63 protein-coding genes, 1 other RNA gene and 3 pseudogenes (1 of these 67 only partly in view) are annotated in these 54,744 nt (G+C 73.7%); 13 read left to right on the top strand and 54 right to left on the bottom strand.

Going from position 1 to position 54,744, the window contains the following annotated elements:
* The 9 genes and pseudogenes from QOZ88_RS19545 to ssrA form a co-directional block, all read right to left on the bottom strand.
* Positions 1-3,369: the 5' portion of an SbcC/MukB-like Walker B domain-containing protein gene (locus tag QOZ88_RS19545; RefSeq protein ID WP_306001373.1), read on the bottom strand. 1,602 nt of this gene lie to the left of the window's left edge; the window shows 3,369 of its 4,971 coding nt (coding positions 1-3,369); the start codon lies at positions 3,367-3,369; its stop codon lies beyond the left edge, outside the window.
* Positions 3,366-4,799 (bottom strand): TIGR02678 family protein, encoded by a 1,434-nt coding sequence (locus QOZ88_RS19540; protein WP_306001372.1) that lies wholly within the window; start codon positions 4,797-4,799, stop codon positions 3,366-3,368. Before QOZ88_RS19540 ends, QOZ88_RS19545 begins: the two co-directional genes overlap by 4 nt.
* Positions 4,796-6,469, bottom strand: a pseudogene (locus tag QOZ88_RS19535) (TIGR02677 family protein). Before QOZ88_RS19535 ends, QOZ88_RS19540 begins: the two are co-directional and overlap by 4 nt.
* Positions 6,470-6,992: 523 nt before the next feature.
* Complete coding sequence (locus tag QOZ88_RS19530; RefSeq protein ID WP_306001371.1) at positions 6,993-7,595, bottom strand: abortive infection family protein; 603 nt, start codon at positions 7,593-7,595, stop codon at positions 6,993-6,995.
* An 88-nt stretch (positions 7,596-7,683) separates the two neighbouring features.
* Positions 7,684-7,839 (bottom strand): hypothetical protein, encoded by a 156-nt coding sequence (locus tag QOZ88_RS19525; protein ID WP_306001370.1) that lies wholly within the window; start codon positions 7,837-7,839, stop codon positions 7,684-7,686.
* Positions 7,840-8,035: 196 nt separating this feature from the next.
* Positions 8,036-9,025 (bottom strand): hypothetical protein, encoded by a 990-nt coding sequence (locus tag QOZ88_RS19520; RefSeq protein WP_306001369.1) that lies wholly within the window; start codon positions 9,023-9,025, stop codon positions 8,036-8,038.
* A 1-nt stretch (position 9,026) separates the two neighbouring features.
* Positions 9,027-9,773 carry a hypothetical protein gene (locus QOZ88_RS19515; protein WP_306001368.1) on the bottom strand — a complete coding sequence of 249 codons (747 nt, stop codon included), beginning with the start codon at positions 9,771-9,773 and terminating at the stop codon, positions 9,027-9,029.
* The gene (locus QOZ88_RS19510; RefSeq protein ID WP_306001367.1) at positions 9,770-10,630 is read right to left on the bottom strand and encodes a TIGR04255 family protein; all 861 of its coding nucleotides are present in this window, start codon (positions 10,628-10,630) and stop codon (positions 9,770-9,772) included. The genes QOZ88_RS19515 and QOZ88_RS19510 overlap by 4 nt, the downstream gene beginning before the upstream one ends.
* 330 nt (positions 10,631-10,960) lie before the next feature.
* Positions 10,961-11,335: a transfer-messenger RNA gene (gene ssrA / locus QOZ88_RS19505) on the bottom strand.
* Positions 11,336-11,443: 108 nt separating this feature from the next.
* Between ssrA and QOZ88_RS19500 the strand changes: the two genes are divergently transcribed.
* On the top strand, positions 11,444-12,181 hold the full coding sequence (locus tag QOZ88_RS19500) for a sulfotransferase-like domain-containing protein (protein WP_306001366.1): 738 nt from the start codon (positions 11,444-11,446) through the stop codon (positions 12,179-12,181).
* Positions 12,182-12,184: 3 nt separating this feature from the next.
* The gene (locus QOZ88_RS19495; RefSeq protein WP_306001365.1) at positions 12,185-13,084 is read left to right on the top strand and encodes an aminotransferase class IV; all 900 of its coding nucleotides are present in this window, start codon (positions 12,185-12,187) and stop codon (positions 13,082-13,084) included.
* 204 nt (positions 13,085-13,288) lie between these two features.
* On the opposite strand, the gene QOZ88_RS19490 is transcribed toward QOZ88_RS19495, so the two are convergent.
* From QOZ88_RS19490 to prfB, 10 genes are all read right to left on the bottom strand, one after another.
* Positions 13,289-14,440 carry a magnesium and cobalt transport protein CorA gene (locus tag QOZ88_RS19490; RefSeq protein WP_306001364.1) on the bottom strand — a complete coding sequence of 384 codons (1,152 nt, stop codon included), beginning with the start codon at positions 14,438-14,440 and terminating at the stop codon, positions 13,289-13,291.
* Between the two features lie 422 nt (positions 14,441-14,862).
* The gene (locus QOZ88_RS19485) at positions 14,863-15,741 is read right to left on the bottom strand and encodes an SCO6745 family protein (protein ID WP_306001363.1); all 879 of its coding nucleotides are present in this window, start codon (positions 15,739-15,741) and stop codon (positions 14,863-14,865) included.
* Between the two features lie 9 nt (positions 15,742-15,750).
* On the bottom strand, positions 15,751-16,749 hold the full coding sequence (locus QOZ88_RS19480) for a GNAT family N-acetyltransferase (RefSeq protein ID WP_306001362.1): 999 nt from the start codon (positions 16,747-16,749) through the stop codon (positions 15,751-15,753).
* A gap of 44 nt (positions 16,750-16,793) precedes the next feature.
* Complete coding sequence (locus QOZ88_RS19475; protein WP_306001361.1) at positions 16,794-17,174, bottom strand: VOC family protein; 381 nt, start codon at positions 17,172-17,174, stop codon at positions 16,794-16,796.
* On the bottom strand, positions 17,171-18,064 hold the full coding sequence (locus tag QOZ88_RS19470; protein WP_306001360.1) for an amidohydrolase family protein: 894 nt from the start codon (positions 18,062-18,064) through the stop codon (positions 17,171-17,173). Before QOZ88_RS19470 ends, QOZ88_RS19475 begins: the two co-directional genes overlap by 4 nt.
* Positions 18,064-18,984, bottom strand: a complete 921-nt coding sequence (locus QOZ88_RS19465) for an NADP-dependent oxidoreductase (RefSeq protein WP_306001359.1) — start codon at positions 18,982-18,984, stop codon at positions 18,064-18,066. The genes QOZ88_RS19470 and QOZ88_RS19465 overlap by 1 nt, the downstream gene beginning before the upstream one ends.
* 70 nt (positions 18,985-19,054) lie before the next feature.
* Positions 19,055-19,531 carry an SsrA-binding protein SmpB gene (gene smpB / locus QOZ88_RS19460; protein ID WP_091930005.1) on the bottom strand — a complete coding sequence of 159 codons (477 nt, stop codon included), beginning with the start codon at positions 19,529-19,531 and terminating at the stop codon, positions 19,055-19,057.
* Between the two features lie 150 nt (positions 19,532-19,681).
* The gene (gene ftsX / locus QOZ88_RS19455; RefSeq protein WP_306001358.1) at positions 19,682-20,566 is read right to left on the bottom strand and encodes a permease-like cell division protein FtsX; all 885 of its coding nucleotides are present in this window, start codon (positions 20,564-20,566) and stop codon (positions 19,682-19,684) included.
* Positions 20,567-20,623: 57 nt separating this feature from the next.
* Positions 20,624-21,313 carry a cell division ATP-binding protein FtsE gene (gene ftsE / locus QOZ88_RS19450; protein WP_091930003.1) on the bottom strand — a complete coding sequence of 230 codons (690 nt, stop codon included), beginning with the start codon at positions 21,311-21,313 and terminating at the stop codon, positions 20,624-20,626.
* Positions 21,314-21,496: 183 nt separating this feature from the next.
* Positions 21,497-22,609: a peptide chain release factor 2 gene (gene prfB, locus QOZ88_RS19445; RefSeq protein WP_306001357.1), complete on the bottom strand. Its 1,113-nt coding sequence runs from the start codon at positions 22,607-22,609 to the stop codon at positions 21,497-21,499.
* Between the two features lie 46 nt (positions 22,610-22,655).
* On the opposite strand from prfB, the gene QOZ88_RS19440 reads away from it, so the two are divergent.
* Positions 22,656-22,946, top strand: coding sequence for a DUF6343 family protein (locus QOZ88_RS19440; protein ID WP_306001356.1), 291 nt, complete (start codon positions 22,656-22,658; stop codon positions 22,944-22,946).
* 22 nt (positions 22,947-22,968) lie between these two features.
* On the opposite strand, the gene QOZ88_RS19435 is transcribed toward QOZ88_RS19440, so the two are convergent.
* From QOZ88_RS19435 to cutA, 3 genes are all read right to left on the bottom strand, one after another.
* A complete protein-coding gene (locus tag QOZ88_RS19435; protein ID WP_306001355.1) occupies positions 22,969-23,991 on the bottom strand; it encodes a lipase family alpha/beta hydrolase in 1,023 nt (340 codons plus the stop codon).
* A gap of 247 nt (positions 23,992-24,238) precedes the next feature.
* Entirely contained in the window at positions 24,239-25,996 is a 1,758-nt protein-coding gene (locus tag QOZ88_RS19430) for a putative bifunctional diguanylate cyclase/phosphodiesterase (protein ID WP_306001354.1), read from the bottom strand.
* 122 nt (positions 25,997-26,118) lie between these two features.
* A complete protein-coding gene (cutA, locus tag QOZ88_RS19425; RefSeq protein WP_306001353.1) occupies positions 26,119-26,445 on the bottom strand; it encodes a divalent-cation tolerance protein CutA in 327 nt (108 codons plus the stop codon).
* 67 nt (positions 26,446-26,512) lie between these two features.
* Here cutA and QOZ88_RS19420 point away from each other — a divergent pair, with 67 nt between their 5' ends.
* Positions 26,513-26,749 (top strand): hypothetical protein, encoded by a 237-nt coding sequence (locus QOZ88_RS19420; protein ID WP_306001352.1) that lies wholly within the window; start codon positions 26,513-26,515, stop codon positions 26,747-26,749.
* Positions 26,750-26,770: 21 nt separating this feature from the next.
* Here the strand turns inward: QOZ88_RS19420 and QOZ88_RS19415 are convergent, their stop codons facing one another.
* From QOZ88_RS19415 to QOZ88_RS19385, 7 genes are all read right to left on the bottom strand, one after another.
* Positions 26,771-27,817, bottom strand: coding sequence for a hypothetical protein (locus QOZ88_RS19415; RefSeq protein ID WP_306001351.1), 1,047 nt, complete (start codon positions 27,815-27,817; stop codon positions 26,771-26,773).
* Positions 27,814-28,266, bottom strand: coding sequence for a hypothetical protein (locus QOZ88_RS19410; RefSeq protein WP_306001350.1), 453 nt, complete (start codon positions 28,264-28,266; stop codon positions 27,814-27,816). Before QOZ88_RS19410 ends, QOZ88_RS19415 begins: the two co-directional genes overlap by 4 nt.
* A gap of 242 nt (positions 28,267-28,508) precedes the next feature.
* Positions 28,509-28,712, bottom strand: coding sequence for a hypothetical protein (locus QOZ88_RS19405; RefSeq protein ID WP_306001349.1), 204 nt, complete (start codon positions 28,710-28,712; stop codon positions 28,509-28,511).
* A gap of 158 nt (positions 28,713-28,870) precedes the next feature.
* Positions 28,871-29,713 carry a PASTA domain-containing protein gene (locus tag QOZ88_RS19400; RefSeq protein WP_306001348.1) on the bottom strand — a complete coding sequence of 281 codons (843 nt, stop codon included), beginning with the start codon at positions 29,711-29,713 and terminating at the stop codon, positions 28,871-28,873.
* A 107-nt stretch (positions 29,714-29,820) separates the two neighbouring features.
* On the bottom strand, positions 29,821-30,288 hold the full coding sequence (locus QOZ88_RS19395; RefSeq protein ID WP_306001347.1) for a hypothetical protein: 468 nt from the start codon (positions 30,286-30,288) through the stop codon (positions 29,821-29,823).
* On the bottom strand, positions 30,285-30,698 hold the full coding sequence (locus QOZ88_RS19390; RefSeq protein WP_306001346.1) for a TadE family protein: 414 nt from the start codon (positions 30,696-30,698) through the stop codon (positions 30,285-30,287). The genes QOZ88_RS19395 and QOZ88_RS19390 overlap by 4 nt, the downstream gene beginning before the upstream one ends.
* Positions 30,688-30,894 carry a hypothetical protein gene (locus QOZ88_RS19385; RefSeq protein ID WP_306001345.1) on the bottom strand — a complete coding sequence of 69 codons (207 nt, stop codon included), beginning with the start codon at positions 30,892-30,894 and terminating at the stop codon, positions 30,688-30,690. Before QOZ88_RS19385 ends, QOZ88_RS19390 begins: the two co-directional genes overlap by 11 nt.
* A 267-nt stretch (positions 30,895-31,161) precedes the next feature.
* Here QOZ88_RS19385 and QOZ88_RS19380 point away from each other — a divergent pair, with 267 nt between their 5' ends.
* The 4 genes from QOZ88_RS19380 to QOZ88_RS19365 all read left to right on the top strand — a co-directional run bounded on the left by QOZ88_RS19380 (position 31,162) and on the right by QOZ88_RS19365 (position 32,478).
* Complete coding sequence (locus QOZ88_RS19380) at positions 31,162-31,380, top strand: hypothetical protein (protein ID WP_306001344.1); 219 nt, start codon at positions 31,162-31,164, stop codon at positions 31,378-31,380.
* Positions 31,377-31,619: a hypothetical protein gene (locus QOZ88_RS19375; protein ID WP_306001343.1), complete on the top strand. Its 243-nt coding sequence runs from the start codon at positions 31,377-31,379 to the stop codon at positions 31,617-31,619. Before QOZ88_RS19380 ends, QOZ88_RS19375 begins: the two co-directional genes overlap by 4 nt.
* Before the next feature lie 99 nt (positions 31,620-31,718).
* Positions 31,719-32,033 carry a hypothetical protein gene (locus QOZ88_RS19370; protein WP_306001342.1) on the top strand — a complete coding sequence of 105 codons (315 nt, stop codon included), beginning with the start codon at positions 31,719-31,721 and terminating at the stop codon, positions 32,031-32,033.
* Between the two features lie 139 nt (positions 32,034-32,172).
* Positions 32,173-32,478 (top strand): hypothetical protein, encoded by a 306-nt coding sequence (locus QOZ88_RS19365; protein ID WP_306001341.1) that lies wholly within the window; start codon positions 32,173-32,175, stop codon positions 32,476-32,478.
* Here the strand turns inward: QOZ88_RS19365 and QOZ88_RS19360 are convergent.
* From QOZ88_RS19360 to QOZ88_RS23225, 9 genes are read right to left on the bottom strand one after another with little or no spacing between them, the layout of a single operon-like run.
* Positions 32,472-32,705, bottom strand: a complete 234-nt coding sequence (locus QOZ88_RS19360; RefSeq protein ID WP_306001340.1) for a hypothetical protein — start codon at positions 32,703-32,705, stop codon at positions 32,472-32,474. The two genes, QOZ88_RS19365 and QOZ88_RS19360, sit on opposite strands and share 7 nt — an antisense overlap.
* Positions 32,706-32,739: 34 nt before the next feature.
* Complete coding sequence (locus QOZ88_RS19355; RefSeq protein WP_306001339.1) at positions 32,740-33,342, bottom strand: WhiB family transcriptional regulator; 603 nt, start codon at positions 33,340-33,342, stop codon at positions 32,740-32,742.
* A 29-nt stretch (positions 33,343-33,371) separates the two neighbouring features.
* Entirely contained in the window at positions 33,372-33,716 is a 345-nt protein-coding gene (locus QOZ88_RS19350; protein WP_306001338.1) for a hypothetical protein, read from the bottom strand.
* 30 nt (positions 33,717-33,746) lie between these two features.
* Positions 33,747-35,690 carry a phage tail tape measure protein gene (locus QOZ88_RS19345; RefSeq protein ID WP_306001337.1) on the bottom strand — a complete coding sequence of 648 codons (1,944 nt, stop codon included), beginning with the start codon at positions 35,688-35,690 and terminating at the stop codon, positions 33,747-33,749.
* Complete coding sequence (locus QOZ88_RS19340) at positions 35,681-35,989, bottom strand: hypothetical protein (RefSeq protein WP_306001336.1); 309 nt, start codon at positions 35,987-35,989, stop codon at positions 35,681-35,683. The genes QOZ88_RS19345 and QOZ88_RS19340 overlap by 10 nt, the downstream gene beginning before the upstream one ends.
* Positions 35,986-36,732, bottom strand: coding sequence for a hypothetical protein (locus QOZ88_RS19335; protein WP_306001335.1), 747 nt, complete (start codon positions 36,730-36,732; stop codon positions 35,986-35,988). Before QOZ88_RS19335 ends, QOZ88_RS19340 begins: the two co-directional genes overlap by 4 nt.
* Positions 36,732-36,962, bottom strand: coding sequence for a hypothetical protein (locus QOZ88_RS19330; RefSeq protein WP_306001334.1), 231 nt, complete (start codon positions 36,960-36,962; stop codon positions 36,732-36,734). Before QOZ88_RS19330 ends, QOZ88_RS19335 begins: the two co-directional genes overlap by 1 nt.
* Complete coding sequence (locus QOZ88_RS19325) at positions 36,959-37,678, bottom strand: hypothetical protein (RefSeq protein ID WP_306001333.1); 720 nt, start codon at positions 37,676-37,678, stop codon at positions 36,959-36,961. Before QOZ88_RS19325 ends, QOZ88_RS19330 begins: the two co-directional genes overlap by 4 nt.
* Entirely contained in the window at positions 37,675-37,866 is a 192-nt protein-coding gene (locus QOZ88_RS23225; RefSeq protein WP_406568237.1) for a helix-turn-helix domain-containing protein, read from the bottom strand. Before QOZ88_RS23225 ends, QOZ88_RS19325 begins: the two co-directional genes overlap by 4 nt.
* 82 nt (positions 37,867-37,948) lie before the next feature.
* On the opposite strand from QOZ88_RS23225, the gene QOZ88_RS19320 reads away from it, so the two are divergent.
* A complete protein-coding gene (locus QOZ88_RS19320; RefSeq protein WP_306001332.1) occupies positions 37,949-38,104 on the top strand; it encodes a hypothetical protein in 156 nt (51 codons plus the stop codon).
* Here the strand turns inward: QOZ88_RS19320 and QOZ88_RS19315 are convergent, their stop codons facing one another.
* From QOZ88_RS19315 to QOZ88_RS19250, 14 genes are all read right to left on the bottom strand, one after another.
* Positions 38,105-38,242 carry a hypothetical protein gene (locus QOZ88_RS19315; protein WP_306001331.1) on the bottom strand — a complete coding sequence of 46 codons (138 nt, stop codon included), beginning with the start codon at positions 38,240-38,242 and terminating at the stop codon, positions 38,105-38,107.
* 19 nt (positions 38,243-38,261) lie between these two features.
* Positions 38,262-39,773, bottom strand: coding sequence for a terminase large subunit domain-containing protein (locus QOZ88_RS19310; RefSeq protein ID WP_306001382.1), 1,512 nt, complete (start codon positions 39,771-39,773; stop codon positions 38,262-38,264).
* Positions 39,774-39,775: 2 nt separating this feature from the next.
* Positions 39,776-40,318 carry a hypothetical protein gene (locus QOZ88_RS19305; protein WP_306001330.1) on the bottom strand — a complete coding sequence of 181 codons (543 nt, stop codon included), beginning with the start codon at positions 40,316-40,318 and terminating at the stop codon, positions 39,776-39,778.
* Entirely contained in the window at positions 40,315-40,728 is a 414-nt protein-coding gene (locus tag QOZ88_RS19300) for a RusA family crossover junction endodeoxyribonuclease (RefSeq protein ID WP_306001381.1), read from the bottom strand. The genes QOZ88_RS19305 and QOZ88_RS19300 overlap by 4 nt, the downstream gene beginning before the upstream one ends.
* Positions 40,729-41,016: 288 nt before the next feature.
* Positions 41,017-41,688 carry a recombinase family protein gene (locus tag QOZ88_RS19295; protein ID WP_306001329.1) on the bottom strand — a complete coding sequence of 224 codons (672 nt, stop codon included), beginning with the start codon at positions 41,686-41,688 and terminating at the stop codon, positions 41,017-41,019.
* Between the two features lie 292 nt (positions 41,689-41,980).
* The gene (locus QOZ88_RS19290) at positions 41,981-43,117 is read right to left on the bottom strand and encodes an AAA family ATPase (RefSeq protein WP_306001328.1); all 1,137 of its coding nucleotides are present in this window, start codon (positions 43,115-43,117) and stop codon (positions 41,981-41,983) included.
* A complete protein-coding gene (locus tag QOZ88_RS19285; protein WP_306001327.1) occupies positions 43,114-43,566 on the bottom strand; it encodes a hypothetical protein in 453 nt (150 codons plus the stop codon). The genes QOZ88_RS19290 and QOZ88_RS19285 overlap by 4 nt, the downstream gene beginning before the upstream one ends.
* A gap of 124 nt (positions 43,567-43,690) precedes the next feature.
* On the bottom strand, positions 43,691-43,906 hold the full coding sequence (locus QOZ88_RS19280; RefSeq protein ID WP_306001326.1) for a hypothetical protein: 216 nt from the start codon (positions 43,904-43,906) through the stop codon (positions 43,691-43,693).
* Positions 43,907-44,071: 165 nt separating this feature from the next.
* Complete coding sequence (locus tag QOZ88_RS19275) at positions 44,072-45,475, bottom strand: recombinase family protein (protein WP_306001325.1); 1,404 nt, start codon at positions 45,473-45,475, stop codon at positions 44,072-44,074.
* A 9-nt stretch (positions 45,476-45,484) separates the two neighbouring features.
* Complete coding sequence (locus tag QOZ88_RS19270; RefSeq protein WP_306001324.1) at positions 45,485-46,360, bottom strand: type II secretion system F family protein; 876 nt, start codon at positions 46,358-46,360, stop codon at positions 45,485-45,487.
* Positions 46,361-46,373: 13 nt separating this feature from the next.
* Entirely contained in the window at positions 46,374-47,237 is an 864-nt protein-coding gene (locus QOZ88_RS19265; RefSeq protein ID WP_306001323.1) for a type II secretion system F family protein, read from the bottom strand.
* Positions 47,234-48,454: a CpaF family protein gene (locus QOZ88_RS19260; RefSeq protein WP_306001322.1), complete on the bottom strand. Its 1,221-nt coding sequence runs from the start codon at positions 48,452-48,454 to the stop codon at positions 47,234-47,236. Before QOZ88_RS19260 ends, QOZ88_RS19265 begins: the two co-directional genes overlap by 4 nt.
* Positions 48,455-48,590: 136 nt before the next feature.
* Positions 48,591-48,884, bottom strand: coding sequence for a hypothetical protein (locus QOZ88_RS19255; RefSeq protein WP_306001321.1), 294 nt, complete (start codon positions 48,882-48,884; stop codon positions 48,591-48,593).
* 264 nt (positions 48,885-49,148) lie between these two features.
* The gene (locus tag QOZ88_RS19250; protein WP_306001320.1) at positions 49,149-50,675 is read right to left on the bottom strand and encodes a helix-turn-helix domain-containing protein; all 1,527 of its coding nucleotides are present in this window, start codon (positions 50,673-50,675) and stop codon (positions 49,149-49,151) included.
* A 145-nt stretch (positions 50,676-50,820) separates the two neighbouring features.
* Here QOZ88_RS19250 and QOZ88_RS19245 point away from each other — a divergent pair, with 145 nt between their 5' ends.
* Positions 50,821-51,348 (top strand): nucleoside deaminase, encoded by a 528-nt coding sequence (locus QOZ88_RS19245; protein ID WP_306001319.1) that lies wholly within the window; start codon positions 50,821-50,823, stop codon positions 51,346-51,348.
* Entirely contained in the window at positions 51,345-52,649 is a 1,305-nt protein-coding gene (codB, locus tag QOZ88_RS19240) for a cytosine permease (protein ID WP_306001318.1), read from the top strand. Before QOZ88_RS19245 ends, codB begins: the two co-directional genes overlap by 4 nt.
* Before the next feature lie 16 nt (positions 52,650-52,665).
* Here codB and QOZ88_RS19235 read toward each other — a convergent pair whose 3' ends face one another.
* Entirely contained in the window at positions 52,666-53,172 is a 507-nt protein-coding gene (locus QOZ88_RS19235; protein ID WP_306001317.1) for an OsmC family protein, read from the bottom strand.
* Between the two features lie 139 nt (positions 53,173-53,311).
* A pseudogene (locus QOZ88_RS19230) lies at positions 53,312-53,767 on the bottom strand (GtrA family protein); the annotation flags it as partial.
* 284 nt (positions 53,768-54,051) lie between these two features.
* Between QOZ88_RS19230 and QOZ88_RS19225 the strand changes: the two are divergent.
* Positions 54,052-54,597: pseudogene (locus tag QOZ88_RS19225) on the top strand (helicase HerA-like domain-containing protein); the annotation flags it as partial.
* A gap of 97 nt (positions 54,598-54,694) precedes the next feature.
* Positions 54,695-54,744 (top strand): hypothetical protein (locus QOZ88_RS19220; protein ID WP_306001380.1); only part of this gene is annotated, 50 nt, incomplete at its 3' end.

Genomic DNA, 54,744 nt, shown 5'->3' with positions numbered 1-54,744 from the left:
CCGTTCGGCGGCGGCCCGGTAGCCGCGGACCGCGGCAGCCAGCGCTGCCGGGTCGGTGCCGGCCGGCAGCCCCGCGCCGGCCAGCGCCGCATCCCGGGCCTCGTCGGCACCGATGGCCACCGACCGTGCCCGGCTCTCCTCGGCCTGCCGCTCGGCGAGCCGCTGCCCGGCCACCTGCAACGCGGCGCGGGGGCTGTGCAGCGCCGCGCGGGCGGTGGTGACGGCGTCATCGGCCGGCAGCGCGTCCCGCTCCCGGCCGACGGCGGCCAGGTCCTCCCGCACCGCCGCCGCGGCCTGCTCTCGCACAATCGCCGCCGCCTGCCACGCCTGGGCCGCGACCGCGGCATGGCCGGCCGCTTCCCGCAGCGCCGGCCCGTGCCCAGCGGCCGGCTGCCCGGCCACGGCGGCGACCGCCGGCCCAGCGTGCTCGGCCAGCGCCTGCACCGCCCGGGCCCCCGCGTCGTCGTGGGCGTCAACGGCCACGCCGACCGGTAGCGGCGCCACGTCGGTCGTGGCCGCGCGCAGCTGCGCCGCGCAGCCCTCGGCGCGCTCGGTGACGGCGGCCGCCGACCGAGACGCGGCAGCCTCGGCGTCCCGCAGCTCCTCGTCGTCGGCCACCGCGCCCCGCTCGGCGTCGGTAGCTGCCAGTCGCTGCTGCACGACCGTCAGCTGGCCGTTCAGGTCGGTGACGGCGGCGGTGAGCTCGCCGAGCTCGGCGCGGACGGCGGCCAGCTTCGCCCGCCGGTCGGCCTCGCGGGCGGCCGCGCCCAGCAGCGTGACGTCGGAAACGCGGTGGGCGCCGGCGAGCGCTCCGGCCCGCCACGTGCCGTCGGCGCCGATGACCAGGCCCCCACTTGCATCGGGGGCGTCGGTCGTCGTGCCGGTGGCGCTCGGCAGGCAGGCGATCCGGGACAGGACTGCGGTGACGACGTCGGCGGGCACCGGCGTGTCGGCGTGCCCGGTGCTGTCGGCCGGGACCAGGACGCCGGCGAGGCTGGAGGCAACCGGAGGTACGTCGGCGATCAGTTGCGTGTCCAGCAGCGGGCCACCGCCGTCGGCGGAGCGGAGCGTCCCGTCGGGGCTGAGCCACGCATCGGCCAGACCGGCACCGATCGTGGCGGCCTCGATCCCCAGGTGCTCGTGCGCGGGCACGGTGTCGGCGAACTCGACCAGCAGGTACAGCGGCGCACCGGCGCGACCGGTGCGGTCGGCGCCGCGGGTCGCCGGCACGGGCAGCTGCGGCAGCCCGCCGGCGGCCAGGTGCTCCTCGGCGGCGGTCAGCTCCTCGATGCGCTCGGTCAGCGGCCCCCGCCGCGCTTCCAGCCCGGCCTGGACACGGTGCAGCTGCTGCGCCGCGTCGGCCGCGGCCGCCGCCGCCCAGTTCCGCGCGGCGGCGGCCAGCCGCAGGTCGGCGACCGCCGACCAATCCGGCACCGCCGCGGCCTGGGGCAGCTCGACCAGTCCGGCGGTCCACTGCCCGACCTGGGTGCGGAACGCGACGCCGGCCGCGTCCCGGGCGGCGGCAGCGGCCGCGGCACGGTCGGTCATCTCGGCCAGCGCCTCCAGCGACTCGGCGGCCGCCTGCGCGCGTGACGCCGCCTCGGCCCGGGCGGAGACGATGGCGCCCAGCGCGGTCTGCAGCTCCAGCAGCGCGGCTGTGCGGGCGGCGGCGGCCTCGCGGGCCCACCGGCGGGCGAACTCGGCCGCGGTGGCCGGCTCCCACGGCAGCGGCGGCGCCTGCCCGGCGCGGAGCTGGGGCGAGTCGGCGGCCCACGTGGTGAGCTCGTCGAGCCAGCCGAGCATCGTGGCCCGGTCGCCGTCCAGTGCGGTGTTCAGCGCCTCCTCGACGGCGGCGACATCGCTGTCGGCGCGTTCGGTCTCGGCGTGCGCGGCGGCGGCGCGAGTGTGCTTGTCCGCGGCGGCCGCCGCCAGCGACACCAGCTTGCCAACCTCCCCGGCCCACGGCGACAGTCGCGCGCTCAGCTCGTCGGTCAGGCCCCGGGCGGCGGTGACCGCAGCGTCGAGGGCGACGTCGTCGGCGACATCGGAGGCCCGCAACTGCGCCACCGACTCGGCCAGCTCGGCGTCTAGGCCGGTGGTGTGCGCACCGCCGGCAGCGTCGGCGGCGACCGCGCGGGCGTCGGTGAGGGCCGCGACGGCGTTCTCGGCCTGCTGGGTGCGCCGGTCGGAGGTGGCCGCGTCCCGCGTCGCTTCCTGCTGCGCCCGCTGTGCCCGGCCGGCGGCGGCGCCGGCTTCGGTCTCCAGAGCCGCGACGAGCTCCCGCAGCGGCTCCAGGTCCGCCCCTTCGGTGAACGCCTCGGACTCCTGCAGCGCGGCCATCCGGCCCGAGATGCGGGAGGTCCGCTCCCCTATGACGTCGCGGCGGGCTCCGATGGTCTTCAGCTCACCGGTCGCAGCGTCGACGGCGGCCTGCGCGGCGGTGGCCCGGTCCCGGACGCTCTCGATGCCGGTCTCGGCGGCGGCGACCGCGTCCGCGCGGGCAGCGACCGCGGCGCGGGCGTAGCGCCGGTAGGAGTCCCGCAGCGATCCCAGGTGCTCGATCGTCGCGGTGAGCTCGGTGACCGCCGCGGCGTGGCGGTCCAGCCGCTCGAACCCCTCGGCGAGGTCGGCGACGGTGGCATCGGCGACCGGGGGGAGGCTGTCGCGCAGCACCCGGTTCAGCTCGGCCTCGTCCAGCTTGTCCGACAGCTTCGGGCGGCGCAGCTGCCGCAGCGTGCCCCGCAGCGCGTCGAACCGCTTGTCCGGCATGTGGAACAGCGCGGCATTGACCGCCGTCCGGTGACTGCGGGCGTCGGCGTGCACCTTCCCCGGCCGGCCGGCGGCCGTGTGCTGCTCCAGCTCCTTGGCAAGCGCGTTCTTGTTCAGCGGCTCCCGGCCGGGGCTGCCGACCGACAGGTCCACCCCGATCCGGGCGTTGGTGGTGAAGTACGTCGGCTTCACGTCACCGCCGCGGGTGCCCTCCAGCATCGCGCCGGCGGTGAAGAACTCCCCGGTGCCGTCGGCGGTCTGCCGACCGAACTCGACCCACACGTAGGCCCGTTCGCTGGTCCGCGTCCCAGTCTTGTCGAACCCGATCAGCCACAGGTACATGTTGCGGTTGTTGCCGCCGAACGTGGACAGCTTGCTCGGAGTCAGGTCGGCGTCGAACACGAACGGCAGCAGCACCTCCAGCGCCATCGACTTGCCGCTGCCGTTGTTGCCGCGGATCAGCAGCCGGCCGCGGTGGAAGGTGAACGTCTGCTCGTCGTAGCGGAACAGGTTCACGATGCCGGCTCGCAGTGGCTCCCACCGTCCGCGGGTCGGCTCCGGGACTCCCGTGAGGGTGCTCATCGGCACGGTGGTGGTCATCGGTCCTCCTCGGCGTGAGCCGGGTCGTCGAACAGCGGCGTCGGCTCGGCGGCCGAACTGCTGGGGGTGCGGCCGGAACCCGGGCCGTCCTCGGGGGATGCGCCGTTGGTAGCCGGGAGGGCGCGAGTGTCGGCGATCGTGGGCCGGTAGCGGCCCGCGGCCGCCAGCAGCGTGACGCCGGTGCTGTCGACGGCGGCCAGGTCAACCGCCGCCAGCAGCTCCAGGGCGGCGTCGGTCAGCCGCACCGCTCCGCCGTCGTCCTGGTGGGCCCGCGCCCAGCCGGGGTTGGCCCGCAGCCGGTCGGCGACGACCGCCTCGGCCACGGCCCGGGGATGCCGGACCGGGCCGGTCGGCACGTCGTCCGGCTGCAGCTTCTCCAGCAGCAGCAGCGCGGCGAACTTGGCCAGGTCGTTCCCCTCGGGGAACCGGATGTCGGTGGCCCGGTCGTCGGGGTCGATGACCGCCCAGCCCTCGGCGCGGCGCTCCAGCTCCAGCCCAGCCTCGGCGACCCACGCCGAGATCGGCGCGATCGTCTGCTGCAGGTACGTCCGCTCGTCGTCGGTGAGCCGGTCCAGATACATCACCGGGTCGTCCAACAGCATCCGCATGACCCGGTGCCGGGCACGGCGACGCTGCTGGTCCTCGCTCAGCCCCGGCGCGCCGCTGGAGGCCAGCGATTGGACCCGGGCCAGCGACCGCCCACCGAGCCCGCCCACGGCCCCGAAGACGTCGTCCCCGTCCGGGGCGCCGTCGTTCCGGCCGTCTGCCTTCGGGGCGTCGGGATCGTGCCAGGGCCCGTAGCGGTCCTCGTGCAGCAGATGCGCCACCGACGTCGCCAGGCTCGGCGGCCGCGGCGCAGCGATGAGATGGGCCAGCCGGCGATCGTCGATGTCGTACAGCACGTCGGCGGCCTCGGTGTCGGCGTACTCGCCGCCGCGACTGTCGACGACCCCGAGCACTCCCAGCCCGATGAGGGCGGTGACGGCGTCGATGAGCGCGATCCGCTCGGGACGCAGCGCCGAGTCGAACTCGGCCACGCCCTCGACGTCGGCGGTGACCGCCTGCACCCGCGACACCAGGTCGTGCAGGCTGATCTGCGGGCGGGCGGTGTCCGACAGCACCGCCGCGACGACAGCGAGCAGGCTGTACCGGCGAGGCGTGAACGGCCGCGGGGTGCTGCGCGCGGTCCGCAGCCCGCGGGTCGGTGACGGCCGGGCGGGCAGCTTGCGGAGCCGGGCGAACCCGTGCCGGGCGTCGACGTACAGCGCCCACCCGCACTTCTCGTCGAACCACCGCTGCAGCCACGTCGCGTGCGCCACGACTCGGGCGAAGTCGTCACCGGCGCGGCGGTCCAGCAGCGGGGACGTCAGCAGCGCCCGCAGCGCCCGGGACCGGGCCTCGGCGGTGTCGATGACCGCCACCGAGCTCACGGGTGCACCGCCGCCGGCGCCCCGGCGGTGGTCAGAGGGGTGGTCTCGCTCGGCCCCTCGGCCGGTGTCCTGGTGGGAGTCGCGCTGCCGGCGCGGTCAGCGGCCGCGCGGGCTGCCGCGCGCGCCGCAGCGCCGGGCACGATGTGCACCGTGTAGTTCGGCACCGTCCACACGCCAGAAGTGGCATGCAGCCGGGCGGCTGCTTCCGGCTGCGGATCGGTGAGCGTGATGTGCAGCGTCGCGTCGACGCTGGTCGCGGAGCGGCTGCCGTCCCTGGCGCGGCGGGCACGGACGGCCCGGCTGATCAGCGACACCAGCAGCATCAGCGAGTCGTGCTCCAGCGGCTTGCCGTGCACTCGCCCGATCTCGCCGATCGATACCTGGCCCAGGCCCAGCAGCGTCCGGGTCGCCTGCGCCCGCCCGTCGCTCTGCGCGCGGGCGGACTCGGCCAGCTTCCGCTTGTCGGCCGACCGGTCGCGGACCTGCATCGCACGGCGCACGTAGTCGGTGCGTCCCGAGGCGCGCAGCTGCCGGTTCAGCTCGACCGCGCTGGCCGGTGACCACCAGCTCGTCGACGCCGGCACCCCCTCGGTCGGGCAGACCGCGCCCAGGTGCCGGGCCGGCGACAGCCCGAACGCGCCGTGCCACAACAGATGCGCCCGCTCGTTGGTCTCGGCTGCTTCGAACATCGCGGCCAGCGCCAGCAGGTCCACCGACCGACCCGACAGGCTGGTCGTGGCCTCCCGGATCCGTTCGGCAACCCGCGCGATGCCCAGCACCGCGTCCCGGGCCTTGCTGTACAGCACCGCGGCACCGGTGCGGGCTTCGGGCGCGGCCCGAAACCAGTCGGCCAGGCCGGCCAGGTGTGCCCGGGTCAGCGTCGTCCACGACTCGGCCGCCCCGTCACCCTCCAGCGACAGCTACCCCGACGCGGCCTGCGCGGCGGCCAACGCAGCATCGCGGCGGGCGGGGTCGACGGCGTCGACGGCGTCCAGCCGGCGCCGGATCTGCCCCGACAGGGTGTCCAGGTCGCCGATGAAGTCCTGCAGGTAGGCGATGGTGTCGGTCTTGAACAGGATGAACTCGTCGGTGTCGAGCACCGGGGAGCTGAGCAGCTTGTTGACCTTCTGCATGAACGCGGTCGCGTTCGTCGTCAGGCTCTTGAACCGGGTGTGCAGGTCCACGCACAGCCCGAACACGTGCTCGCCGTCGGGCGGGTCGGTGGCCAGCGCCGCGCCGAGCTCGGCGAGCTTCTCCTCGATCTGGCGCAGCGCGACCGCCTGCAGCCCACCGATGCGCCGCAGCCCGTCCTCCAGCGTCGCCAGCGCCTCGGCCGCTGCTTCCCCGCCGGGGGTCAGGTCGTACACGTAGGCGGTGCGGCCGTAGGAGTCCAGGTTCGTCGCGCGGGCGGTGTCCTGGTCAGCGGACAGGTTCCCCCAATGCCGCAGCGTGGACAGGCGGGCGGCGACCTCATCGATCGTCGGCGCATCGTCGTCGGGGTCCAGGTGGCCGCCGGCCAGCAGCAGTTGGTGCACGTCGGCCGGGGACAGCCGGCCGGTGTAGCCGGCCGCAGCTACCGTGAACACCTCCACGATGGACCGGTACAGCGGGGCGTCGGCCACCGTCGCATACCGCAGTAGCGGCTGTGCATCGAGCCGGCGTCCAGGCATGCAGGTCTCCCTCGTTGGTGGGGTCCGCCCGGACGCTACTGGCGCCTGATGACAGTTTTCGTACGCCGACCAGGGTTTGCACCGTTCCCGGTGACGCCGGCTCCAAGCGGTTCAGCCCACGCGCACGTCGCTGCGCAAGGGACTCGCTGAGCACGGCGCTGCGGGCTCGTACCGTGCTGGCGTTGAGTCAGGCAGGGCCTGGAGTGGGTGCGCACTTCCACCAAGGGCCTTGACGACGCTGCGTCTGGCAGCGACGACGCCTACGCGCGGGCAACCGAACACGCAATCGGCCGCGGTCCGTCGGCTCCGGCGGATGACCCATGTCCAGCCGAGCATCTGCTCGAGCGGCTCGGCGCGTTCAGCTCCCCCCGGCTGTGGCGGTCACGAAGATCAGGACGACGGGAGCGTGGCCAGCGCCTCGCGGCGCGAGCGGGCAGCCGGTCGGGCCATGGCGTGAAGCTAGCTGCGCCGGGGCTCCGGTGGCACGTCCGGTGTGGTGGGGCCGCGGTGCGGCGGCGGCCGGCTACCGGCGCCAGGGCGCGGCCGGGTCGGCCAGGGTGTCGAGGAGGAACCGGCAGTAGGCCGTGCCGCTGTGCACGGCCAGGCGGGCGTGCCGCTCGGTGAGGCCGCGCAGAGGGGTGTCGCGGCCGTGATCGCGGCCATAGCGGTTGCGCAGTTCGTCGATGCCGATGGCGACCTTGTACAGGCCGTCGAGGACCATCTTGAGGCTGGTGTCGCCGGCCTTGTCCGGCGCCAGGGTGCCGACCATGAGGTCGAGCGCCTTCTGCGCGTCGGAGACGAGGGTCGGGAACTTCACGTTGCGCGCCCACGTCCCGCCGGTCTCGCGCAGGACGATCTTGGCGGTGCTCTCGATGAGGGTCTTGACCGCGCTCAGCGCACAGGCCGGGTCGGTGTCGACCTCCCGGTCGATGCGCACCAGGTGCTCCTGCAGCACCTCGATGTCGGCGATCTGATCCAGCAGGATCTCCACGCGGCGGCCGGCGGCGGCGCGCAGCCGGCCGTCGGGGCCGGGCGCGAAACCGTCGTCGGTCAACGCCCGCATCAGCTTGTCGCGGGCCCGGTCGCCGGACTCGTCACCACCCGGTGGCAGGACGTCGGCGAGCACGTCGTCGAAGACGCGGAGCAGCTTGCGCCGGTCCTCCGGGGCGCCGAGGTCCAGAGAGGCCGACGTACTCGGCGGTCAGCCCTCGGCGCTACCCGTTGACGCCCCGCACCGCTTCTTCGGCCACCTCGGGCGGCGGCGGGTTGATGCCGTGGTCCTCGAAGAGGTGCCCGATGGGCGTGAGGCTGGAGTACTCGGTGAGGATGTCGCCGAGGATGCTGAGAGTCCGCTTGGAGAAGGTCGCCATGGCGGGCCGACGGTAGCTGAAGGGGGCGGCCTCGAGTCCCGCTGCGGTGAACGCGGCGGGGGCTCGAAGGCAACGCATCAGGCCGCGTCGGCCCAGTTCTTGACCTGCTGCAGGACCGCTCCGGGTTCTGCAGCGGGCCGCGCGAGTCTGCTGGCAGAGGGTTGCGACGGCGGGGTGGGGTCCGGAGGTGCGGCGCTCACCAGAACACGGGTTGACCGAGCTCCGGGATGCGCAGGTAGTCGCTGTCGCGGTACCGGCCGACGCCGACCTTCTCCAGGTCGCCGAACCAGATGGGGGCGAGCACGATGCCGTTGCTGGCTCGCAGCAGGCGTTTGCGCTCCTGGGTACGCCACTCGCGTAGCGGTTGCCGGTCCTGGGCGGTGAGGTCGTCGAGGGTCACGGCGAGGATGCGCACGTTGCGCGGCTTGAGCCGGTCCCCGTCCGTAATCTGCAGCCGGAACTGCTCGATGAGGTCGGGCCACAGCTCTCCGGCGGTCCGGGCTTGGTCGACGAGGGCGCGGAGGCCGGGGACCAGGCCGCCGGTGATCTCGTCGTGTAGGGCGGGGCGGCGGAACTTGGCCGCGACCCGCTCGGCGAACTGGATGGCCTCGGCCGGGTCGGCGAACCCGGGCACGCGCTCCTGCCGCAGCAGGATGGCCTTGCTGACCGGCAGGGAGATGCGCAGGTCTGCCGCCCAGGTGCCGGGGGCGGGGACGTCGGGGACGTAGACGAGGTCGACCTTCTCCCCGCGCTGGATCTCGAGGATCTTGCTCTTGGCGAGGTGGGTGATGTCCTGGAGCGGGGACACCTGCACCGTGGGGTGGCGCTGACCTGGCCCGCCGGCCACCACATCGCAGGTCTGCGAGGTGATGATCGCCCAGCTGGTCGGGGGCTGCCCGGCGTCGGCGTCAGCATCGGCCGAGTCGCTGACGTCGAGTGGGTCGGCGGGCGCGCCGTCCCAGGGGACGACCGGCCAGCGGTGGCCTGCGGTGGGCTGAGCGGCGAGCCCGGTGAGTTGGTCGACGTCTTCGGTGCCAGCCCAGAACAGGCCGACCTCGCGGATCAGATCGCCCTGCTGCCACTTGTTCAGGGCCCGCTTGGTGGGGCGGTCGACGAGGGCGCCGGGGAGGTAGACGGCGTCGACTCCGGTGGGGCGTTCGTGGGCCGGAGGTTGCGAGGCGGGCACGTCAGCGTGGCCGCCCCGCGCGCCGGGCCGGCTGCGCCGCAGAGACCTTCCGCGGGCGGGCGACCGCCACCTCGGTCACTTCTGGGTCGGTGCGGTCACCGCCGACGCCGTAGGCGCCGGCGTAGTTCGGGGCGCCGGTGGTCCGAGCTGTCGGCCGTGGCTCGGCGGCCCGCACGAGGGCGTCGAAGTTGCCGTTGGTGAGCAGCTCAAGGCGGGCGGGGTCGGCCAGCAGCCAGCCGCGCGGGCTGCCGCCGAGCAGGTCCTCGAGGTCCTCGACGGACTGGGCTAGCGCCCACAGGCGACCCTGGCTGGCCACCCGCGGCCGCGGGGCTGCTGGCTTCTTCCACGTGTAGTACGTGCTGCGGCTGATGCCTGCGGCGGCGAGCACGGCGTTGACCGGGATGCCCAGGCGTCCGGCGAGGTCGTCGATGACCGCGACCGCGTCGTCGGTGCCGGTGACGGCGTCGGTCTTCCCGGTGGCCTGCTCGGTGATGGTGGACACGACGCCGAAGAACGCCCCGCCGCGCTCGACGAGGAAGGTCTCGGTCAGTCCGGTTCCGGCCCGCAGCATCGCCACGGCTGACATCGGGGCGTTGACGGTGTCGTCGAAGTGCACAAGTGCAGCACGCAGGGTGGAGTCGGCGACCGCGCGCAGCCGGGTGTGCCGTGTGGCGACCCGCTCGTTGTAGGCAGCGATGTGCTCGTAGTCGCCCAGCGACGATCCGGTCGGTGCCAGCGCGAGTGTCATCGGGCGCCTTCCTCAACGGTGTCGGTGGCGGGGTCGGTCGGGGTGTCGGTGCGCTGGAGACTACGCAGGTACTCCGGGGTCAGCGTGGCCTGGAACAGCGACGCGGCGGTGCGGTTGAGGACCTCTGCGCGGCGGACCAACTCGGCGGTGTCGAAGCGGATGGACTCGGCGTCGTAGACGTCGATGTCGACCAGGTAGCTGACTGCGCCACCAACGGCGGGGTCGGCGAACGGGCCGTGCCGCAGCAGTGCGCCCTGGGCCTCCCCGAGGCCGAGTTCGACCTGCTGCTGGGCGCCACGGACGTGGGCACCGAAGACAGGGTGGCAGGCCGCGCCGAGCAGATCCGGATGGATCCAGCCGCGCCAGTCCGCCGGTGTGCGCGCCTCGGCATCGACGAAGCGGTCGATGTAGCGCAGCCCGATGCGGTCGACCACCGACGGCATGAGCAGGTCCTCGGCAACGGCGACCAGCGCCTCGAGCACTGGCCGCAGAGTCACGCTCCACCGTTCGTAGCGGGTCGTCTGCAGCACCACTGCGCTGGGCAGAAGGGTGATGTGCGAGGTGCCGTCAGCGGAGTGCAGCTGCCATCCGCGGGCGACCTGCTGCACCTGCGAGGACGGCGCGGCACCCGGCTGCATCTGGATCTCGATGCGGCCCTCCTGCGCCTGCTCCTGGCGCACGTAGGAGTGCCCGAGGGCGGCCAGCCGCTCCCGGGCGGCGAGCGCGACGTCGGCGGGGACGTCGGCGGCGTCTCCGACGAAACGGACCTCGAGGACAGCGAGCTCGAGCGGCGGAGCGATCAGCAGCGTCCGATCGGCCGGGGGCAACCCGGCCAGCGGGCCGGTCTTGTCGGTCATGTCCAGCACACCTCCTTCCTCGGCAGCGGGAACCTGGACTTTAGTTGGACACGGTGCGCGCGGCCAGAGGGTGGTCAAGCAGGTCCTTCGTTCGTGGGGCGCCTGGTGGTGGTGCGGGACTGCGCTGAGCATGCCCGCCGGGTGTGACAGTTCGGCCGGTCAGCGGACAGCCGGTGACCTCGCCGGTCTCCCCCGGGCACTAGGACTGCCCCCCGCTTGAGCGGACCGTCGTTCGCAGGCTCGTAGACATGAGAAGCCGGGTGCCACCGCTGACAGCGGTGGCACCCGGCTTTTCGCCAACTAAGGTCCCGGCTTTTCGCCAAGACCCCGGGGTGGAGGTGGCGGGAATCGAACCCGCGTCCTTCGACGCATATCCAGGGCTTCTCCGAGCGCAGTCCGCTACTGCCTCTGCTCGACCCCATCGATCTCGCGGACAAGTCGATGTGACGGGCCCAGTCGCTGTGAGATGTCCCGTGAACGCCCGCGACCGGCACTCACGGTGAGTCATCTAGCTGATGCCAGGATCCGGGCCGATGACGAACCCGGGCTGACAGAGTCGCCTCGCTACTTAGGCAGCGAGGGCGAACTCGCGCTGACTGGAGTCGGCGCTTGTGTTGTTTCCAACGCGTGGTTAACGAGCTCATCGTTGGCTTCCTCGGCTCGCTTCCCCTGGACACCCGACCGAAGTCGAGACCAATCACCCCCTGTGCAGTTGTGCAGTCAGGGTAACGGCCCCGTCCAGCCGGTTGTTCCCCCGGCGGGACGACACGGCCGCCGGGTGCCCACGAGCCCGCCGTCCGGCACGATGCCTGCATGACGGGGACCGGCCGGACGACGACGCCGGTGCGGATCGCGATGTGGTCGGGGCCGCGCACCCTGTCGACGGCGACCATGCGCGCCTGGGAGAACCGCCCCGACACCGTCGTCGTCGACGAGCCGCTCTACGCGTACTACCTGGCCGCGACCGGCTTGGACCACCCGGGCCGCGACGAGGTGATCGCCAGCCAGCCCACCGACTGGCGCACCGTCGTCCGCACCCTGACGGAGGACGACCTGCCCGACGGCGCCACGATCTCCTACCAGAAGCACATGACCCACCACGTGCTGCCGGAGGTCGACCTCGACGCCTTCGCCGGGCTGCGGCACGCCTTCCTGATCCGCGACCCGCGCCGGCTGCTCCCCTCCTACGCGCGGGTGCGCGAGCAGCCGACCCTGGCCGACCTCGGCCTCGCCCAGCAGGTCGCGCTGCACCGCCGCTTCGGCGGCCCGGTCGTGGACTCCGACGACCTGCTGCGCGACCCGCGCGGCGTGCTCACCGCCCTGTGCGCGACGCTGGACGTCCCGTTCGACGAACGCATGCTGTCCTGGCCGCCCGGCCGCCGGGACACCGACGGGGTGTGGGCGCCGCACTGGTACGCGAGCGTGGAGACCTCCACCGGCTTCGGCCCGTACCACGACGCACCCGTGGAGCTGCCCGGGCCCCTGGCCGGTCTCGCCGCCGAGTGCCTCCCCCACTACGACGAGCTGGCCGACACCCGGCTGAGGAGCTGACCCGTGCTGCAGCAGTTCGACGAGCGCAACCGCGACCTGGTGGTCAACGTGGACGGCCGGCTGGCCCACCGCGACGAGGCCGGCGTGAGCCCGTTCGACTCCGTCGTCCAGGGCGGGGACGCGGTGTGGGAGGGGCTAAGGCTCTACCGCGGCCGCATCTTCGCCCTCGAGGAGCACCTGGCCCGGCTGCGCCGCTCGGCGCAGGCGCTGGCGTTCGCCGAGATCCCCGACGACACCGCGATCGTGGAGCAGATCCGCCGCACGCTGGCCGCCAACGGCATGACCGACGGTGTGCACGTCCGGCTCACCCTGACCCGGGGCGTCAAGGTGACCAGCGGCATGGACCCGCGGCTCAACCGGAGCGGCCCGACGCTGATCGTGCTGGCCGAGCACAAGCCACCGGTCTACGACACCGGCGGCATCACGCTGGTCACGTCGAGCGTCCGCCGGCCCACCCCCGACGTGCTCGACCCGAAGATCCACCACAACAACCTGCTCACCTCGATCCTCGCCAAGATCGAGGCCAACGTCGCCGGCGCCGACGACGCGCTCATGCTCGACGCCCGCGGCTTCGTGGCGGAGACCAACGCGACGCACGTCTTCTTCGCCGCCGGCGGGGTGCTGCGGACCCCGACGACCGGGGCGTGCCCCGAGGGCATCACCCGCGCCGCGGTGCTCCGGCTGGCCGCCTCGGCCGGCATCCGCACCGAGGTCGGTGACTTCTCGACGACCCAGCTGTACGCGGCCGACGAGGCGTTCGTCACCGGCACGATGGGTGAGCTCACGCCCGTGCTCGCCGTCGACGGGCGGCGGATCGGCACCGGCGAGCCGGGCCCGCTGACGCGGCAGCTCTCGGCCGCCTACGGGGAGCTTACCGCGAGCAGCGGTACCCCGGTCGTCTGACCGCCGGGGTCGGTCCCGCGGGAGCGGCCTGGCCGGGGAGGAGGGTGGCCGAAGCTCTGCCTCTGAGTGCCAGGAGCACTCAGAGGCAGAGCTTCCGCAGGGTGACCGTCGGACCCCGGGGGACGGGCTGCCGTCCCGAGCCTGCGCCGGCCGGCCTTCGAGGTCCCGCGCCGAGCGTGCGGGGCGTGGGGGGAAGGCCGGTCCTCAGATCCAGTCGCGGCGCTTGAAGACCAGGTAGAGCGTCAGGCTCACGCCCACCATGAGCAGCAGCGCGAACGGGTAACCCCAGACCTCGTCGAGCTCGGGCATGTGGTCGAAGTTCATCCCGTAGACGCCGCCGACGAGGCTCGGCGCGAAGAGGATGGCGGCCCAGGCCGAGATCTTCTTGACCTCCTCGCCCTGGGCGATCGAGGTCTCCGTGAGCTCGCGGATCTCCTCGTTCTGCCGCTGCGCCACCAGGGTCGCGTTCACGGTGAGGATGTCGCGCAGCTGCAGCCGGAAGCCCTCCACCCGCTCGGTGACCTGGATGACGTGGTCGGCGACGTCGCGCAGGTAGCTGCGCAGCTCCTCGTCGACGCCGTACTTGTCGAACCCGGCGGTGAGCGCGGCGATGATGCCGGTGAGCGGCTGGGCGGCCCGCTGGAACTCCAGCACCTCCTGGGACAGCTCGTAGATGCGCCGCGAGACGCCGGGGTCGCCCCCGAACACCTGGGTCTCGATCTCGTCGATGTCGTTGGCCAGCCCGTCGACCACCGGTCGGTACCCGTCGACGACGGCGTCCAGCGTCGCGTAGAGCACCGCCTCGCTGCCCCGGGCCAGCAGCTCCGGGTCGCTCTCCAGCCGGCGCCGCACCCGCGACAGGTCCGGCGACTCGCTGTGCCGCACGGTGATCGCGAAGTCCGGCCCCAGGAACAGGTGCAGCTCGCCGAACTCGACCTCCTCGGCGGCGTCCAGGTACCGCGCGGCCTTGAGGACGACGAACAGCGTGCTGCCGTAGCGCTCGAACTTCGGCCGCTGGTGGGCCTTGATCGCGTCCTCGACCGCCAGCTCCGGCAGGTCGAACAGCTCCGCGAGGCCTCCGAGCTCCCCCGGCCCCGGGCGGTACAGCCCCAGCCAGGCCAGCCGCCCCTCCCCGTGGAGGAGCTCCTCCCGGCTCTCGGCGGGCGACTCCGGCGTCGCCACGCGGCGGCCCTCGGAGTACACGGCGTTGTCCACGATCCGCGAGGGGACGGCCGGCGCGTCGGACAGCACCGCGGACGCCGTGGCGCCGCTCGGCGTCGGCACGGGGGCCGGGCGCGGTGGGCGGCGGCCCAGCGTGGTCAGGGCGGTCAGCGGCGCGAGGCGGCGCTCGGTCATGACGGGCTCCCGGGGCGAGGGGACGGCGGTGGGCACCGGAGCGGCCCTCCTCGCCCCCGTGGCCGCCCCGGCCCGGGTGCGGGCAGGGCGGGACGGGCGGCCTCCCCTGCGGACCCGGCACGGCGTGCGGGGCGGGCGCGGGGAGATCCGGTCAGCCGGCGGAGAGGACCTGGGGATCGGTACTGGGAGGTTCGCTGCGCACGACGTCCGCCTCCCCGGTCCGGGCGCCTCCGCCCACGTGTTCTCGGCCGTCGACCATCGTCCCACGCCGAGCGCGGGGAGCCGGGCGTGCGATCGCCCACACGGGTGAGGGGGCGGTTCCCGGGGGTCAGCCCGCGACGCCGAGCACCAGGTCGACCAGCAGCCCCTGCTCCCCACCGCTCGCACGCTCGCGGCGGTCCCTGCAGGGGCCGGGCGCCGGGTCAGCGGCCGAAGATGCCCTGGCCGAAGGCGCCGTTGGCGGTGATCACGCGCGACAGGCCCTTGCCGAGCTCGACCACCCGCGCGGTCTTCTCCGCTCCCAGCTGCAGCCACGGATCCGCGGCGAGCGCATCGGTCTGCACCTCGATGCGGGCGCGCAGCTCCTCACCCTCCTCGGTCAGGCCGGCGTCGTCGAGCAGGCCGCGCTCGGCCAGCGCGGCGCACGCGGCGTCCCACTGCTCGTCGCTCCACCCGCGGGTCGCCTTGGCCGCGGGCACGGTGAACCCGCGGCCGGTCGCGCAGTGGGTGATCAGGGCCTCCAGCCCGGTCAGCCCGGCGTGCACCAGGACGGCGACGTGCCCGTCCCCGCGGTGCTCGCGCAGCAGGGTGGTGCCGTGCCACAGCGCCAGCAGCGGCTCCTCGGGCCACGGCAGGTCGGCGTGCCCGGCGAACAGCGGGCGGCCCTCCGCGCTGAGATCGGCGCACGCCTCGCGCAGCAGCCCGGCGAGCTCGGCCACCTCGGGCGATCCGGCGATCTCCTCGCCGAGCAGCCGGGTGAGCGACGCGCGTGCCGCGTCCAGGCGGGCGGCGAGCACCTGCTCCGGCGTGGCCAGCGTCCAGGCGCGCGGGATCATGTGCGCCACCAGCGACGGGGCGAAGTTGTAGAAGGTGGCCGTCACGACGCCGGCGCCGACGGCGCCCATCGCGGCCGCCCGGCCGGCGAAGTAGACCATCCGGCCCGTGCGCAGCCCGAGGGCGCCGAGGTGCTCGTCCTGCTCCGGCGCGAAGTAGAGCTGCGAGTGCAGCGGGTCGATCGCGCGGTGGGCGCGGCCCACGAGGGCGGGGTCGAAGGCGGGCTCGGGCTGCTCGGCGCTGACCATGGGCGCACCCTAGCCAGCGGCCACCGGCGGCAGTGGCAGGGACCACGCCACGCGGGTCCGCACGGTGCCGAAGCCGAGGCTCTCGTAGAGCCGCAGCGCCCCGGTGACGTTGTCGCTGTCGACGTCGAGGGCGGCCGTGCGGCAGTCCTGCGCCGCGGCCGCGCGCAGGCTCTCGCCGATCATCGCCGACGCCAGGCCGCGGCCGCGGGCCCCGGACAGCACGCCGATCTGGCCGAGCACCACCTCCCGGTAGCCGCGCGCCCGGGTGTCGGCCTCGTACACGTAGGCCAGGAGGTAGCCGGCCACGGCGCCGTCGGCGACCGCGAGCACGGAGAGGTCGGGGCGGAAGGCGCGGCTGCCGGTGAACAGCCGCTGCCACGATTCGGCGTCGCGCTCGCTGGACCCGTGGTGCTCGGTGAACGCCGCGTTGTGCGCGCGCCGCACCTCGTCGTCGCGGCCCCAGGAGAACGGCACGAACTGCACGCCCGGGACCTCGCGTGCCTCCGGCAGGTCGGTGAGCGGGCGCTCCATGGTGCGGTACCAGCGCTCCGCCGTCAGCCCGCTGCGCTCGACGAGCCGCTCCAGCCCCGACTGGGTGCCCGTGACGCTCACCACCAGCTGGGCGGGGACCTCCGGGTGCCGCTCGGCGTGCACCTCCGTGCCTCGGGCGAGCTCCCAGCCCAGCAGCGCCGCCCCGATGCCCCGGCCGCGCCGGTCGGGGTGCACCCGGCCGTCGAGGTGGATCCGGTAGGAGCCGCGGAAGGTGGGGCTCGCGGAGACCACCGCATAGGCGGCGAGCGCGCCGTCCGCAGCGGTGACGGCGACCCCGTCGCGCGCGGGGTCGACACCCCAGCCGGTCCACTCCTCGGCGATGTCGTCGGCGTCGGGGAACTCCCCCGTGTCGTCGAGCGCCTCGGCCGCGCCCAGGAGCTCGGCCACCGCCGTGGCGTCATCGGGGCTCAGCGGGCGGACGGTGAGGGCGTCGGGGACGGCGGGCAGCGCGGGCACGGTCCAGAGGGTAGGCAGCCGCCCGCTACGGGACGAGCGGTTTTCTACAGCCGCACGAACAGGCAGAACGGGTGGCCGGCGGGGTCGGTGAAGACGCGGACGTCCTCCCGCGCGTCGGTGTGCCCGCCGACCCGGCGCGCACCGGCCTCCTCCGCGACCGCCGAGGCGGCGTCGAGGTCGTCGACCTGGAGGTCGAGGTGCAGCTGCATCTGCTGGGTACCGGGCTCGGGCGGCCACACCGGCGGGACGTGGTCGTCCTCCCGCTGGAAGGACAACCCGGGGCCGCCGTCCTCGGGCCGCAGCGTGCTCCACTGCGGGTCGTCGTCGCGGATCGGCCAGCCCAGCAGGCGCTGGTAGAAGCGGGCAAGCCCCTGCGGGTCCGGGGTGCCGAGGACGGTCGCGGTCAGCCGGGCGCTCGGGGTCACGCCTCGATCGTGAACAGCCGGGCGCCGTTGCGCCACAGGACCGCGCGGATCCACTCCTCCCCCAGCCCGAGCCGGTGCAGCGCGGCGAGCTGGTGGGCGTAGGGGTACGGGATGGACGGGAAGTCGCTGCCGAGGAGCACCTTGTCGCGCAGCGCCGCCAGCCGCGGGAGGTCGGCCCGGTCGAAGGGCATCAGCCGCTCGGTGAAGTCGGTGGCGAACATGGTGGTGTCCAGGTGCACCCGCTCGTAGCGCTCGGCGAGGCCGAGGAACTCCCGGTACTCGGGCATGCCCAGGTGGGCGATCACCAGCTGCAGCCGCGGGAACCGCTCGAGCAGGCCGCTCATCGGTGCCGGGCCGGTGTGCTCGCCGGCCAGCGGCCCCGAGCCGCAGTGGATGACCACCGGCGTGCCGGTCTCCTCCAGCCGCGCCCAGACGTCGTCGAGCAGCCGGTCCCGCGGGTCGAAGGCACCCACCTGCACGTGCACCTTGAACACCCGGGCACCCCGGTCGAGCGCCTCGGCCACGTAGCCCGTGACACCCGGCTCGGGGTAGAAGGTGGCCGACTGCAGCACCTGCGGGCGCCCCGCGGCGAACCCGGCCGACCACTCGTTGAGCCAGGCGGCCATGCCGGGCTTGTGCGGGTAGGGCAGCGTCGGGAAGGCGCGGACCCCCAGCCGCGCCAGGACGGCGAGGCGCTCCTCCTCGGGCAGCCGGTAGGCAACCGGCCACTCCGCGCCGTAGTGCGTGCCGGCCGCCTCGAAGTACTGCCAGACCTTCGCCTGCACCCGCTCGGGCAGGACGTGCACGTGCACGTCCACCAGCCCGGGCAGCCCCAGCTCGCGCCAGTACCGCGGGACGTCGCCGTCGTCGACCGGTGGCTGGACCGTCATCAGAGGGTGACGACGACCTTGCCGCGCACGTGCCCGCCCGCGACGAGCTCGTGGGCCTGCGCGGTCTGCTCCAGCGGGAACGCCCTGGCGACGGCGACCCGCAGCTGGCCGGCGTCGGCCATCCGGGCGAGCTCCTCCAGGTCGTGCCGCTCCGGGCGCACGAACACGTAGCGCCCGCCCATCCCGTTGACCGAGGGGTCCACCACGCTGGCGATCCGGGAGACGTCGCGGACCTGCTCCGGCGCGTCGGCCAGCGTGTCCCCGCCGTTGAGGTCCAGGACGGCGTCGACGGGCTCGGAGAGCTGCCCGCTGATCGTGCCGGCCGAGTAGTCGAGCACCTCGGCGCAGCCGGCCTCGGCGAGGAAGCCGTGGTTGCGGGGGCTCGCGGTGCCGATGACGTGCGCGCCGAGGGCGACGGCGATCTGCACGGCGAAGAAGCCGACGCCGCCGGCAGCCCGGTGCACGAGCAGCCGGTCGCCCTCGCCGACGGCCAGCGCCTCGGTGAGCGCCTGGTAGGCGGTCAGCCCGGCCAGCGGCACGCCCCCGGCCTCGGTGAACGACAGCGACTCCGGCTTGTGCGCCAGGCAGCGCTGCGGGGCCGGCACCAGCTCGGCCGCCGTCCCCCACTGGACGTCGTCGCGGCGCAGGTAGCCGAACACCTCGTCGCCGGGAGCGAAGTCGACGACGGCGGGGCCGACGGCCTCGACGACGCCGGCGAGGTCCCAGCCCGGCACGATCGGGAAGTGGTGACCGAAGTTCCCGGCCAGGTTGCCCTCGCGGATGCCGATGTCGACCGGGTTGACCCCGGCGGCGCGAGTGCGCACCAGCACGGTGTCGGGGCCGACGGGCGGCTCGGGCAGGTCGTCCCGCAGCCGCAGTACGTCGACCCCGCCGAACCGGTCGTAGGCGATGCCTCTCATGGGCTCACCGTATGCGCGGCCCGTCGGCGTCGCCGCGCCGGCCGGGTGTTCCGAGCCGCTCGACCGGCTGTCAGCGACGACCCTTCACGTAGCGGCCGAACGCCTTCTGGATCTCCCGGCGCGAGTCGCGCTCGGCGAGGTCGTGCCGCTTGTCGTAGGACTTCTTGCCCTTGGCGAGGGCGAGGGTGGCCTTGACCTTGCCGTCCTTGAAGTACAGGTCCAGCGGCACCAGCGTCAGGCCGCCCTCGCGGGTCTTGCCCATCAGCTTGTCGATCTCCTCGCGGTGCATGAGCACCTTGCGCTTGCGGCGCGGGGCGTGGTTGGTCCAGGTGCCCTGGGTGTACTCGGGGATGTGCACGTGCTGCAGCCACACCTCGCCGTCGTCGATCGAGGCGAACCCGTCGACGAGCGAGGCACGGCCGGCCCGCAGGCTCTTCACCTCGGTGCCGGTGAGCACCAGGCCCACCTCGTAGGTGTCGAGGATCGAGTAGTCGTGCCGCGCCTTCTTGTTCTGGGCGATGAACTTGCGCCCCTGTTCCCGCGGCATGAGAAGAGGTTATGCCACATCCTCACTCAGGCCGCCCTGCGAGGCGGTTCGAGGAGTGGCGGCCGGAGGCCTCCACGACGAGGCCCGGGAAGGGCTCCACGCCGCTGGGGGACGGCACCTGGCCGCGGTGTCGTCCGGAGGACGACAGTGTCAGAGCCTTACGTACAGCCGCAGCGTCACGTAGGCGGCGATGCCGGCCAGGGCGACGCCGACACCGGAGACGACCACGCTGTTGGTGATGATCGCGTCCCACTCGACCTGCGGGATGATCCCCGCCCGGATCGGACCGGAGAGGGTGCGGTCGATGAAGAGCACCTTGGTCAGGATCAGGCCGCCCGCGGCGAGCAGGCCACCGATGAGACCGGCGATCGCCGCCTCGAGGATGAACGGCAGCTGGGTGTACCAGCGGGAGGCGCCGACCAGCCGCATGATGTTCGTCTCGTTGCGCCGGTTGAACGCCGCCAGCTGGATCGTGTTGGAGATCAGCAGCAGGGCCGCGAGCGCCTGCACCACCGCGACGGCGATCGTCGCGTTGCGCGCGCCGTTGAGCAGGCTGAACAGCCGGTCGAGGAACTCGCCCTCGTCGCGCACCTGGTCGACACCGTCCACGCCGTTGGGGAACTGGGCGGCGATGACCTCGTAGCGCTCGGGGTTGACCAGCTCGACGCGGAAGCTCTCCGGGAGCGCGTCCGGCGGGGTGTTCGCCACCAGCTCGGGCTGCTGGCTGAACTGCTGCTGGAAGCGCGCGTACGCCTCCTCGCGCGACTCGTAGAGGAAGCTCGCGACCTCCTCGGAGGACTCCAGCTCGCCCTGGATCGCCTGCCGCTGCTCGTCGGTGACGTCGTCGGCGAGGAAGATGGAGACCTGGACCTTGTCGTAGTAGATCTCCTTCATCTCGGAGATCATCCCGGCGATGAGCAGGCCGGTGCCCATGAGACCGAGCGAGATGGCCGTCGTCAGGATCATCGCGACCGTCATGGTCAGGTTGCGACGAAGCCCGGTGGCCACCTCGGAGAGCACGAAGTTGACGCGCATGGATTCCCTGTCGTGGAGTGCGTTCGGACGCGGTCGGCGGTGGTGCGGCGGGCGCTGCTAGCGGCCCACGCCGTAGACACCGCGCGACTGGTCGCGGGTGAGGACTCCCCCGTTGAGCTCGATGACGCGGCGCCGCATGGAGTCGACGATGTGGTAGTCGTGCGTCGCCATCAGCACCGTGGTGCCGGTCCGGTTGATCCGCTCGAGCAGCAGCATGATGCCCTCGCTGGTCTCCGGGTCGAGGTTGCCGGTCGGCTCGTCGGCCAGGAGCACCAGCGGCCGGTTGACGAACGCGCGGGCGATCGCGACCCGCTGCTGCTCACCACCGGAGAGCTCACCGGGCAGCCGGTTGGCCTTCCCCTCGAGCCCGACCATCTCCAGCACCTCGGGGACGACCCGCTTGATGGTGCGGTGCGGCTTGTTGATGACCTCGAGGGCGAACGCGACGTTCTGCGCCACCGTGCGGTTGCGCAGCAGGCGGAAGTCCTGGAAGACGCAGCCCATGGTGCGGCGGAGCTTGGGCACCTTCCACTTGCTGAGCGTGCCCAGCGTCTGGCCGTTCACCGTGATCGTGCCCGACGTCGGGTCCTCCTCCTTCAGCAGCAGCCGCAGGAAGGTCGACTTGCCCGACCCCGACGACCCGATGAGGAAGACGAACTCGCCCTTCTCGATCTCCGTGGAGACGTCGTCGAGGGCAGGCCGGCCGCTGGCCGGGTACAGCTTGGTGACGTGTTGCAGTTCGATCACGAGGCGCCACGGTACCTGCCCCGCGACCCGGGATGCGCCGTTCCGGGAGGAACGCGCGCAGCACGTCGTCTTGCCCGCCCCGCTGGCCTCGTCAAACCCAGGAACTGTCAGTTTCCTGTGATGGGGATGACGGGTCCGGAGCCCCCGACCAGCGAGGCACGCCGGCTCAGGGGACAGGCCGGGTCAGGACGACGGCACGGCCTCCTGCTGACGGCGCCACCGGATGCCGGCCTCGATGAAGGCGTCGATGTCGCCGTCGAGCACCGCTGTCGTGTTGCCGGTCTCCTGCTCGGTGCGCAGGTCCTTGACCATCTGGTAGGGGTGCAGCACGTAGGAGCGCATCTGGTTGCCCCAGCTGCTGCCCTCGCCCTTGAGCGCGTCCATCTCCGCCTTCTGCTCCTGCTGGCGGACCACGAGCAGCCGGGCCTGGAGGACGCGCAGGGCCGCGGCGCGGTTCTGGATCTGGCTCTTCTCGTTCTGGCAGGAGACCACGATGCCGGTGGGGATGTGCGTCATCCGGACGGCGGAGTCGGTGGTGTTCACGCTCTGCCCACCGGGGCCCGAGGAGCGGAAGACGTCGACCCGGATCTCGTTCTCGGGGATGTCGACGTGGTCGGTCTGCTCGACGACGGGCAGCACCTCGACGCCGGCGAACGACGTCTGCCGGCGGCCCTGGTTGTCGAACGGCGAGATGCGCACGAGCCGGTGGGTGCCCTGCTCGACCGAGAGGGTGCCGTAGGCGTAGGGCACCTTGACCGAGAAGGTGGCCGACTTGATGCCGGCCTCCTCCGCGTAGCTGATGTCGAGCACCTCGGTGGGGTACTTGTGGCGCTCGGCCCAGCGCAGGTACATGCGCATGAGCATCTCGGCGAAGTCGGCCGCGTCGACGCCGCCGGCCTCGGAGCGGATCGTCACCAGCGCCTCGCGGGAGTCGTACTCACCGGAGAGCAGGGTGCGCACCTCGAGCTCGTCGATCGCCTTGCGGAGGCTCTCCAGCTCCCGCTCGGTCTCGGCGGTCGTGGCGTCGTCGTTCTCCTCGGCGGCCATCTCGTGCAGCAGCCCGACGTCCTCGAGCCGGCTCCGCAGCTCCTCGACCCGGCGCACGTCGCCCTGCATGTAGGAGAGCTTGGAGGTCAGCGCCTGCGCGGCCTCGACGTCGTCCCAGAGGTCCGGGGCGGCCGCCTGGAGCTCGAGCTCGGCCACCTCGCGGCGGAGTCGGTCGACGTCGAGGACGGCCTCGATCGACGTCAGGGTCGTGTCGAGTTCGTCCAGGACGACGGAGAAGTCAGCGGCCACGTCGACCCAGGGTAGTGCGCCCCCGCTACGGGTAGGCAGGCGTGCCATGAGCGAACCTGACCGACCCCGCTCGCGGGAGGACTACGAGCGCGGCCTGCCCGACCACCACGACCCCACGGCCGGCTTCGCCGGGGCGCGCCCGGCCCGCTCGGCGCTCACCCTGCGCCTGGTCCTCGCCGGCTTCGGCCTCGTCTTCTGCCTGCTCGCGGGGCTGGGCTGGCTGGCCGTCGAGGACCTCCCGACCTGGCCCGGCGTCGTCCTGCTCGTGCTCGCCGCGGTCGCCGCCGTCGACCTGGTGATCATCGTGCGCCGCAAGGCACGGGGCGAACCCGGCTGATGCCGGCCCGCGCCCGTCGGGGTCAGCGGCGGGCGTACACGTAGGGCGCCAGCGCCGGCTCGTCGTCGACCTCGGGGGCGTTCCCCTCGCTGTCGAGCGCGTACCCGACGAAGGCCGCGTGGTCGGCCGAGAAGGTGGCCGGGTCCACCCCCGGGTGGAACACCTGGGCGCAGGTGGTCAGCGGGATGCGCCCGCGCACCGCTGGTCCGTCGTGGGTGAGCGCGTCGACCACGATCGCGTAGCCGACCGGGTCGTAGCTGCCGATCGCGAAGTGGTCGGCGGCGTTGGCCGGGCAGACCTCCTGCGTTGCGATGTTGGCGATCCGGCCGTCACCGGTGCGCAGCGCCGAGCTGGCGACCGGCGGGGTGTTCGGGACGACGATCTCGTCGGCGGCGGTGTAGGCGACGGTGTAGTCGACGCCGGCGAAGGTCTCCGCCCCGCTGTTGAGCGCGCGCAGGAACTGCGACTGCGAGGCCTGCTGGTGGTTGGCCGGCGTGCACGGGCCGGTGCTGCAGGACGCGTCGGCGAGCACCGTGCCGTGGTTGGACGGGGAGAGGCCCACGAGGTCGTCGACGAGCTCCCGGGTGTCCGGCCAGAAGCGCAGCGCCCAGCGCGGCACCATCCCGCCCTGGCTCCAGCCGACGACGTCGACGTCGCGACGGGCCTGCTGGCTCATCGTGCGGATGGCGTGCACGAGGTGTTCCCCGGCCACCTGGATGTCGCCGGTGGCGTCGAGGGGCAGGGTCACCGCGCACCAGCGCCACCCGCGCTGGTCGAAGGCCCGCATGTAGTTCCAGTCGAACCCGACGTAGGGGTCCATCGTGGTGCCGGGCACGAGCAGGATCGGGTCCTGCCGCAGCCCGCGCAGGGAGCCGTTGCAGGTGAGGCTCGCCCGCAGGTCGGTCTGCGGAACCGAGAGCGCCGGGCCGCGCTGGTCCAGCGGGGCGTACTCCCCCGTCGTCGGGGCCGGCGCGGCCGTGGCGGCGCCACCGGTCAGCACGACGGCGGCCAGCGCGGCGGTCAGTGCGGTCAGCAGCCTCTGCATGGCGCGTCTCTCCTCGGGCCGGGGCGCACCCTCGCGCGCTCGCTCGCCGGGCACAACGAGCGGGCGACCGGAGGGTTGTGGCCGGTGCCACAGGAGGGCGGGGACGCCTCAGCCGGCGGAGCGGACGGCAGCGGTGCTGCGCGACCCCTGTGGTGCGCGGAGAGGACACGTCCGACCGCACCACCGGACGTCCAGCCGCGTCACGGCGCGGCTCGACGTCCGGTGGCCCGGCTCGACCCGGCTCGCCTCAGCCGGCCGAGAGGTCCAGCCGTCCGCCGTTGGCGCGCATCCACCCGAGGAACTCCTCGGCCGGCATCGGCCGGCCGAGGTGGAACCCCTGGGCGTACGAGCAGCCCAGGTCGACGACCCGCCGCAGCTGCCCGGCCGTCTCCACGCCTTCGGCCAGGCTGCGCATGCCGCACCCCTGGGCGAGCCCGACCACCGCGGCGATCGCGGCACCGGCGGGCCCGTCGGCGCCGGTGACGAGGCTGCGGTCGATCTTCAGCACGCCCGCGGGGATGGCGACCAGCCGGCCCAGCGAGGAGAAGCCGCTGCCGAAGTCGTCGATCCAGGACTCCACGCCCAGCTCGCGCAGCCGCCGGAACTGCTGCGCCGCCCGGGCCGGGTCCTCGGCGGCGCTGGTCTCGGTCAGCTCCACCACCAGCTGGCGGGGATCCAGGCCGGCGCCCTGCAGGGCGGTGAGGACGTCGTCGACGAGCGTGCCCGTCACCAGGTGGACGGCGCTGATGTTGACCCCGGTGACGACGGGGACGCCGTCGTCACGCCACGCCGCGGTCTGCCGGCAGGCCTCGCCGAGCACCCAGCGGGTCAGCGGGATGACCAGGTCGTGCTGCTCGGCCACCGGCACGAATTCGCACGGCCCGATCCACCCGCGCTCGGGGTGCTGCCAGCGCACGAGGGCCTCGACGCCGGTGACGCGCCCCGTCGCCACCTCGACGACCGGCTGGTAGTGCAGCGTGAGCCCGCCGTCGGCGATGGCGTCCCGCAGTTCCGAGGCGAGCTGCACCTTGCGCTGCACGCTGTCCCGCAGCTCGGGGCTGAACACCCGCACCCGGTTGCGCCCGGCGGCCTTGGCCGCGTACATCGCCAGGTCGGCGTCCCGGACGAGATCCGTCGAGCGCACCTCGGCGGGTGAGCCGGCCGGGACCGCGGCGATGCCGATGCTGGCGCTCAGCCGGTGCGTCCGGCCGCCGAGGTCGAAGGGCTGCTCGAAGGTGGCCTGGCAGCGCTGCGCCAGCAGTTCGGCGCCGTCGGCCTCGCAGTCGCGGGAGAGGACGACGAACTCGTCGCCGCCGAGCCGCCCCACGGTGTCCTGGCCGCGGGTGACGGCGAGCAGCCGCCCCGCCAGCTGGCGCAGCAGCTCGTCGCCCACCTCGTGGCCGAGGGAGTCGTTGACGTCCTTGAAGCCGTCGACGTCGAGGAACAGCACGGCGACGGCGGGGCGGCCGGGGCGGCGCAGCTCGGCGTCGATGAGCTCGTGCAGGTGGGTGCGGTTGGGCAGCTCGGTGAGCGAGTCGTGGCGGGCCTGCCAGGCGGAGGCCTTCTCGGCCAGCACGCGGGCGGTGATGTCGACGTGGGTGACGACGACGTGGCCCACCTGGTCGATGCGCGAGCCCTGCACGTGGAACCAGCTCGTGGCCGCGCCCGTGGGGTCCGGTACGGAGCGGTCGACCGACACCTCGGTGCGCTCGCCGTCGGCCAGTTCCCGCAGCTCCCGCACCAGCCGGCGGGCGTCCTCGTCGTCCCGGAGCGCCAGGGCCAGCGCGTGGTAGTCCGCGCCCGGGAGGATCGGCGCCTGCCGCTCCACCCCCGCCGCGGTCCACGCCGAGTTGGCCAGGACGACCCGGCCGGCCGGGTCGAGCAGCACGGTGGGCGACGCGAGGGCGTCGAGCACCGCCTCCACGAGGGCGGCGTCCCGGCCCGAGGAGCCCGTGCTGCGGCGCACGTCCAGGGGCAGCTCGCGCTCGCCAGGTGTCGTCGTCACATCCCTCTCCGCCGCGTCGCGGGGCACCGTCCGCCGTTCCCCGTCTGCATCGGCAGGAAGGGTGCGCGGGTCGAGCCGATCGCGCCGCAGTACCCGGGAAGGGGGGACCGGCAACCGGCCGGTCAGGGCCGCCGCGTCTCCTCGTCGATCCACCGCAGGTAGTCGGGGTCGCCACCGACCAGCGGGAGGGCGATGACGCACGGCACCTCGTAGGGGTGCAGCTCGCGGGTGCGCGCCACGATCCGGGGCAGCAGGTCCCGGCGGGTGTGCAGGGCCACGCGCGCCTCCGGCTCGTCGTGCACCGCCCCCTGCCAGCGGTACACCGACCGGATCGGGGCGATGTGCTGCCCGCAGGCGGCCAGGCGCTCCTCGACCAGCGTGCGGGTGCAGCCGGCCAGCCAGTCGGCGTCCGCGGCGGTGACCACGACCTCGCAGAACTCCTCGTCCATGCCCGGATCCTGCCCGTGGAGCGCCGCCCTGCGTGGAACCGGGGGCCACGGGGGTAGGGGGACCGGCATGAGCGACGAGATGACGATCCAGCTGGACGGCGACGACTACGTGGTGGCCCCCGAGGGCGAGGGCCTGCGGGTCGGGCGCCGCGTCGGGAGTGACGTGACCTGGCTCGAGTCGGTGGACGGGAGCCTGCTGGACGACCAGGCCCGCACCGCCCTCTCGAACGGCGACACGTCCGACGAATCGCTGCTGCGCGCGGTGCGGGGCGTGGTGCAGGCCGAGGTCGAACGGGGCGCCTGACCGCACGGCCGGCCGGGCCGGTCAGTCGTCCCGGCCGCGTCCGCGGTGCCCGTGCTGCTCGCGCCACTCGCGTGCGCCGTCACGGAACCGGTCGACCTCCTCGGCGAGCTCCTGCAGCCAGCGCCGGAACTCCTCCCGCGGGTCGGCCGCCGGCGGCACCGGGGGCGGCGCGGGCACGGGCACGGGAACCGGCACAGGGACTGGCGCCGGTGCCGGGACGGGCGCGGGTGCCGGGGCCCGGTTCGGCGCCGGCCGGGTGGCAGAGGCCGGCGCAGGAGCCGGTGCAGGCCGGGTGGCGGGAGCCGGTGCAGGAGCCGGTGCGGGAGCCGCCGGAGGTGGCGGTGGCGGGGCAGCGCCGTGGCTCAGCTGCCGCTGCCCGCGGTCGACGGCCGCCCGCGCCTCCTCGGCCGCCGACGCCCAGGTGTCCCACCGCGCCGGCTGCAGCACGTGCTCGGTGACGGCCCGCACGGCGTCCCCGGGGATCCCACCGGCGAGGGCGCGGGCGATGGCGTCCGCGGCGTGCAGGTCGCAGGCGACCCGTTCGATGACGCTCTTCCCCTCGCTGCACGCGACGCGCGCGGTGACGGCGGCACCGATGTCGACGGAGAGCTCGGCCAGGACCTGCTGGGCGGCCGCCTCGTCCTCGCCGAGGCGCGGGAGCAGCGACCGGAGCGCGGACACGACCGGGGCGACCGGGTCGAGCGGGCCCACGACGAGTTCCCCTGCACCGGCGCCCCGCGGCCACCACGCGACGTCCCCGGGCGCGAGCACGAACGCGTCCGGCAGGCGGCGCAGGACGGCTGCGGTGGCATCGTCGGCGGCGACGCGCCGCTCCGGTGCACCGACGTCGCCGCTCCAGCGCACGGTGACCGGGACGGCGAGGGAGTTGCGCAGCACGATCCCACCGGCCTCCACGCAGGCGTCGAGCACGAAGTCGGCCGGCACCGCACCGCGTGCAGGGTCCGGGGCGCACAGCCCCGGGGCGGGCGCCGCGGTCGCGACCGAGGGGGTGCCGAGCACGCCCGCGCAGACGGCGAGTGCGAGCGCGCTCCCGGCGAGCCGCCTCACGCCGGGAACCGGCAGGTCGACTGCAGCCGCGCGACGAAGTCGTCCATGCTCGCCAGCACCGCGGTCCGGGCCTCCTCGGTGAGCGGTGGGTCGAGGACCGCGAGCAGCGCGGTCAGCACCCGATCGGCCGCCGCGCGCAACTCCGGGTCCTCGTCGACGGGCATGTCGGCGACCAGCCCTCGCAGCTCGCCACGGGCCGCGGCGAGGTGGCTCCGCCCGTCCACCACGGCGACGCCGGAGGCGAGCCGGCCCATGGCCACCGGGATGTCGAGGAAGTGCCGGGACCCGGCGACGCCGGCGCAGAGGTCGGGCGCTCCCGCCGGGGGCGTGTAGCCGGGGAGCGCACCCGGCGCCACTGCGGCCGGGGGCGGGGCCGCGTCGGAGGCGCAGGCGGCCAGGCAGCAGAGGACGGCGAGCAGACCCACGGACACGGACCTGCCGGCGAACACGTCGCTCAACGTAGGGCTCGCCACCTGTCTCGAGGCAGCTGCTCCACCCGACCGGGCGAACCTGGTGTGCACGACCTGACCGTCCGTGACCACGCCCCGCTCCCCGGGCGACGGGCGCCGCCCTGCCCGGCGGCACCGGAGCCGTCGGCCAGATCCCCGACCCGCGTGCGGCCGGCCCGCCGCGGCCTCCACGGGTATGGGAATCACCCTCTCGCGCTGGGGGCGGGGTCAGCGGCGGTGGCTCACCGCACGTAGCCGTCCCCGCCGGCGAGCATCGTGAGCACCACCATGGCGGTGAAGACCAGCACCACCGCGGCGAGCACCCCGAGGCCCAGCAGCCAGGCGTGGTCCTCCGCCGCCTGCTTCTCCACGGGGCGCTCGGTCGCCGGCGGCTCCTGGGCGGCGGACGGCGGAACGAGGCCGGGGTGGTGTGCGTGGACGCTCATGACCGCTCCCTGTGCAGGACCGACGGGCGCCGGCCGGCGCCCGGACGGGTCCTCTCCGGACCCGCTCCCAGGCTGCTCCCGGCGGGACCCCTGCACGAGGGTCGAGAGTCCCCGTCCCCCGGGCCGGGATGTCAGGCGGGCGGAACGGGGACGAATGGCTACGGAAGCAGAGGTGGCGTGACGGCGGTCTCCCGGTACAGGGCGGCCAGAGCGTCGTTCCAGGCGACCTGGGCCTCGGCGCGGACCTGGTCGAACCGGGCCAGGGACGAGGTCCGCCCCACCCCGTCCGCGCTGAGCAACGTGCGTGCGGCGTCGGCCCACTTCGCCGCGGCGGCGGTGAGGGCCTCGTGGGTGCCGGCTCGCCGACTTCCGGTCGGCGGGACCAGCTCCGCCACCCTCAGTCGAGCCAGGTCGGCCGCAGCCACGGTCTTGCTGACGACGAGCGACTGGCCCGCCCCGTACTCGCCCGCCCGGATCCCCCGCGCCACGGCGTCGATCTCCGCGTACACGTTCGTGGCCAGCCGGAGCATCGGGTCGGCCCGGTCGACGTAGCTGCTCAGCAGCGCGGCCCGCTCTCGAGCTGCAGCCGCCTCCGCCGCCGCGTCCTCTGCCTGCCGTGCGGCCTCCTCCGCCTGCGCGCGGGCCTCCTCCGCGGCGAACTCCACGGCCACGGGCGAGTTCGCGGGCAGGAGTTCGACGGCTCGTCGCTCGTCCCGCTTGCCGACCTCCAGGGCGACGGTCTCGTCGACGGCGACGCTCGCGCCGGGTGCGGGCTGCGACTCGACCACCACCCAGTTGGCGTCCATCAAGATCGCCCGGTCCTCGAACGCATCGCGGTCGTCGAACTCCTCGAACCCGAGCTCCTCGAGCACCCGGTGCGCCTCGTCGAGCGGCAGGCCCACGACGTCCGGCAGGTCGACGGTCTCCGCGCCGCAGCCGGTCAGCCCGACGCCTCCGAGCAGGAGCACGGCGAGGAACATCGGGACGCGGCGTGAAGGCATTCCGGCACGGTAGGTACCGGATCGCGGCAGTTGCGGAAGGATCGGCCGGACACGTGACGGCAGTGACGGGCGCGGAGGCTGTGACCGGGGCGGCACGCGCAGGCGGTTCAGCGGTCGACGTAGCGGTCGCGCTCGACGACGAACTGGCCGGTCGCGGTGTTGGCGTCGACGAACTCCGGCAGCAGCGGGATGCGCACGGTGACGGTCACGCAGACGGAGAACTCCTCACCGGGCACCAGCGCCGGCGAGTAGCCCCCCGCGGCGTCGCAGCCCGCACCCGCCGGCACGTAGGCCACCCGCAGGTCGGCCAGGTCCACCGACTGGTCCTCCACCGCCAGCTGCGCGGCCCGCAGCGCCCGCTCGTGCCCGGTCACCGGGTCCGGGGCGGTGCCCATCGCCCGCCCGGCCTCCCGCGCCGCCGCCTGCGAGGCGAAGACCCCGCGCTGCACCGCCGAGAACCCCGCGACGACGTAGACCAGCGGCACGAACACCACCAGCGCGATGAACACGAACTCCACCAGAGCCGACCCGCGCTCACCGGCGACCATGCCCAGCCGGCGGCGCAGCCACCTCACGCGGCCTCCTTCATCGCCCGGCCGGTGACCTCCAGCGGCAGCAGGTTGCCCAGGACCGCCAGCAGCGCGGGCACCGAGCCCGAGCAGCGGACCACGACCAGCGTCGCGCCGGAAGTGTCGAGCTCCTCCCCCGACGTGCATGCCAGCCCCCGCGCCGTCTGCTCCGAGGTGGCCCGGGCGACGATCTCGATGGTGCGCCCGGCCCCCGCCGATGAGTCGACGTCGGCGTTGGCCGCGTACCGGGCACCCTCCTGGGCGCCGGCCGTGACGACGTTGCGCACGTGCACGTAGACCGCCACCTGCAGCACCGCCAGCAGCAGCGTCATGATCAGCATCGAGACCATGACGAAGTCGACGACGGCGCTGCCCCGCTCGTCGTCCCGCGCCCGGACCTCCTGCTCAGCCGGCACCGGTGACGGAGTTCAGCGCGTTCTGCACCGCCGTGACGACGGCCTCCTGGAACACCGTCAGGATCCCCAGCACCAGGGCCGCGGTCATCACCGTCACCATCACCCAGCCGGGCACGTCGCCCCGCTCCGGGTCCTCTCCCCGCAGGCGGGCCGCCACCGAGGTGAGCGCCGCGTCGAGGTACGCGAGTGCGCGCATCGTCGTCCTTCCTGTCGTTCGTCCGCTGCTCACTGCGACAGCGAGACGATGCTGATCAACCCCGGGAACAGGGCGAAGAGAACGGTGACCGGCAGCACCAGGAAGACGACCGGCACCGCAAGTGTCAGGCTCTCCTCGTGCACCGGGCAGGGGTCCCGGCCAGCACAGGAACTGTCCCTGGCACCCGCTAGGAACAGGGCGGGCCCGCTCGCAGCGGCAACTGCGGACGGGCCCTTGATCCCTCACCTGCATGGAGGCGAGAGACCCGTGAACGACCGTAGCCGTCCCCTGCCGCGACTCCTGAGCCCGCGTCTGCCCATCGGCACCCGGTGGGCGCGGTTCTGCCGCTCTGAGTTCGCCGCGCACCTGCGCGCGTCGGTCCGAGGCGCGTACAGCACCGTCCTGGTCGTTTCCGCGGCCCTCACCTTCTACGTCGGCATCAACGCCGCCGCCGGCCTCTACATGGCGTTCGGCGGCACCCTGTGAGCGCCGGACTGGAAGCGTTCCCCGTCGACACGTCGGCGGACCTGCCCGCGTGGGCGCTGCGCTCGCTGGTGGAAGCCATCGACCGGAACTTGACCAGCGCCGAGCGGCTAAAACAGCAGTGGGCAGGCATGTCGGCCGGCGCCCAGGCGGCCGGCGAGGCCTCGGCCTTCCGCCTCGTGCTGGCCATGCTGTCCGGGACGACGACGTCTTCCGGCAGCCCACTTGCGGACCGTCTGTAGGCGTCCGACTACCGTCGGAGATGCAAGACGGGCCCGCCCGGTGCGTCAACACCGGACGAGCCCTTGATCCCTCACCCTCCCTGGAAGGACAAGAGACCCATGATCAACACTATCGACCGCCCCTGCCACCAGTACCGCGTCGGGGCGCTGCTCGTCGTCGAGATGCCCACCCTCGCCCACGACCGCGCCTGGCGGGCCTACCCCGAGCTCGGCATCGTCGGCATCCTGGTGGGCCTCTCCGAGCAGGACCGCCGCCGGGCCCTGTCCGAGGCGCTGGCGCACCTGGTGGCCATCCAGGACGGCCGCCTTGATCTGCAGCAGGTCGACGAGGACTTGGTGCGGTCGGCGGACGCCCTGACGGTCGGCCTGGACGAAGCGGACGCCCCCCGCGCGCGCGGCTGCTCCGAGCACTGAGCGGCGGCTGAGGGGCCGGCCGGAAACGGCAGGTGAGCACCCGGGCGACGACGCTGGCCGTGTTGGGCGTCGTTCATGCCTGTCGCCCGGGTCGCCGGTCCCCTCGCCTCCCCCACCAGGGAGGGCTAGCCTGCCGCGCGTGACCGGCCGCGCTTGCCCTCCCTGGTGCACCAACGACGCCTGCGACGGCAACCACGCCGGCGAGACCATCCCGGCAGCCCGCGGGGTGTCCATCGCTGCAGGGGTCGACACGGGTCTGGTCCTGACGCCGTACCACGATCAGGCTGACGGCCTCGATCCGGTGATCTTCCTCGCCGAGGACTGGCGCTCCTCCGACTGGGCGTTCCAGCTGCCGGCCGAGGAAGCGAGGCGGCTGGGCCAAGAGCTGATGCAGGCCGCTGACTTGATCGACGCCCGGCCGCGGGACGGCGCCGAGCCTCAGTAGAAGTGGACCTGCCCCGGCGGCTCGTAGGTCACGGCCCACACCCGGGAGAAGTTGATCCGGGCGCCACCGTCGCTGCCGAATGGCAGGTCCCGGACCTCCCCGGTGCGCATCCAGGCCGCGAACTGCTCGAGCCAGGTCTCCGACGTCGCCTCGTCGGTCGCTTCGATCTCCACCGGAAGGGGCTCGGAGCTGGGCCCGTGGAGCTGGAATCGCAGGATGTTCGCCATGCCGAGCACTCTGGCAGCGGGGGGTGACGAAACGTCAGGCGACGCGCCCTGGGGGCAGTTCCCCGGCGGCGACGGCCTCGGCCACGATCGACCGAACCTGCGACACCTTGACTCCGGTGGCCCGGAAGACCGCCCTAGCCGTGACCGGCTCGTCGGCGCGCCGCACCGCCCGCAGCACCTTCGCCCGCGGATCCGCGGACCTCCGGGCCAATGGCGTTCGCACCTCGAGGTCCTGGGCGCGGCGGGCCTCCATGTACCGGCGCTTGGCCTCCCGGCAGGGGGCGCACTTGCCCGCGCGGTCCCCGGCCGTGCAGGAGACGTACCGGGCATAGGTGCCATGAGCGGCTGCGCCCGGTCTCTCGTAGCCGTACCCCGCCGCGATACGCCGCCGGTCAGCCGGGTCGAGGCCGCCGAACATGCCGTGCGGGATCGCGCCTTCCAGCGCCTCCAGCGCGCAGGGGTGGCGGACGGGGCATTCGGCGCAGACGCGGCGAGCCACCGCGAACTGCACGGCCTTCTTCGCGGCCGGCAGGTCGTCGTGCGGGTGCCAGAAGTCCAGGTCGCGGGTGACCAGGCCGGCGCACGCGGCCGAGCGGGTCCAGGCCGGGGGCCGCAGCAGGGAAGGGGCCTTGTCCACGACGTGACGGTCCGCCAGGATGTGGCAGGTCAGGCCGCTGCGGTGGACTGCCCGCGGTACCGGGAGTTCAGGTGCTGCGACACCGCAGACAGCCGCCGATAGGACAATCCCGCGGCCAGCCATGCGTCGACGTTGGTGTCGCCGGCGAGCTGCCGCAGGATCGACTCCGGCGAGAGGCTGTCGTCGATGACCAGGTCATCGGGGACGTCCCCGGCCGTGGCGGCGAGCATCAGCCGGTCCAGGCGCAGCAGCAGCGCCGCCGGCACCTCGGAGGGGCGTTTGCACTGCCACTCGCGGTCGAGGAGCTTCACGACGATCGGCTCGTCGTCCTCCTCAGCCCAGGCGGCGTCGAAGTCGTGCGGCTTGCGGTTCACGTGCGAGTCCTTCCGTGATGGGCTGTCAGGTCAGAACCCGCGGCTGCGGGCCTCGAGGTTCAGCTGGCGCGCCAGGTCGGTGGGGGTGCCCTCGATGACGTTGATCGTGTCCGCGCGGACCATCGAGTCGAAGCCGCCGAGCCCGCCACCCGCGGCCGCCCCTGCCTGCGCCCCGCCAGCCACCCCGCCACCCACCATGACCGGTGGGCGGACCGTGAACGCACCGGCGGCGACCGGTGCAGTCATGCTCCCGGTGAGGTGGCCCATCGCCCGCACGACCTCGGCCTCGCTGCGGCGGATACCGAGCACGAGGCCCTCGCCGAGCATCTCACCCATCCACATCGTCCACCGCGACGGGGAACGGACCTGCAGCCCGCCCTGCATCTGCCGGCCCGCCGTGATCGCCAGCACCTGCGCTTCCCTGGCCACCGCGAACTGCTTGGACCGCAGGCCGTCGACCAGTCCCTGCCCGGCGTTGGCGCCCACCCCGTAGCCGGAGCTGTAGGCCATGCCGGAGCCGGCGCCGACACCGCGGCCCATGTCGTCGGCGACCTGCTGGCCCGCGTTGAAAGCCTCCTGCTGGGTGGAGGACAGGCCCCGGGCGGCGTTGCGGCCGGTGTTCTCCCCGAATCCGTACGCCGACTGGGCGGCCTCGTCCAGGTCGGCGAGGATGCCGTCCTTGAAGTTGTCGAAGGCGGTGTTGGCCGCCTCCAGCTTGTCGCCGATGCCGGGGATCCAGCCGAACGCGGTCGCGGCACCGGACACGATGCCGTCTGCGATGGTCAGCCAGACCGTGAGGATCATGCGGAAGCCGTCGATGAGGAACCCGACGACGTTGCCGACGACGCTCTGCACGGACTCGAAGGCGCCGTTGACGACGTCCCGGAACGTCTCGGAGTTCTGGTAGGCGGTGACGAACGCCGCCACCAGCCCGGCGATGACCGTGATGACGATGCCCAGCGGGTTGGCCCTCATGGCGGCGTTGAGCAGGAGCTGAGCGGCCGTCCACGTCTTCACCACCCCGACCACGGTGAGGACGCCCCCGGCGAGGGGCAGCAGCCAGCTGGAGTTGTCCTTGATCCAGCCACCGAAGCTCTGCAACGCCGGAATGCCGGTGTCCAGCATCCAGCCGGACAGGGTGGTCAGCGCCGGCAGCAGCTTCTCCCCGAGCTGCCCCTGCATGTCCTGCCACTGCCCGGAGAGGGACTTCTGCTGGTTGGCCAGGCTGCCGGAGGTGCGGGCGAAGTCGCCCACCGCCGCCGCCCCGTCCTTGTGCATGATCGCGAGGACGGCGGCGGCCTTCTCCTGCGCCGTCAGCTCCGACGTCGCCTCCTTACCGGTCGCGGCCAGCGCTTCCTGCTCCACACGGGCGGCGTTGATGTTCGGGATGAGGGCCTGCAGAGAGTCGTACTCGCCGCGGAACGCCGCGGACATGCGGTCGGCCACGTCGGCGGTGTCCAGGTTGTTGAACGACCCGAAGTCGGCGGCCAGCTGCACGACCTTGGTCGACAGGTCCGCGGCCTGGTCACCGGTGTAGCCGATCTGGGTGAACATGTTGCCGAACCCGGCGGCGGACTCCAGCGCCGCCTGCCGGGACATGCCCATGTTGCGGGCCGCCCCTCTGGCCCAGGCGTTCACCGCGGCCGCGTTCTGCCCGAAGATCGTGTTGGACTTGTTGACCGTCTCGGACAGGTCGGAGGCGGCGTTGATGGTGCCGCCGATGAAGTCGGTGACCGCCCCGAACGCGAAGGCGCTGGCGATGCCCGCTGCGGCGCCGCGGAACGCCGAGGTGAGTCGCCCGGCGCCCTTCTCCGCCTGCCCGACGGCCAGGTTCACGCCGGTGGCGTCGCCGTCGATCTTCACGCCGGGCGGGCGGACTCGTCCGACCATGCCCGGAAGCGCGGCCAGCGAGCGCTGCAGCGGCGTCTCGTCGACTGAGTACTGGGCGCGGAGCTCGGCAACCGTCAGCGACATGGGAGCGCTCCTGTCGTGTGGACACCCTGGCCCCAGCCCTGCACCAGCTGGTGGTGCGCGGCCAGCCGTGCAGCCTTCCCGCATCGGCGCAGGCGCTCCGCGCGCCGCCGGCCGAAGGTGATGACCTCTACGGCCGCGATGTGCGGCCAGGCGGCGGAGAAGTCCGCCGAGGCGTGACCGGTTGCGACAGCGACGTCGGCCAGCACGGTGAACGCCTGAAGCTCCTGAACGTGCTGCCGCGCGGCCTCCGGCATGGTGTCGGGGGCGCGCAACGTCAGCCCGCCGGCGCGCACCATCACGACTGGCGTCCCTGGACGGTGCCCACGCCCACCTGCACACCGCCGGCACCGGACACCATCCGTGCCTGCACCTCGATGGACAGGGTCGACAGGTGGTCGCCGGACACGGCCGCGGGGCCGAAGTTGAAGCCGCGCACCACCCCGCTCGCGGTGTCGCCGGGCGTCGCCAGTTCCGTGCCGTTCACGAGGACCCGCACCTGACCGGTGGCACCGTCGGTGTTGTTGGCCCCCCAGGTCTCCACGTACAGCTTCGGCTGCTGCTTGGGGCCCTTGGCCCGGTACACCGTCGTCCAAGCGGTGGAGGTGACCACCGGCCAGTCCTCGTTGCGGGACCGGTAGAAGGCGAACGGGATGTAGGGCAGCGCGATGCCTTGCCCTGAATCGGTGTCGTCGGAGAACACGACATGGCCCTGCCGGTCCCGCCAGGCGAGGAACTGGTTGTAGTCCCCCTCGGAGGGGATGGGGTCGTACAGGTGCAGCGCGATCGTTCCGTCGTTGCGGCGGATGATCACGCCGGGCTGCTTGGAGCCGTCCGGCAGGTCGGGTGACACCGGGCCGACGTAGAAGGTCTCCACGCCGTCGCCGTCGTGCTTCAGCCGCAGGAACCCGCCCCGGAGGGTCAGGCCGCCCTCGCCGATCGACGCCGACCGCAGGAACCCCGACCGCAGCAACTTGCCGACCTCGTCGCGGACGACGGCACGTATCCGCTCCCAGAGGCCGGGGGGCAGGGGGATGGTGCTCATCAGGCGGCCCCGTGCCCGCGCAGGGAGGCGTTGACGGCGTCGATGTTGACCGCCATCTCCTCGGCGCTCATGGCCTGCAACTGCTCCACGGTGAACGTCGTCGCCGGGGTGGGCGGGGCCTGCCCCTCGACGGCGCCAGCGGCGGCCCACGCGTTGATCGCGTCCGCGTTGGCCGCGAGCTCCTGCGGGCCCATCGTGTCGATCTGGGCGCGGGTGAACGCGCGGCTCACTGGCTGCGCCCGACCAGCCCGAAGGGGTTCAGCACCCGCCGCACCGGCTCCGCCAGGGCTGCGGGCAACGCGTCGGCGACCTCCGCCAGCATCATCCGGTCCACGGCCAGCGGCTCCAGCGACGTGCCATCCACGATCACCGCGGCGACCCGGCCGCCGCCGCCGTTCACGATGCCGTCCCAGCGGACCCGGACCCCGGCGACCTCGTCGTGCACCCGCTTGGACTGGAACACCTCCCGGCCGTCGACCGTCTCCGCGACGGCCACCGTGAAGGTGCCGGCGGCTTCGGCGAACAGGTCGGTGAGGGCGGCGTTGTGCTCGCCGGCGACCTCGCGCAGCTCGGCGACCGCGGCGGCCAGCTTCCGACGGGCCTGCTCGAGGCGGCTGTCGTCGCCGTCCAGGGTGGCGGCGACGGCGCGGGCACGGTCGGCGACGACGGGCATGTGTGCCACCGAGGCCTCGTTGCGGCGGATCCGCTGCCGGTTCTGGATGCCCATCAGCCGCACGTGGGCCATGTGCTTGCGGGAGGTGGCCCGCTCCATCTCCAGCGGGTCCACCTGGCCGCTGCCGTGCAGCAGCTCCCGGTACAGGGCGTCGTGCTGGGTCTCGGCGGCTTCGGCTTCCTGCTGGATCTCCTGGTACTCGCGCGCATCCTGGGCGCGGAGCCGCTCGTCGACGTCGATCCACGTCTCGGCGGCGGTCTCGGTGCTGGTCATGCGACGGCGGTCCTCTCAGCGGCGGTGGTCGGCTGTGACCGGCGGGCGAGAGCGGCGGCGACCGCCGAGGCAGGGACATGCCAGTCCCTGCCTCGGACGACCGCACCAGGCAGCTGGCCCCGTCGGGCCCGCTTCCGCACCGCAGCCGGCGACACCTGCAAGAGGGCCGCCGCCTCACCAACCGTCACGCCACGAGCCTGGGCGCCGCGGTGTCAGGCGGTTACGCACGCGTAACCGCCTGACGGCCGGTGAGGGCCTACGGTGCCGGACATGGAGCCGACGCAGCAGCGCCCCGACCAGTGCCCGCAGTGCGGCAGCCGCGTGCGCGAGAGGCGCACGGTGATCCGCGAGCTGGACAGCGATCTGAACTCGACGCTCACGCGGTGGGAGTGCGTCGACCAGCAGCTGTGTGGCTGGCCCGGCTGATCACCAGCCGCCCTCAGGGCGCACCCCTCCGGCCGAGCGGCCCTGGGACTCCTCGGTGACCGCTCTGTGCACCGCCTCCGCGTCGAACCCGTCGTCGGAGTCGTTGACCACGAGGCCCTCGCCTCCCAGTTCGGTCACGTCGCGGCCTAGCCGAGGCTCACCAGTCGTCGTCGCCGTCGCCGGCACGAGGGGCACGGAAGGCCTGCGAGAAGTCCAGAGGCACCGGCTTCGACAGCAGCCGTGTGCCGGCCGCCGTGGCCAGCTCCTCGCCGGATGAGCGGGTGGAGAAGCCCTGCTCGTTGAGCTCGGTTCGGCGCCACATCGGCCCGGTGCGCACCGACGCCATGCACTGCATGAGGCCGTCCGCGAGGTCGTCGTGGCCGACGTTGTCCGGCACCTCGATGCGCATCCCACCGCCGGGCAGCATCTCCGTCTGCAGGGCGTGCAACTGCTTGAGGAGCTCCGGGTGCCGCGGGAGCACCATGCGGCCCTGCTGGATGAGCAATCGCAGCGCCCCGTACCCGTTGACCTTCAACCGGTTGGTCGTCCACACACCGCGCACGGGCGTCGACCGGCCCCAGCGGGCGCGGGCGGCCTGCCGGAGGGCCTGCACCGCCGGCTCACCGGGCCCGTTCTCCTCCGCCAGCACCCACGGCAGCCAGTAGCCGTTCTGCCCCGTCCAGGCGCCCGGCCGGTACTCCCCGACCTGGACCACCCGGTCGACGAACTGGGCGTAGGGCAGCTGGTGCTCCTGCTCCAGCCACGGCACGTAGAACACGGGGCTGTCGGGGAACCGGTCGACGTTGAGCCCCCCGTCGTCGAGCACGCTGACGAGGACCAGGGCGTTCGCGTCACGCTTGAACCCCCAGTCGACGCCGGCGACAGCCGGCCAGCCCGTGGCCTCCTCCGGGGCGAGCAGCGAGTAGTCCGCGACCGCGGCCTCCAGCTCGGCCACCGGGAAGTACGACGACCCGTCGTCGGTCCACTCGGCCAGGTACTCGCGGGCGAAGTAGTCCGGGGCCGACCGCTTCCGGATCTGCTCGAGAAACTGGACGTCGACCAGCGGGGACACGCTGGAGGGCCAGTGCCAGGACTGCACCCACCGATCCGGCGAGCTCATCCCCTGCCGCCACAGCTGGCGGAAGAAGTGCCCCAGCGCCCCCCAAGGCGTGGACGACAGCAGCACCCGCGATCCGGGGCGGGCCAGCACCACCGGCTCCGCGGACTCCCAGATGTCCTGCGGCACGAACCCGGCCTCGTCGACGATCAGCAGGTCCGCCTCCGCCGACCGCACCTGCTTCGCCGACGCCGGCACGCACTCGACCGTCGACCCGTTCGACAGAACCAGCGTCGACGTCGTCTCGTCCTCCGTCGACCCGCCCAACCGCGGGGCCTTCGCCATCTTCGACACCTCAGCGAACAGGCGCTTCGCCGCCACCTCACCCGCCGACACGATGAGGACCTTCATGCCCGGCCGGGAGAACGCCGTGTGCAGAGCCAGCACCCCGTACACGTGCGACTTCCCCGCCCGACGCCCGGCGCAGATCACCCGGTAGCGAGCCTGCGACCGCACCACCTCGACCTGGTGTGGCCACAGCGGGCGGCCGATCATCACGTCCGCGAACACCACCGGGTCCCGGCGGGCCGCCTCCAGCTCTGTCACCGACATCGTCACGACTGCTCCCCGTCCTCGACGGCCTCGCCGTCGACCCGCTCCGACTCCGCGGCCAACCGCTCCCGCTCCTGCTCCTGCCGGTGGAGCTCCGCCATCAACCGGGCCGTGTCCACGTTCGCCGCCGCCTTGTCACGCCCCAGCCGCGCCGCCGCCAACGGATCCAGGCCCAGAGCCCGCCGCCCCGACAACGCCCGAGCCTCTGCCCGGTGCAGCAGCAGGTACGCCGACCGCACCCGGTCCTCGGCCAGGTCACCGACGCCGTCCCCGGTCGCCTCCGCGGCCTTCGCCAGGTACTCCGTCAGCACCTGCACCTGCGCCTCCGCCCGCGACCACGCCCACACCGCCGGCGCGAACCTCGCCGCCGCCAAGTAGTCCGTCGCCGGGTCCTCCAACACCGACGCCCGGATCTGCGCCGCCAACGGGTCGATCACCCGCGGCGAGTACGCCCCGTGCTGCAGCGCCAGCGTGTTCCCCGGCGGCCCGTTCAACGGCGGCCGCTGCCCAGGGAACTCCGGCACCCAACCCTCCGGACCGCTCACGACCCCACCGCCCGCACCGTCACGCACGCCCCCGGGACGTGCAGCGACCACGGGTCCCCGACGTGCACCTTCGACGCGGCCAGCCGCACCACCTGGCTGTCGTCCCGCCACACCCCGGCATCCGTCAGGGCGTCGAACACCGCCCGGCACAGCTTGTCCAGGTCACCGCTGCTACGGGTGACCGGCCAGCACCGCCGCGACTTCGGCGCCGACTTCGGCGGGTCGAAGGTGAACACCACCGACACCGACACCGGACCCTCGAGACGCTCCCAAGGGTGTGCGGAGTACGCACCACCCTCACTACTGGTGAGGATGTCCGTCCCCGTGGACACCCCGAGGGGGTCAGCAGTACCGACCCCCTTCTTCCCGCCCCCGGGAGAAAGGGGGTCCACACTCTGGACACCCTTCATGGGGTCGGCAGCACCGACGGCATCCAGCGCCGCCTGCTTCACCGCCTCCCGCCACGGCCGCAACCGGTCCCCGTTGTCGTCCCGCACCCCCCACCGGGTGCGCGTCTTCGACCCCTGCGTCACCGGCCTCCCGAACACCGTCACCACCAGGCCGTCAGCCAGCCGGCGACCCGCAAGGGGTACTCGTCCAGCGCGTACCCCCTCCTCGACCAGGGCGCTTCCCGGCTCCGGGAACCGTCCGGCCGGGATCATCGGGCACCGCCAAGGGAGTCGGTAGTACCGACACCCTCAGCCCAGGACAGCAGCCGCCTGGGACTCGCACACCGCCTTGACCGTCGAGGCGTGCCAGGTGGCGCCACCTCGAGCGGTCGGCACCCCATCAGCCTCCAGCTGCGCGGCGATCGCCCGGAAGCTGGCACCGCCCCGTCGCAATCCCACGATGCGGGCCACCACGTCGCCGCTGAGCACCTGCGGGCGACCGAGACGGGTGCCCCTGGCCCTGGCCGCAGCGAGCGCGTCTCGGGTCCGCTGGCCGATGAGCCGGCGTTCGTACTGCGCCGCAGAGACGACGACGTTCGCGGTGAACTCTCCGACCGGTGTCGTGGTGTCCACCCCCAGGTCGAGGCAGACCACTGACCAGCCGCGGCGGGCCGCCCGGTCGAGCAGGGCGCCGAAGTCGCCGACGGAGCGGGACAGCCGGTCGAGCTTGGCGACGACCAGGACATCGGCCTGCCGGCGGTCGAGCCGGTCCAGTGCCTCGGTGAGCGCCGGGCGGTTGAGGTCCTTCGCCGACCGCCCCTCGTCAGCGAGGACGTGGAGGTCCCAGCCGCGGCGGCCGGCCTCAGCCTCGATGGCCGCGCGCTGGGCTGCGAGGCCCAAGCCGCTGCTGACCTGCTCGTCGGTCGACACCCGCACGTAGCCGATCGCGCGGGGAGGTTGGTGCTGCAGAGCTGGCGCCATGCCCCGGACCGTACAGTAAACAGGCGTATCCCGTACACACCTTCCCGAGGCTGGGGCGCAGGTGCTGTGCGCGCGTGCGTGCGGGGGTTCCGGCAGATCGACAGCGAGATGACGACAGACCGGTTGGCCATCTCCTCGACCCGTTCTGGGGCTTGCAGTGGGAGCAGCTCGCGCGGGGTGCGCGCGCACTGCACCGACTGCGCTGACTGCACCGACTGGGCCAGTGGGAGCAGTGAGTGCAGTTGGAGCGCTCTCCCCTGACTGTGCTCTGACTGGGTGCTCCGACTGGGGGTCACGCGTCGTCTCCTGTCTGGGTGTTGGGCAGCGACCAGTAGGTGCGGCGGGGGAAGCCGCTGTTGGTGGACTCGATGCCGTGGCGGGTGCGTGCTCGCTTGAGGGCGTCGTAGGAGTGGCCGTTGCGGGCGCCGTCGGTCTTGATGTCGGCGCTGGGGGCGGTGCCGCCGTTGTCGGCGAGGTAGCCGAGGAGCCAGTCGCCGGCGTCGGTGGTGGCGGTGCGGTTGTCGCTGGTGTCGTGGCTGTCTTCGAGGACGGCGGTGAGGGAGCGGGGGTCTTCGCCGGCCCATGCGAGGCGTCCGGTCCAGATGGGTCCTTCGTCGGTGTCGGTGACGTGGTGGGACTCGATGCGGAACCGCAGGGTGGGCAGGTCGCCGCGGCCGAGGTTGTTCTTGGCCAGGCCGAGGAGGCGCAGGCCGGGGTCGTCCTGGTCGGCGACGACGTAGAGGACGGAGCGGGCGACGGCGGCGAACGCCCGGGAGCCCATGAGGGAGGTGAGCGGGTCGCTGGTGCGGCCCTTGTTGACGTGGATGAGCCCGAGCACGGTGGCGCCGGTGCGGTCGGCCAGGGCGGTGAGGGGCTCCAGCGCCTGCCGCACCTCGGAGTCCTTGTGGGTGTCCAGCGCCGAGTCGAGCCGGGACATGAGCGGGTCGAGGAGCAGCATCGCCGCACCGACCCGGTTCATCTCCCGCTCCAGCCCGGTGATGTCGGCGGGCAGGGACAGCCCCCCGTCGACGCCTTCGCTGGTGGTCACGTCGACGCGATACACCTGCTCGAGGTCGGCGCCGGCCGCCAGGAGCCGGGGGGCGATGGTGTGCCCCCACGAGTCCTCGGTGGCGCAGACGACGACCGCTCGCGGGGTGCCCTTGTGGTGCCCGTCGAGCTCGCCGCGGGTGATGTCAGCGGCCAGGGTGTAGGCGGCGGTGGACTTCCCGATGCCCTCCCGTCCGCCGATCAGGGCGAGCGAACCGAGCGGCAGCCTCCCGTCCCACAGCCAGCGGACGGCGCGGAGCTGCACACCGGATGCCGCGGTGAGTGTGACCTTCCGCCGACCGGTCGGCGGGCCCTCACCCGGAGGGTGCTCGGGGGCCGGCACGCCGGCGTAGGGGTCGACCAACCCCAGGGCGGCGGTCACCGGTTCACCGCCGTCACTACCGTCCGCCAGCGCAGCGCGTGCTCGGCGACGGCAAGCATCTCCGCCGAGTCCTCGACGTGCACGCAGAACGTGCGGGTGTCCTCCATCCACCGGGCGACCCCGGCTCGACGACACAAAGCGATGAACTGGCGCCGGGTCAGCCCGTAGAACCACGCGGTGCGCTTGCCGACCTCCACCTCGAGCACGACCTGGTGGCGCGGCGGGGCGATCGGGTCGCGGCGCCCGTCAGCCAGCGGAGGGAGCCGGCGCGCGGCGGCCTGGCGGCGACGCAGTGCCGCGGGCACCGACGCCGCTTCCGAGCTGGGCTTCGGCCACAGACCCGGCAGCGGCGCGGCCGAGATGCGCTGCTCGTTGCGCCGTGCACGCTCGGCCCGCTGGACCTCCCCGCGCGCCGAGCACAGCTGCGAGTAACGGCCGGGGGCGCTCATCGGGCACCTGCCTGTGGCAGGGCCGAACTGTCGCCAGCGCCGCTACCATCGGCGGTGAGGCGCAGCAGCTTGGTGGCGGCAGAGTCTCGGGAGGGGCGGCTGGCGGGCCGCCCCTTCTTCGCGTTCACGCCGCGGTCCCGCTGGACTTCGGGGCCAGCATGGCGGCCAGGCGGGCGCGCTGCTCGTCAGACAGCGGCGGCGCCGAGTCGATCAGCCGCTGGATATACCGCTCGGCGGCGTAGACCTTGCGGGCCGTGAGCGCCGGCGCCAGGCGGGCAGCTCGGTCAGGAGTGCGGGCCCAGCTCTCGCGGGCGCGCTCGGATGGGGATGCAGCTGGCACGGGACTCTCCCAGGCAGCAGCCAGCAAGCCCTCTCAGGGCCGTGCTGGCCGGTGCTGGGTGTCACCGAGTTCTTCCCCTGACGGTGCCCGCGCTGACCGCCCCGGGTTGTGCGGCCCGTCCGCTTGGCGTCGACGCCGACCGCGGGATCGACGTACGGCAGCACGTTACATGGGCGACGTGTCAGCTGCCGGTGACGACACGCCGGAGCGCCACTCGATGTGGACCTGCTCGGGGTCGAATGCGCGCCCCTTTCCTGCGGGCAGGATCGTCACGGCCATCAGCAGATCGACCACGGTGCGCCGCTCCCGGACACTCATGGCCGCCCACGCCTCGGCCACATCCTCGGCGGACGCCAGCTGTGCCGCCGGCGAGTCCCCGAGCGCGGCACTGATCCGCCCCTGCAGCGCCTGGATGCGGCCGGTGAGCTCGGAGGAGCGTTCCCGCACCACCTTCGCGGACATGAGCCCATCAGCAAGCAGCCCGGCCAGCTGGTCCCGCCGCTCGAGCAGGTCGCCCACCTCCGCCCGCAGCCCGGCGACGTCCTCGGCCGGGGAGAGGAGGTCCGCGGCGTCCGGCAGGGCCAGGCGCCCCAGCACGACCGCCTCCACCACGCCGTCGACCAGGTCCAGGCGCCGCGAGAGGTAGCACGCCGGGCACCGGTAGCCCATGTACGGGGTGCCGCGGTTCTTCATCGGGGTGGCGAACATGACGCCGTCGCACCGCCCGCACCGAGCCAGCCCCGAGAGCAGGTAGCGCAGCGCCGTGCCCTGCTGCACCCGGCGCTTCACGTCGCGCAGCACCTCGGCCAGCCGCTCCTGGGTGCTCTCGTCGAGGATCACCGGCCACTTTCCCGCGGCGACGTCGACACCGCCGTAGGTCACCCGGCCGGCGTACCGCGGGTTGAGCAGCGCGCGGCGCAGGCTGGTGACGTTCCACGGCTTGCCTGCCGTGGTGGCCAGCTCCCGCTCGTCGAGGGCCCGGACGGCGGCGGCCAGGGTCCCCCCGGCGAGCACGGTCTCCGCTGCGGCCTTGAGCGCGGCGGCCTCGTCCTCGACGACCACCACCCCGACGTCGGACCGGTCGTAGCCGAAGGGGCGGCGAGTCCAGCCCATCACCCCTGCGATCGCGCGCTGCTCGTTCGCGCGACGCTGTCGGGCGCCCTTCCGTTCCACCTCGCCGCGGGCCACCGACGCCAGGATGCGGGCGAGCATCCTGCCGGTGTCCGTGGACAGGTCCAGGTCGCCGGTCACCGTGGCCAGGCGCACCCCGGTGCCTTCGCAGAGCGCGATGACCTGCTCGAGGTCCACCAGCCGTCGTGTGAGCCGGTCCACCGCCCACACGATGACGACGTCCACCGTCCCCGCGCGCATCGCCGTCAGCAGGCGTTCGTACCCCGGGCGGGCCTTCCCGGTGCTGGCCGACAGGTCGTTGTCGGTGATGACGTCGGCGACCGTCCACCCGCGCTGCTCGGCGAGGCGCCGGCAGTCGATGATCTGCCGGTCGACGGCCGCTCCCTCGCCGGAGCGGTCCAGACTCTGGCGGGCGTAGATCAGTGCTCGGCTCGACACGCTGAAAAGTTAGCAGTTGACGACCGGCACCATCATGGCGATCTCCTTCCGCCCGCCGGCCTCGAGCAGCCGGCGCTTGCCGGCCTCCCGGACGTCCGCGGCCTGGGCGCGCAGCACCTCGGCCAGCGGGGTGCCGCGCTCGATGGCCACGAGCAGCCCGTCGATGAAGCGGGCCAGCGGATCCAGCGACGTCCGGTCGGCGACCTGCTGCAGTGCATCGGTCAGCGGTACGCCCGCCCGTGCCCGGCCCAGCGCCGCGGCCAGCTCGCGGGCCAGCTCGCCACCGGAGAGCCGGGTGACCCTCGCGATCGCGGCGGTGGGGCTCTCCCCCGCGGTCACCGCGAGCGCCAGCAGCTCGGCGACCACCGGGAACTCGGCGAGCAGCAGCTCCTCGCGCCGGTTGACCTGCTGGGTGAGCCACCAGTCGCGGCCGAGCACCCCGCCGACCAGGCCCGCGACGCAGAACAGCCCGGCCGAGAGCACATCGAGGTCGCCGGCGGCCACCGAGCCGACCGTCACGACGAGCGCCGTCGCGAGCAGCCCGAGCCCACCCCAGAGGACCTGCTCGATGCGGAAGTCCTCGACCGTGAGCTCTCCGCCGAGGGCATCCAGCCGGCGGCGCACCGCGGCCCGGCCGCCGATGAGGCGGTCGACCACCCGGGCGCCGTTGCTGATCGACGGGCCGGCGATGCGGCGCACCGCGGTGAGCAGCCCGGGCTCGGTCGCGGTGCCGAGCAGCCGCGACGGCGGCGGGGTGTCGTGCACGTAGGGCGCCAGCCGGTCGACCAGGCGCACCGACCGGAACGGCGGCGCGTACGTCAGCACGAGGACCAGCCCGGTCGCGGCCAGCAGGCCGAGCAGCATGCCCACGACGGCGGCGCTCACTGCAGCACCCCGCTCACTGCAGCACCCGCACGTCCTCGGGCAGCCGCCCGATCCGCAGCATCAGGCGGTAGGCCACCAGGCACACCGCCCCGCCGCCGAGCAGGATCACCGTGCCCATCGCCGAGTCGTAGGCGGCCAACGTCGTCGACTGGGTGGCCAGCAGCAGGAGCACGACCCACGGTGCAGCGACGGCCAGGCGCGCGGCCGAGACCACCCAGCCCTGCCGGGTCTCCAGCTCCGCCCGCGCCCGGGCGTCCTCGCGCAGGAAGGTCGAGAGGGTCCGCAGCACGCGGCCGAGGTCGGTGCCGCCGACCTCGCGGGCCACCCGCAGCGTCTCCACGATGCGGTCGCCGACCGGGTCGGCGAGGTCGTCCTTGAGCCGGTCCAGGCACGGCCCGAACCGGCCGCTGGAGCGGTACTCCGCGGCGAACCGGGCGAACGGCGGCCGCAGCACCTCGGGCCCGCGGGTGGAGAGCGCCGCCAGCGCCTCGGGCAGCGACAGGCCGGCCCGCACGGCCGAGGCGAGGTTGTCGACGACCTCGGGCCACACCTCCCGCAGGTCGGCGCGGCGCTTACCGGCCAGCCGGCGCACCTGCACGTGCGGGAGCAGGAAGCCGAAGAGGCCGAACGCGAGGCTGACGGTCACCGTGCCGGTGCTGACCAGGACGACGACGGTCGCCAGCAGGCCCAGACCGATCTGCAGGGCGAGCAACTGGGCGCCGTTGATGCCGGTGAGCCCGGCGGCGGCCAGGAGCTCCTGCCGGCGCCCGGGCCGGCGCGGGTCGGTGCGCGGCTTGGGCGCGCGGGACCCGCTGCGCCAGATCAGCAACAGGCCGACCCCGAGCAGCAGCCCCAGCATCGCGCCGGACTCCGTCATGCCAGCAGGCCGGCGAGGTCGAAACCGGCGGCGGCGAACCGCTCGGGGTGCGGCGGGTAGCCGTCGGCCCGGACCAGGCGACCGTCCCGGCTGGTGAAGACGTCGGCGGTCTCGATCACCCCGTCCTCGGCCCGGCCGGGCAGCGCCACGATTTCGCGCACCCGGCGCCGGCCGTCGGCGTCGGTGCCCGCGTGCACGACCAGGTCGACGCTCGAGGCGACGGTGGGGACGACGAACGACGTCCCGATGTTCTCCCCGGCCAGCAGCGGCAGCGTGCACATCTTCACCACGGCCTCGCGGGCGCTGTTGGCGTGCAGCGTGCACATGCCCGGCAGCCCGGAGTTCAGCGCGATCAGCAGGTCCAGGCACTCCTCCTGGCGCACCTCGCCGACGACGATGCGGGAGGGCCGCATGCGCAGCGCCTCCTTCACCAGCCGGCGCAGCGGGATCTCCCCGGCGCCCTCGAGGTTGGGCTGGCGGGTCTGCATCGAGACGACGTCGGGCAGCGGCACCCGCAGCTCGAAGACCTCCTCGCAGGTGATCACCCGCTCCCGGGCCGGGACGGCGGCGCAGAGGCAGTTGAGCAGCGTCGTCTTGCCGGCCTGCGTGCCGCCGGAGACCAGGATGTTGAGCCCGGAGGCGACGGCGGCCTCGAGGAAGCGGGCGGCCTGCGCGGTCAGCGTGCCCAGCGCGACCAACTCGTCCAGCGAGTGGGCCTGTAGGACGAACTTGCGGATGTTGACCGCCATGTGGCGCCGGGTGATGTCGGGGATGACCACGTGCAGCCGGGAGCCGTCGGGCATCATCGCGTCGACGAACGGAGTCGACATGTCGATCCGTCGACCCGAGGTGCGCAGCATCCGCTCGACCAGGTCGGCCAGCTCGCCGGGCGCCAGGATCGTGGTGGTCAGCTCGCTGCGCCCCCGCCGGGCGACGAACACCCGGCCGGGCTCGTTGACCCAGATCTCCTCGACCTCCGGGTCGTCCAGGTAGCGCTGCAGCGGCCCGAACCCGGCCACCCGGTCCAGCACGTCCCGCACCACGGACTCGACGTCGCCGATCGGCGGCAGCGCCGAGGTCAGCGACCGCTCGGAGTAGTCGGCGACGACGTCGCGCACCAGCAGCCGCACCGGGCCCGGATCGGTGAACGGGTCCAGCCCACGCCGGCGGATCAGCTCGCGGACCTCACCGTCCACGACGTCCAGAGCAGTCGGCACGCCCATCCCCCGTCGAACCGCGAGCAGTCGAATCGCCCGGGACTGTAGGGAAACGGATCAGTCCGATGGGGTGACGTCAGGCGATCTGTGGACAGAACACGGCCCGATCGGGGGCACGAGCACCCGGTCGGGTGACCTACCACGTCTTCTGGGTCAGGAGGCGCACCTGGACCTGCGGCAGCAGGAAGCCGAACAGGCCGACGGTGGTCGACCGGCAGCTCGCGGACGCTGCCCGGCCGAGCCCGGGCACCGCCCCCGACCGGTGGACCGTCCGGTGTGCCTCCACCGAGACGTAGATCCGCCCGGGCCGCCCGCCCGGGACGCCGTCCGCCCCGACGTCGGCCCCCACCTGCTCGTAGGCCCACTGGCGGGCGGCGCCCAGCGCGACGAGGTTCGCCGTCGACCCGCCGCTGGTGAAGACCCCTGCCACGACGCCGACACCTCGCAGAGGTCGGCCAGCCAGCGCAGCGCCGCGTGCTCCAGCGCGTTGAAGGCGTGCAAGAAGTAGCGCTGTCCCCCGGCGGCGGCGGTCACGACTGCCGCAGCCACCGCCGACGTCGTCCCGCTGGGAGTGATGTAGCCGGTCCAGGCCGCCGCCGTCCTCGGGCAGCGCACCGTCCACCCGCCGCCCGGTCCCGGGCCCGCCGCCGGGCGCCATCCTGGCCTCTCCGGGGCCCGTGGGCAGGCCCTTCACTCAACGCCTGCGGTGGACGCCCGCGCTCTGCCGAGCCCGGGCGTCGAGCAGCGACACGGCGCTGGTGGCGACGACGAGGTGCTCGTGCGACGTCGGATCGTCGACCGGCCGCCCCAGCAGCGCCTCGATGCGGGCCAGCCGCTGGTAGAGCGACTGCCGCTGCACGTGCAGCGCCTCGGCGGTCCGCGTCCTGCTGCCGCCGTACCGCAGGTGCACCGCCAGGGTGCGCACGAGGTCGCTGCCGTAGGCAGCGTCCCAGGCGGTGAGCGGCGCGAGTGCGTCCTCGACGATCCGGGTGAGCGCCCGGTCGTCGAGCCGGCCCAGAAGCCGCAGGAGGGTGAGGTCGCGGGTGACGACGGAACCTCGGCCGAGCAGGGTCGCCATGGGCAGCGCGTCGTGCGCCTCGCGCAGCGAGTGACCCGCCTCGGCCAGCGGCACCACGGGCCCCACGGTGGTGACCGCGTTGTCCTCGGGCAGCGCTGCGGCCAGCCAACCCGCCGGATCCGGCCGGTTCGCCGCGGCCGGCACGGCGACCAGCCCCAGCGCCTCGCCCCGGACCCGGTCGGCCAGCAGCTCGAGGCCGGCCGACACGGCCAGGTGCGCCCAGGACGCCAGCACCTGCCGCGGGTCGGGCGCGGACGCGGCGATCCCCAGCACTCGCGCCTCCGGTGAGGGATGGAAGCCGGCCAGCCCGGCCCGCACCAGCAGCTCGCGGGTGCCCGGGACGGCGTCGGCGAGCAGGTCGGACAGCAGCGGCGCCGCGACCGCGCCGGGTGATCCGGCGCCGGACTGGCCGACGGCGACCGCCGCCACGCTCGCCAGGCGGGCGGCGAGCAGCTGCAGCCCCGCCGGGTCGGTGCCCGGACCCGTCCCGAGCAGCACCGCCCCCCAGTCGACGTCCCAGAGCCGCACCGGCGCCGAGGCCGCGGGGCGGCGCAGCAGCCGCTCGGCCGCCCGCTGCCCGCCGACACCGGCGGCGGCGACCAGCTGCCCGGACCGGGTGACCAGCGCCGCCGGCCCGCCGGTCGCGGCGGCCGCGCAGGACACGACCTCCGGCGTCCCGCCGCCCGCCGCGAGCGCGGCGTGCACCTCGCCCAGCACCCGGTCGACCATCCGCAACCTCGGCGCGTCGGCATGCAGGATCGCGCCGTTGGCCTCCTCGCAGATCCGGATGAACGGCACCACCTGCCGCAGGACGTACAGGGGCAGGCCTTGCCGCGCGGCCTCGTCGCGCACCTCCGCCGGCAGGTCGGGCAGCGACCTGCCCAGCTCCACCGCCACCCCCGCGACCCGGCGCGCGGCCAGCTCGCGCACCCAGTGCCGGCGCGCCCCGGCGTCCACGCCGGCCAGGCCGAGTCCCGTGGTCAGCAGCAGGTCGCCGCACGACAGCAGCGGACCGATCTCGTAGATCTCGCTCGAGTGCACCCACCGGACGGCGAGGTCCGGCGCACCGGGCGCGACGGCCTCCTCCGGCCGGGCGTCGCGGACCGACGGCAGGTCGAGGAACCCCTGCAGCGTCAGGCCCATCAGCGACACCTCCCGACGTTCTGTCGTGGATCTCTGCACCGATCTCTGACGGCCGCAGCATTGCCTACCGGGTCGGACCTCGGCCAGCCTCTTGCTCGTCGGCGCGGCGGAGAGCGCAGGCGCCCGGGTGAGAGGACGACGGCACGTGACGGTTCCCTTGGGCGACGCGACGGCCCGATCGTGGCTCGCGGTGGCGGTGGCGGAGGCTCGCGCCGGGCTGGCCGAAGGCGGCATCCCCATCGGCGCGGCCCTCATCGGCCCCGACGGCGCGGTGCTCGGCCGCGGCCGCAACCGGCGGGTGCAGGACGGCGACCCCTCCATGCACGGCGAGACGTCGGCCTTCCGGGCCGCCGGGCGGCAGCCGACCTACCGGGGCACCACCATGGTCACCACCCTGTCGCCGTGCTGGTACTGCAGCGGGCTGGTGCGCCAGTTCGGCATCTCCCGGCTGGTCATCGGCGAGGCCACGACCTTCTCGGGCGGGCACGACTGGCTGGCCGAGCACGGCGTGGAGGTCGTGGTGCTCGACGACCCGGAGTGCGCGCAGCTGATGACCGGATTCATCGCCGCGCACCCGGCGGTCTGGAACGAGGACATCGGAGAGGACGACCTCGGCGCCGCCGAGGTCGCGATCGGGGCCCACGACCCCGTCAACTTGGAGGTCGGCAGATGAGCAGCACCCGCAGCCGGGACGACGTCGCGCAGGTGGCCGGCGAGGTCGATCCCGACTACCCCATCGACCCGGTCCCCCGGCACGCCCGCAAGTCGCTGTTCTCCCTGGCGATCGTGCTGCTGGGCTTCACCTTCTTCACGCCGACGATGCTGGCCGGCGCCCAGATCGGGGCCGCCTTCGAGGTCGGCACGCTGATCTGGGTGCTGCTGCTCGGCAGCGCCGTCCTCGGCGTGTACGTCGCCGCCATCGGTGGCATCGGCGCCCGCACCGGGCTGACGACGGTGATGATGTGCCGCTACTCGCTCGGCACCACGGGCGCCAAGTTCGCCTCGCTGCTGCTCGGCGGCACGCAGGTCGGCTGGTACGGCGTCACGGTCGCGACGCTGGCCGGGCTCACCGCGAGCGCGCTGGACTGGTCGGGCCGGGGCATCGAGATCGCGCTCATGATCGCCGGTGGCGCCATCATGGGCGTCACCGCCTACTACGGCTACAAGGGCATGTACGCCCTGTCGGTCGTCTCCGTCCCGCTGCTGCTCGTCCTCGCCGGCTGGGTGACCTGGCGGTCGCTGGACGAGGTCGGCGGGTGGAGCGGCCTGTCCGCGACCGTGCCGAGCGAGACGATGACGATCGCCGCCGCGGTCACCATCGTCGTCGGCACCTTCGCCTCCGGCGGCACCCAGGCCCCGAACTGGACCCGGTTCGCGAAGACGCCGTCGGCCGGCTTCTGGGCCTGCCTCATCGCGTTCCTGATCGGTGAGCTGCTCATGCTGGGGTTCGGCGCGATCGGCGCGATCTCCTTCGGCGAGGGCGACTTCGTCGAAGTACTGTTCCAGCTCGGCTTGGTCGGCTGGGGCCTGGTCTTCCTCGTCGCCAACCTGTGGACCACCAACGACAACACCGCCTACAACTTCGGCGTCGCGGGCGCGGAGATCGCCAACTCCCGGTCGAAGAAGCCGTTCGTCATCGGCGGCGTCGTGCTGGGCACGCTGCTGGCCATCACCGGCATCTACGACAACCTCATCCAGTACCTGGTGTGGCTCGGCATCCTCATCCCGCCGCTGGGCGGCGTCGTCATCGGCGACTTCCTGGCCCGCTGGCGGGCCGGCATGCCGGCGGCCTCGACGCTGCCCGCGTTCGAGTGGCGCAACCTCGCCGTCTACGTGCTGGCCGCGTTCGCCGCCTGGTGGAGCAGCGAGGCCGGGTGGTTCATCCCGCCGGTGGTGGGCGTGCTGGTCGCCGTCGCCGGGGTGCTGGCGGTGCAGCGCGGACGGCGACCGGCGCAGGAGCCGGCCGCCGCCTGACCCGGCCCGGGACCGGTCAGCCCGTGCGGCGCACGGTGAGCCGGGGCGGAGCGGCCAGCGACTGGGCCACCACGCAGTACCGCTCGGTGAGCTGGGCGAGTCTCGCCAGCGTCGCGTCGTCGGCGTCGGTGTCCAGATCGGCGTCCACGGTGATCGGGCCGAGCCCGACCGGTGCCTCCCGCGAGACGCCGAGCGTGCCCCGGGCGTCCATGGCGGCGCGGGCCGTGAGGGATGACGACCGGATCTCCACGCCCATCGCCGTCGCCACGCTGCGCATCGTCACGCCGGCGCAGGCCAACAGCGCCTGCAGCAGCATGTCGCCCGAACAGGCGTCCGAGCCGTCGCCACCGGTGGCGGGGTGCAGGCCCGCGCGGGCCGGCCCCGCCCACGTCTGCACCGTGCAGGTGATGCCGGGGTCGGCGAAGTCGGCGCGCGCCTCCATCTCCGCGCACGCCGACGGCGGGTCGTCGCGGTAGCGCTGCTTGAGCGGGGCCTGCATCTCGCGTAGTCGTGCGGCGTCCATCCGACCTCCCGGTGCGTCGCCGACCTCTGCGGGCGGCGCTCCCATCGTCGGGGGTGAGGAGGTGCTCCGCCAGGGGGCGGCCCCAGCGCCCCCCGAGGATCACCCGGCTCGGGCCGGCTGCGCCGCCGACCGCCCACCGCAGCCCCACGAACCGGGCAACCCCCACGACCGCGGTCACCGCCCACACCACGCCCACCGCCCCCAGCGGACCGGCCGAGGCGGTCCACGGGTCCAGCGCGGCCAGCGCCAGGCTGGTGGCCGCCAGCCCCGCGAGCGCCAGCCCCCCGCCGGCCCACTGCGCCGTCGCCCAGCCGGCGCGGTCGGCGGCGCGGAAGGTCAGCCGGCGGTGCAGCTCGTTGGCGACGGCGGTCGAGACGACGACGCCCCCGAGGTTGGCCGCCTGGTCGCCCAGGCCCGCCAGGAACAGGAACAGCCCCAGGTAGACGAGGTTGGCCGAGCCACCGACGAGCACGAACCGGGCGAACTGCGCCGGCGTCCGGTCGCTCCGCAGCCACACTGCGACCGGCGCGGGTCGGACCTCGATGCCGATGTCCGCCCGGGGAAGCGGGGAGCGCTCGAGGACCGCTGCTGTCATGCCTCGAGCCTGCGCGCACCGGCCCCTCCGCCACATCGGGGAAGCCCCTGACCGGACCCTGATTCCGCTGCCGTCTCCCCTGATCCGGACGGCGCTCGTCCCGGGCTGCCGATACCGTCCGCGCCGTGAGCGAGGACGACGCAGCAGCCGGCACCACCACTCTCGGCGACCCGGCCGGCCGGATCGCGTCCGGCTACGCCACGGCGGGGCCCGCGGTGGAGCTCGGGTCGGTGGTCCACGACGGCGTCCCGCACCCGGGGGCAGGCGTGCGGGTACCGCTGGCGATGCTCAACCGGCACGGGCTGATCGCCGGTGCGATGGGCACGGGGAAGACCAAGACGCTGCAGCTGGTCGCCGAGCAGCTCTCCGCGGCCGGGGTGCCGGTGGTGCTCGCCGACGTCAAGGGCGACCTCAGCGGTCTCGCCCGGGCCGGCACCCCCGGCGACCGGATCAGCCAGCGCGCAGCGCACACCGGGCACCGCTGGCAGCCCACCGCGTACCCGGTGGAGTTCCTCGCGCTCGGCGGGCTCGGGACCGGCGTGCCGGTGCGCTGCACGCTCACCGACTTCGGGCCGCTGCTGCTGTCCAAGGACCTCGATCTCAACGCCACCCAGGAGAGCTCGCTCGGGTTGATCTACCACTACGCCGACGGCGCGGGCCTGCCGCTGCTCGACCTCCAAGATCTCCGGGCGGTCGTCCAGTGGCTGCTGTCCGACGAGGGCGAGCCTGAGCTGAGGAATCTCGGTGGGCTCTCCACGGCCACCGCGGGGGTCATCCTGCGCAAGCTGATCGCGCTGGCCGAGCTCGGCGGTGACGTCTTCTTCGGCGAGCCGGAGTTCGAGCCCACCGACGTCCTGCGCACCACCGAGGACGGCCGCGGCGTCGTCACCGCGGGGGAGCTGACCGCCGTCCAGGACCCGGCCGGCGCTGTTCTCGACCTTCCTCATGTGGCTGCTCGCCGAGCTGTTCGAGGAGCT

The sequence above is a fragment of the Blastococcus carthaginiensis genome, from assembly GCF_030731085.1.
GTDB classification, from domain to species: domain Bacteria; phylum Actinomycetota; class Actinomycetes; order Mycobacteriales; family Geodermatophilaceae; genus Blastococcus; species Blastococcus carthaginiensis.
Note: the sequence above shows the minus strand (reverse complement) of the source record. Positions and strands in the feature narration are given on the sequence as shown.

Excerpts from the sequence above, each read along its gene's own strand:
- QOZ88_RS19325 (WP_306001333.1), bottom strand. The coding sequence starts at position 37,678 with ATGACCAGCACCGAGACCGCCGCCGAGACGTGGATCGACGTCGACGAG.
- QOZ88_RS19470 (WP_306001360.1), bottom strand. The coding sequence starts at position 18,064 with ATGACGGTCCAGCCACCGGTCGACGACGGCGACGTCCCGCGGTACTGG.
- QOZ88_RS19285 (WP_306001327.1), bottom strand. The coding sequence starts at position 43,566 with ATGAGCGCCCCCGGCCGTTACTCGCAGCTGTGCTCGGCGCGCGGGGAG.
- QOZ88_RS19360 (WP_306001340.1), bottom strand. The coding sequence starts at position 32,705 with ATGGCGAACATCCTGCGATTCCAGCTCCACGGGCCCAGCTCCGAGCCC.
- ftsX (WP_306001358.1), bottom strand. The coding sequence starts at position 20,566 with ATGCGCGTCAACTTCGTGCTCTCCGAGGTGGCCACCGGGCTTCGTCGC.
- codB (WP_306001318.1), top strand. The coding sequence starts at position 51,345 with ATGAGCAGCACCCGCAGCCGGGACGACGTCGCGCAGGTGGCCGGCGAG.
- QOZ88_RS19385 (WP_306001345.1), bottom strand. The coding sequence starts at position 30,894 with ATGCGCGCACTCGCGTACCTCGACGCGGCGCTCACCTCGGTGGCGGCC.
- QOZ88_RS19490 (WP_306001364.1), bottom strand. The coding sequence starts at position 14,440 with ATGACCGAGCGCCGCCTCGCGCCGCTGACCGCCCTGACCACGCTGGGC.
- QOZ88_RS19320 (WP_306001332.1), top strand. The coding sequence starts at position 37,949 with ATGGAGCCGACGCAGCAGCGCCCCGACCAGTGCCCGCAGTGCGGCAGC.
- cutA (WP_306001353.1), bottom strand. The coding sequence starts at position 26,445 with ATGGACGAGGAGTTCTGCGAGGTCGTGGTCACCGCCGCGGACGCCGAC.
- QOZ88_RS19500 (WP_306001366.1), top strand. The coding sequence starts at position 11,444 with ATGACGGGGACCGGCCGGACGACGACGCCGGTGCGGATCGCGATGTGG.
- QOZ88_RS19465 (WP_306001359.1), bottom strand. The coding sequence starts at position 18,984 with ATGAGAGGCATCGCCTACGACCGGTTCGGCGGGGTCGACGTACTGCGG.
- QOZ88_RS19420 (WP_306001352.1), top strand. The coding sequence starts at position 26,513 with ATGAGCGACGAGATGACGATCCAGCTGGACGGCGACGACTACGTGGTG.
- QOZ88_RS19485 (WP_306001363.1), bottom strand. The coding sequence starts at position 15,741 with ATGGTCAGCGCCGAGCAGCCCGAGCCCGCCTTCGACCCCGCCCTCGTG.
- QOZ88_RS19265 (WP_306001323.1), bottom strand. The coding sequence starts at position 47,237 with ATGACGGAGTCCGGCGCGATGCTGGGGCTGCTGCTCGGGGTCGGCCTG.
- QOZ88_RS19525 (WP_306001370.1), bottom strand. The coding sequence starts at position 7,839 with ATGGCGACCTTCTCCAAGCGGACTCTCAGCATCCTCGGCGACATCCTC.
- QOZ88_RS19510 (WP_306001367.1), bottom strand. The coding sequence starts at position 10,630 with ATGACCGACAAGACCGGCCCGCTGGCCGGGTTGCCCCCGGCCGATCGG.
- QOZ88_RS19370 (WP_306001342.1), top strand. The coding sequence starts at position 31,719 with ATGATCAACACTATCGACCGCCCCTGCCACCAGTACCGCGTCGGGGCG.
- QOZ88_RS19345 (WP_306001337.1), bottom strand. The coding sequence starts at position 35,690 with ATGTCGCTGACGGTTGCCGAGCTCCGCGCCCAGTACTCAGTCGACGAG.
- QOZ88_RS19400 (WP_306001348.1), bottom strand. The coding sequence starts at position 29,713 with ATGCCTTCACGCCGCGTCCCGATGTTCCTCGCCGTGCTCCTGCTCGGA.
- QOZ88_RS19235 (WP_306001317.1), bottom strand. The coding sequence starts at position 53,172 with ATGGACGCCGCACGACTACGCGAGATGCAGGCCCCGCTCAAGCAGCGC.
- QOZ88_RS19250 (WP_306001320.1), bottom strand. The coding sequence starts at position 50,675 with ATGGGCCTGACGCTGCAGGGGTTCCTCGACCTGCCGTCGGTCCGCGAC.
- QOZ88_RS19335 (WP_306001335.1), bottom strand. The coding sequence starts at position 36,732 with ATGAGCACCATCCCCCTGCCCCCCGGCCTCTGGGAGCGGATACGTGCC.
- smpB (WP_091930005.1), bottom strand. The coding sequence starts at position 19,531 with ATGCCGCGGGAACAGGGGCGCAAGTTCATCGCCCAGAACAAGAAGGCG.
- QOZ88_RS19295 (WP_306001329.1), bottom strand. The coding sequence starts at position 41,688 with ATGGCGCCAGCTCTGCAGCACCAACCTCCCCGCGCGATCGGCTACGTG.
- QOZ88_RS19310 (WP_306001382.1), bottom strand. The coding sequence starts at position 39,773 with ATGTCGGTGACAGAGCTGGAGGCGGCCCGCCGGGACCCGGTGGTGTTC.
- QOZ88_RS19515 (WP_306001368.1), bottom strand. The coding sequence starts at position 9,773 with ATGACACTCGCGCTGGCACCGACCGGATCGTCGCTGGGCGACTACGAG.
- QOZ88_RS19300 (WP_306001381.1), bottom strand. The coding sequence starts at position 40,728 with ATGAAGGGTGTCCAGAGTGTGGACCCCCTTTCTCCCGGGGGCGGGAAG.
- QOZ88_RS19405 (WP_306001349.1), bottom strand. The coding sequence starts at position 28,712 with ATGAGCGTCCACGCACACCACCCCGGCCTCGTTCCGCCGTCCGCCGCC.
- QOZ88_RS19435 (WP_306001355.1), bottom strand. The coding sequence starts at position 23,991 with ATGCAGAGGCTGCTGACCGCACTGACCGCCGCGCTGGCCGCCGTCGTG.
- QOZ88_RS19440 (WP_306001356.1), top strand. The coding sequence starts at position 22,656 with ATGAGCGAACCTGACCGACCCCGCTCGCGGGAGGACTACGAGCGCGGC.